This window comes from Spirosoma migulaei, assembly GCF_054776855.1.
Genome location: NZ_BAAHBG010000018.1, coordinates 109169 through 166389 on the forward strand (window position 1 = coordinate 109169; position 57221 = coordinate 166389).

A 57221-nucleotide genomic window follows, 5' to 3' on the forward strand; every position below is an offset into this window, starting at 1 on the left:
CAGCTATCAGGCTTGTATAGAGCTGCATCAACAGCATTATGGAGTTAAAGGCGAGTTTATCGCCTATAGTTGGCTTGGTTTAGGCTACATTAGTCAGCTTCAATTGGAGCCTGATCGGGCAATGACAATGGCGCGGCGAGCGGTGGCCACTTCCTGTTACCGGCTTACCGGTGATCCATCCCCTGCAGATTACATTGGCACAGTTGTTAATGAAAAAACGCTTTACGAATCGCTGCGGTTAGAAGCCGACCTATGGCGGGACGAGTGGATCGCACGGGGCACTCAATCTGCGCTCGTGATGGCTGTCCAACGGTATGATTTGGCGCTAACTAGTGCGGCCCGCCTACGTAGAAATCTGATGCCCATCGAATCGAAATTTTTCCTCAGCTCTTCGGTAGCATCCTGTGTAGAACGGGCCATTTCCTGTAGCTACGAATTGTCCCGGCAAACCAGGCAGAAGCAGGACAAAAATCGGTTGTTCGCTCTAATGGAGCGGCACCGGATGATGATCTCCTCCGATCTCCTGCACGAAAAATACAGAATGTCCACAACGATTCCTCCGGGTTTGGCTCGGCAGGAGCAGGCTCTGCGACAGCAGAAAATAGCGCTGGAAAAGGCAATAGATTCCCACCTGCCCGAGCAGGTTCCCGACAGCCTTCGGCAAGCATTAGACTCTGTGAAAGTAGCTACTTACGAGTTTTTAGGAAATCTGGAACTGAGCTATTCCCGGTACTATGCCCTAAAATATGATACCAAAACGTTCCGCATCGATCAAGTACAGCAATACCTACCCGACGGAACGGGTTATTTAACCTATTACCTCGGTTCTGACTATCTGATCGGTTGCCTGGTCAGTAGGTCAGGCTGTAGGTTGTTTCGCGTGACACTGCCTCCACATTTTGCCCGTACAGTTAATCAAGTGTGGCAATCGATCAGAAATGACCCCGGTATGTTTGATTACACAGGTCAGAAACCGGCTACTGCTCTCTATGATTGGCTGATTCGCCCTATTGCCGGGTCGTTAAGTTCATTACGTCGGCTGATTGTTTCCAGAGATGGCCTCCTACACTACGTTCCATTCGACCTGCTTCAGGCATCCCTTCATGCAACCGCTTACTTAGGCGATCAGCTATCCATCAGCTACGGCTACTCGGCCGAACTGACTTTTCACTCTTCATCGAAATCTCGTTCGGGGCAGGCTCGGATAGCCGGATTTGCTCCGTACAGCAAAAGCCCCCGGTCTATGGGCGTAGATTCAGCCTACAGGCTCCAGTGGTCACTTGCCGAAATTAACACCTGGGGTGGACAACGTTTTTTGGCCGAAAGGGCCACAAAAAAAGCGTTTCTTCATGTTGCTTCAGCGAGTGATATCATTGTGTTGGCAACGCACGCTCTCGCTAATGAGACGCAACCAGAACAATCATACGTAGCGTTTCATCCGGTCGGTCCCGATAGCCTATTACGGGCTACTGAAATTGCCAACCTCAATTTAGATACTCTGCAATTGATGGTGCTGAGTGCCTGCGAAGGTAATGCAGGAGTGCTGCAATCAGGTGAGGGGCCGCTCAGTCTAGCCCGGGTTTTTCGGCTGGCGGGTTGCCGAACTATCCTGACTACCTCTTGGAAAGCACCAGACGAGAGTACGGCTGCTTTCAACAGGCGCTTTCAACAGTATGTTGCGGGCGGATTACCCACCGATCTAGCCCTACAGAAGACACGTGCCGATTTTCGCACAAATAAGGACTTTGTCGAGTGGCGTCACCCGTTTCACTGGGCTAATTTTGCGCTGATTGGTGCACCCACAACGCTTTACCCTAAAGCATCGCTACCTGCTGATGCAATGATGATTATTGGTGTTCTAGCCCTGCTTGGTACCCTTGCCAGACAACTGTTACGATTACCCAAACCACGCCAGGCGTCGTAGATGCCACCATATTTTCCAGCGCTCGAGTCGCTCCATCTCGTATTGATCAGCCTGTTCCAGGTTAGTATAAAGTCGCTGAGCTCTGGTGACTTGTCCGGTCTTTAGGTAACAAATGACCAGATGCCATTGCGCTGCTTCCTGGAAATAAGGGCGAAGTTCAGGAAACATCAGTACTTCCTCAAATCTTTTGGCTGCTAACTGGGGTTGCCCTTCGCTCAGATAGCTTTGCCCTTCGTAGAATCGGTCGAAGGCCTGTTTCTGACGGAACGACAGGTGGTCGGTCGAATCAAGACGATATTTCTGGCGAAATTCGCGCAACACGCTTCTGTCAATGTCTTTCTGCGGCAATGCGATGGGGGCAAAGGCTAAGTACAGCACAAACGCAACGCAAGCGGCGGCTGCCATGCCAACAAACCGAACCAGTTGGAATACCATTCGCTGTTGCCGTCGGTCAGTCTGCTGTAATCGCTCAATAGTCTGTCGGGCGTGAGCATTAATCCGGGCTTCTTCCACCTGTTGTATGCTGAACTGGAGAGAGTTGGCATCCCTGGCCAGGCGATCATCTTCCTGCATCATTTTTTCGAAAAAGGTTTTCTCGTCGGCTGAAAGTTGACCCAACCAATACCGTTCTATCCATTCCCATTCTTCGAGTTGGCTGGCTGGCTTTTTCATAATCCTTTTCGTCGTAGATCATTTAACCGCTGCATACACTGGTATTTATGGGCTTTTGCATTATCTGCATTCTTCAACTCAAGTTTCTGAGCGATTTCCTGCATCGAATACCCTTCAACAAGTGCTATAATTAATTTTCGACATTTTTCATTCAGCCGCTCTACCAATTCCCAAAACAATTCCTGATGGGTGTTTGATGTAGAATTTTCGTCGGTTAAATCGACTAACTGGCGCTCTTCCAGCTCCAGATTTTCAAAATAACTCCTATGCTCATCTCGCAGTCGATTATACCATTTTCGTTTGATTACTCCGTATAAATACGCCAGGATTTTAATGTCATGCAACGCAAAAGTTCCAGCGCGGACATTCGTAAAAAATACCATCAGTGCGTCGGCAACGATCTCTTCCCCATCTTGAAACGACCCTTTGTGCTTCATAACCCAGCCAATTAGCGTCGTTTTGTGCGCCCTATATAAATCGGCCAACGCTTCGTCATGTCGCCGTGTGTCATTCGATTGGAGCAATTTCACCAAGTCTGTATCTGTATACCGTCGCTGCATGGGGTTGTTGAGGTCTTTATCGGCTTTATACCCCTCATTTATGAAAAGGTAAAAAAAAGTTTGAAAAATCTACGATACCGGTCGCTAGCTCCGACAGTGGTATTGTAGAGCCGGGGGAAGGCGCCAGTACCTGCTCTTCATCAATTTACAATTAATCCTTACAATCATGATGAAGCGATTTATGACCACGGCCAACGGCCGTCGGTTAGGGACTGGCGTTGCCCTGTTGGGCGTAGTATGGCTGGCTTCGTGTCAGCCCGAAACTGTGACAGCGAACAAGGCGGCTCGTCCAGATTCACACATCACCTCAGATTCTCTCCATGTTCAGGATGACGATCCGCCAGTTGGTCCGAGTGGGCCAGGTGGAGGTAAATGAGGTTCGTTGTTGATCTAAGTTCCAGATTGGCGCTGTTGGTTGCCAGTCTGGAATTTTTTTTGTTTTTTTTACGATACTCTTCCGTTTTACGACAGATAGTATAAGAAGCAACTCTGTAAATGAAAATTTTTATGTGGCCTTTTCATGAATCTGACTGGCGGACAAGCTATCGGCGGTTATCGGCACGCGAACTCCTGAACCGCATTCGTGACGGTGACACCAAGGCAATCCATTATTTAATGGAGACGTATATGCCTGTTGCGTTAGCCTTTGCGAAGGAACGGCTACAGAACAAATCCGAAGGCGTTGGTGAACCAACTATTCTGGCTCACGATGTATTATTATGCCTATGGACACGTGCCAGCACCGAAGGGGCCGATATGCTGAATCACAACAACGATCCCATCGTTAACTGGTTGCGAAAAACCGTTTTTTATTATGTACTAAATGCCGACCGTAAAGAACAGAAGTTTCTGCGTGACGAAACCGACGTCGATGATAGCGACGAACCGATAGAATCGTTTTTAGCTCAGATACCAGATCCCGATGCCGTGCATTTTGACGTGGCATCGGATAAGCAGGTATTTCCGATTGTCGAAGAAGCATTGGCGGCTTATCCCAAAGGAAAACCTCTGCTCGAAAATCTTGTTCGTAAACGATGGATGGAGGGGCTGACCTGGGAAGAAACGGCGGCTTTTCTGTTCCGTATGTACCCCGGCCACGATCCCGTTCTCAACTACGATTATGTGTACAAATCGTTCTGGCACGCCACGCATAAAACACCATTTTTTACTCTCCTCCGTAAATTTCTTAGACGATATGGTTATGGATTCTGAAGAAAAAGACGAACTGCTTGATCGCTATGCTGCGGGCCATCCCCTGAACGCAGATGAGGAAGCTCAGGTAGAATTATTACTCAAAACAGACCCCGAATTTAGGGAAGGTTACCGATTGCGACAAGCCTTGTTTGAGGCTGGAATTCAACAACGTCGGGTTGCTTGGGAAGCCTGGCAGCAAATCCACCCCGTACCTTTGGCTCCAAAAACGATGGCTTTTCCAATGAGTTGGGTAGCGGCTGCTTCGGTCGCGCTTCTGCTCGGCATAGGATTGATTTGGTGGCAGCGCACACCCAGGACGGCTGATCTCATAACGGGTCAGGCTGCCGTATTCGAACCGCAGGATAGTCAATTAGGACTAACTCCCAGCGACTCCGTATCGACCTATACGACTTGGATTGTAACGAAAGCCGAGAACATTGGCTATGAGTTTGCCCAGCCAGATACACTCCATATTTTTAGCCCCAATCCCGATCAATGGCGCGGTAAAACGTTGCAGTTGGTTCGGTTATCGGAAGTACGTTACCGACTTCGAGTGGACCGTGAAACATACTTGCTCCAGCAGGGACGAACGCTTCGCTTACCGCTTGAACCGGAAAAATAATGTTTGGGGCCTTAAATCAACCTCAAGGTAGATAACACTCCCTACCTGGCCGTACCGAGCAACAATAAAAGGTTCTGGTTCTCTCATTTCAATCAGCAGGCTATCCATCCAGCGGATGGTAGCCGGGACTGCGTCAACTTCTACAAGTCGTGATGTACCGGCCTGACAGCCCAGAATGGTCAGGTCGGGGCGCTCGGTTCGGAGACCAAGCCAGGGGCGCTGGAGCGTATGAGTCGTGCCACGACTTATGGCATCAAACACTTTCTTATTATAAGGGATCTGATAGGCATGCCGGTCAACCGCGGTTTGGAAGCTTTTGTTTGCTTGGCTGCGGTTGCCGAGCGATTGCTGAGCAATGGCTTCGATCAGGTAGGCATTGGGCGGCAACGTCGGGCCGGTCTGAACGCGCAATTTCTGCAACGTGCTCATTGCACCATACGGATTGGTAGGTTCGGCCAGTAGCTCGCCGATAGCCTGATGGAGGTACGCGATTCGGTAGTGTTTATTTATGGCGATTGCCTGCCGAAAAGCTTCATCAGCTTCGGCAAGCAAATCCGCTACAGGCAGGGGCGTATCCTCGGCCCGTTCGTTCAAACGGAGGAGCCGATTGCGTGGGTCTACCTCGAAGGGCAGCGCAAAATAGTTGAGAGTCGTTTTTTTGCGTCGCCGAAACACTTCCTGCAACCGGCATGTGCCGAAGTTCAGGTAGGATTCCCGGAGAGGATAACGCGTGTAAACGCGTTCGAAACAGCGAGCCGCTTCGGCAAACTCCTCCCGACAATAGAGCATGTGCCCAATGGCGAACAGATAGCCATAATCGCGGAATTCGGGGGTGTGGAGGTCGGTACGTCGCTGGCGGTCAGCTTTGTTTGGATAACCCGGCGCAGGGTCGCTGATGCCGTAGTAGGCATAGATACCATCCAGCACCTTGTTTAGCACTGGCCCTGAATCATAGCCCGCTAAGTAAGCAAACAATAGCCCCGTTTCGTCGGCTTCCTGCTCTTGTTGGAGCGACAGGTTATTGGAGATAGCCGGTTTGTTAGAACTGGTTTTCTCGGCGAATCCACGAAAGGTATCGTGTTGCCGGTAGAAATGAGCCATCTCATGAGATAGCACGAAGGCTAAAGCCGAACCGCTTGAGTCCACCGCCTGACAAATGTCGATCAACTCTTCGTCGATCAAAATCCGACTTCGTTGCAAACTTTCGGTAGCCTGCTGAAACGTATTGGGGGCCAGTTCCAGCCGGGCAACATGGTTATTTTTTTTTCTCTTATCCTTATTCCGTGCATAGACAACTAGCTTTGGCAGTTGCAGCAAGGTGAAGCCATAAGTGGCTCCCACTTGCTGTAACACCTTTTGGGCAATCCTCTTTTTCTGAGCAAGCAAGTACGTTTGCGCCTGTACAGTCGGTTGAGGCTGCGCTAATAGCTCCAACCCAGTGATTCCGATAAGAAGAATGACCCAGCGCATAATTAGTTATTGTCCCAATAATACAAAGGCCCCCCAATAATACGGTTCAGGATGTTGTTTTCGCAACCTCATCTGAGCCTGCCGCAGTGCCTGTGGTTTCGACATACCCGACAGCCAGAAGCGATAAAAGTCGGCCATGAGTTGTTGAGTAAGTTGGTCGTTTACTTTCCAGAGGCTCATTAGAACTGACCGGGCACCGGCCAGCAAGAAAGCACGCTGGAGACCAAAAACACCTTCACTCGCATACGCATTTCCGATGCCCGTCTGACAGGCGCTGAGTGTCACCAACTCGGTCTGTCCTAAGTTTAGCAAGCTGGCTTCGTAGCCCGTCAGAATACCGTCTTCGTCCGCAGGTTGCTCCCGCGAAGTGGTATCCGACGCGCCAGCCAATGCCAAGCCACAAGCCATCAGCCGGTTAATTTTGTAGTACGGGTTCAGCGTATCCAGTTGAAAAAAACCGTGTGTGGCAATATGTAAAATACGGGGATTGACCACGGCTTTCAGCGCAGGCTCTGAGGCATGCGTACCAATATTCAAGCTTGACATAACGTGCGAACGAGTCAGTTGTTGGCTGATCACTCTGACCTCCATTTCGGTAGCAGGCAATGCATCGAACGCAAAACCACCCCGGCTTACAGCCAGCCAATCGGGGGTGTTTTTTCGAGTTTGGCCAGGTCGTAATTGGTTACGTCGCGCTTTGTAGGCCGGGTAGCCAAACAAACTACTTCGGCCAGATATCGATGGCTTTGACTGATTGACCAGCTCGCGCGTCGACCCAAGCATAACAACCTGTAGTTCATCGGTCAGAAACCGATTACTGGTTTTATTGTAGAGTGTTGGCAGACTAAGCAGGTGATAGATTCCGTCGGTGGCTATGAATACTTTCTGTACACCAGTCAACTCCCTGGCTATGGGTTGCCAGTACCGCTGGTATGCCAGTCGGTTAGCGGCTGGTTTTTCGATTTCTTCAGCGTAAGCTATGGCCCAGATCGATTCCATTGCCAAACCGTTAGGCAGTAGTACCAGGTGCGGAGTCGGCCATTCCGGCCTGATAACCAGGGCCGCATACCGAACGGTATCGGTCTCGTGAGCATCGTTTGTAAAGGCCCACTGATTAAACCGAATAATTTCGACGGCGGCTTCAGTCGCTTTCAGGCGTTTCCGGATCTCCTGCCAGGTATAGGCCCGGGTTTCTTGACGAATCAGCCCAGCTACGTGTCCGACCTGTTTCTCTAATTGAGTCGATAAGCCCTGCAAACTGTCGATATTGACGTACTGACTGGGTTTAAGGCTATACTGTGCAATGGTTTTTCGAACAGTAAACAAGGTTTTGACTCGCTGTTGCAGGAGTGTATCAGCCTGGTTGGCGGTTGCCTGTAATACTTTCCGGCTTGTATTGAGCAAGAGTCCCTGAATGAGCAACCGATAGTCATAAGCCAGCCCGAGTTCATCGGGGGTGGGGTTGGGGCTCTGAAAAGCCATCCCATAAATTTCGGAAAGCACATACGGCTCCAGATAAGCCTCCCGCTGGTTTTCGCTCATGTACCAAAGGTTCTGGGTCACATTGGTTCGTAGGTGGCTCAGTGATCCTTGCAGCAACTGATTCGCTTCGGCTCGGTTGCCAAGATTATACTGGCACAGCGCCATCCGAACGGGTACATAGCTGGTTATGTTATTTCGATTTTCATGAAGCAATTGAGCCACCTGCATATAGGCGGAGAAGGAAAGGAAGGCTTCTTTATAGCGGCCGTTAAATTCATGCGCTGTGCCAATCGTTTGTAGTACGTTCGCCCGCACAGCCGTCGAAAGCGTATCCCGAACTAAAGTCTGGCTTAATACCTGGAGAATCGAATCGGCAGTGGCCTGACGTCCTACCCGATAGTAGGTATAAAAGGCCTCTTCCAGAAAAATGGAGAGGGTGTTTTTAGTATGACCCGTAAGCAGTTGGCTTCGTATGACCGAGTCGGCCAGCTGAACCGATTCGACATAACGGCCAAGCCGTCTTAGAACCGTCATCTGACTCTGCAGCACGGATATATAACCTGGACTCTGCCTGTAGTTGGGTTGTAATTCAGTAGAATAGCGCGCCTTTTGGTAATTTCTGAGTGCTTTTTCTTTATCGATACTGAGGTATATATCGCCCATAACTGTCCTGAACCGGGTGAGTACAACATCATCTGGTGAAGCTGTTTGGTCTAATAAATCCAGCCCTTCTTCAAAACAGTAGATTGCGTTAGAAATGTCTCCACGCTGATGATAGATCATGCCTAAACCACCCAAAGCTCCTGCGTAGAAATAATTAACGCGCGTTCCGTATAATTTTAGGGCCAGTTCCATAGCCTGGCGCGCTAAGGTTTCGGCCCGCTCTAACTGACCCAACTGACGAAGCCCGTCCACTGCATTCGTCATGGTAACCAGCCGTATCTGTGGTAATTGGTTAGACTCAGAAGCGGCTAAAATTTCTTCGCTGAGTCGAACCGCTAGTGGGTAGTTCCCCGCATCCGTCTCAACATTGTTCAATCCTGCTAAGGCGATGTAATAATAGATTTGATTCGTAAGTTTTTTCCCAATTTGGGTGCTTTCCAGAAAAGCATCCCGTGCTTCCTCGTTTTTGTTTAGGGCGAAATAATACTCTCCAGCGCCAGCCAGCATTCGGCATAGTTGCAGCGAGTCGCCCATTTTACGGGCTAACGGTAGCAATGACGCCCAGAGCGCATCGGCTTTCTGTCGGGTAGCATCATCAAGCGGAATACGCAGCGTATACACGGTACCGAGCATACCTAATGCCATAATTTTTATCGTCATTTTATCGGGCTGTTCATCCATCCGATTGATAACAGGGATTAACTCTTCCAGAATCTGTTGAGCCACGAGTAGCTTTTTCTTGTCGCGGTTCATTGAATAAATCGACGCCAGGTTCATCTGCGCCTGAATGCACGTCAGATTTCCCGTCCGGTTTGTTTGCTTACAAAGCTCGATTGCTTTCTGAGCGTGTTCCAGCGCCTTCGGATAACCACCCCTATCGATTAAAAATCGACTACTGAGCGAATAGAGTTCAGTGTACCAGAATCGCTGTTCATAAGCTGGTTTGAGTAATGTAAAAGCCCGTTCAAAATAGTGAGCAGCTTCGGGGTCAAGGCTGGTTGATAGCTGGTGAAACTGGTTAGCTACTGAATAAAGCGAAACAATCAGCGTAGTATCCTGAGCCGGATTAGCCGCGTACCCTTGTTCGGCTCCGGCAATCATGCGCCGGCCTAAGGCTATCGTTTTTTCGTAGTTTGATGACGTGTAGAAGTACTCCCAGGCTTCACGCAGGGTACCTAATTTCGAAGAGTCCTGATGCATTTTTGCCACGTCGGCAATAGCCATCCAGACCGAATCGGCTTCGGCTTTATGCTTTGCCGTGAGCGGAGAACGATACCGGAATGTACCGGCCCACAGCTTAAGCAAACCCAGATACCGGTCGTCTTTTTCGCCAAAAAGTTGAGCCGTGACCGGTAGTAATCGCCGGATAACAGCAACCGCCTTCGTTAACGACAAACTGTCTTTGTTTTCGGAGTGAATCAATGCCCGGTATCGCTGGGCTTCCCAATAGGGGCTACTGCGGGTAATACCCAGTTTTTCGAGTCTGTCAGCAGCCAGTTCGGCGTACGCTAAGGCTTTTTCCCTCTGACCAACAGCATAATTAAAAATGGCATTCAGGCTATAGACCTTTGCGCCCAACAGGGTCTGTTTGATGCGGGGAGTTAACAGATTCAGAGCTCGGGTAGCGTGTGCCAGACCTTTAGTCGTGTCAGGTTTGATCGCCAGACGTTGCGAGATACTCGCCCTGACTAAGCTCGTCACCAGGATAGTATCATCGGGGTTACGGGCGTGGAGCGGTTCGGCTTCCTGAATCATCTTCAGGCTCCATTGATAAGCCTGTTCAAATTTACTCTTTGCAAAGTAGGCATTAGAACTGTCGGCAACCACCTGCCAGGTGGATTGGGCATGAACGGATACGTTGCAGAGCACCAACCTGCAAAGAAAAAAGCCTGCAGTGCCTAAGCGGAATAGGGTCTGGATACGCATAAATCTAGGTGTGGATAATTTTTTTTTGCCAGTCTTTTACCTCGCCCTCCTGAATGGGTATATACCTATCGAAGCCCCTACAAGGTAGGACGAATCTAACTTGACAGACGATGTACCTAATTCCTATGGACGAAATCTACACAAAAATTGCCAGTCTTGAAAAAGCCCTGGTGTTGGCAGATAAGACATCCGTGTTTAAACTGGATGGGGTGTTGTTTATACCTGGTATGAAGCGATACGATCGCCTGAAACAGCAGGACATCTGCTATGTCAAAGGCGATAAATCGCATGTAATAGTGCATCTCGCCAACGGTACTAAACAGTCCATTTCCACACATTTAGGCCAATTTATGCGGTATTTAGACCCACTATGGTTTGTCCGGACGAGTCGATCCCACATTGTCAATTTGTGCTATGTAGAAGCCCTCACCACCCGGTCTATGATTGTCAATAAGAAAGCCATTCCGCTTACCGAAGCTTACCGAACAACGTTTTGGGATCAGCTTCCTATCGTTCGACTAAAGTCAGATTGATTTATGATTTCGCTAGTTGAAAAACAGAGTTAGCTGCTCCAAACCAGCAGTTCGCCAGAAGCTCTGCTTGCGAAGAAGCCTGCATGGCAGAGGAACACTTGTTATGACATTTTTGGCCCCGATTTCTAATTCGTTTGCCAATATCCATTTGTTAATCCGCTTATCCATGAAATACCTGTATCCAATATTCCTTTGGCTGTTGGTGACTAGTTGGGCCTGCTCCTCCGACAGCACCAGTACCGATGATAAAGAACCCCCAGAAACGCAAACTGATTCCTCCGAAAAGTCGGACGAGGGAACTACCTCAACGGCACCGGTAAGTACGGCTCCGAATGCCGTTGCCTTAAACGTGGATGAACTGTTGCCTTTCCGAGAGGGCTTTGCCATTGTAAAGAAAGGAGAGTCGCAGGCACTCATCAATGCCAAAGGCGATACGGTAATTCCTTTCAACAAATACATCTTCGGAGCCTTTCAGGGCGAATACCGTGACAAGAATTGCCGTTATGTAACGGCTTACAACCGAACGATTGGCTATCTTAATGGGCTGTGCCCTGTCGGCGTAAAAGCTAAAGACCAGCGCGGCTATGCGCAAACATTATGGGGTTGTCTTGATCTGAATCAGAAACTGGTAATACCAGCTGAATACCAGGGTAATTTTCAGCTGGTGGGCGAATACCTCATTACCCATACGCAGGTGCAGGGCACCATGGTCTGCCTAAACCGACAGGGGCAGCAGGTAAAGTATCCGGGGTGCCTACTCGGGCAGGAGATACACCAGCCCCGGTTAGCACGCGATGTGAGTATGGACTCCTATTCGATCAGCCCTGCTGAACAGCGCATTATCATCCACATGTATAAAGGGAGAGAAACCAAATACGGACTGGCTGACTTTGACGGGACCGTTATTGCAGAACCGGCCTATGAACAAATAAAGTCCTTTTCAGAAGGATTAGCTCCGGTAATGAAGAAAGATGTCTATGGCCAACCCAAATGGGGGTATCTGGATGCCAGCGGCAAAGTAGCTATTGACTTTAAGTTTTCTAACGAGCCGGGCGCATTTCACTGCGGTCTAGCCTTGGTTATTCCTAAAGACAATAGCCAGTTCAACTATGCCTACATCAATACACAGGGTGAAACGGTAATTCAGGAAAAAGAAGCTACAGCTTCGGTTGGGGACGAACAGTATGAGTTTAAGGGGGGCTATGTAATGACTAATACTAATTTCGTGCTGGACACTAAAGGCACCAAGTACGGTTTTATGCGGATTGCCGGTTCCTATCGTGATCCACAAACCGGACAAACTATTGCCAGTCTGCCTTACGAAAATTACATCCGGCTCCGTCCGGATCGCTACGAAACCTTCAACCCCCGCCAGTTTGTGTTTAGTTACAGCAACCGGTTTGGAATGACTAGTCTGAAAGCAAACCTGATGTTGCCACCTGTTTTCAGCCAATTGAGCCAATTCGATCCTGAATCGCGGCTGGCCTATGCTGTTTATGCGAATCCCAATGGTGAGGAGCAGCGGGAGGGCTACATCAATACAAAAGGCGTGTTTGTGATTGTGAAAGGAAAAGGGGGAACCTGGTAAATAGCTAATCGGGTGGAACAACAGCCTGGGCAACCGACAACTATTAAAAACAAGTACTCACATCTTAACAATCTCCACTTCTTCCATGCAAGGCTCCGTCTTATACATCGACCAGAAGCAAGGCTTCATAAAAGGCTCTGATCAAAGTAGTTACCATTTTACGGAAGCCGACTGGCGGGGTACCAGCATGCCCATGGCGGGGCAGGCCGTAACGTTTCAGCCCAATGGGCAAAGCGCCTATGACGTACATCCACAGCTTGCCCAAACGTCTGGCAGTTGGGGACAGGCTAACCCGCAATCCCAGTCGACGGCTAGTCCGAGGGAGGTTTTCGGAGCCGCAGCTTCGGCCGGGCTTGATATGGCTGCCGAGGCTGGTCGAAATATGGTAGCCGGGGCCGAGCGGCTGACGGGGCAATCCATACCTACAGCGAGTCAGACAGGAAATTTCTTCAGGAATTTCCTGTCGTTCGACCGGATGATTTCGACGACTATCATTACTATAACCTATTACATTTATTTGATTGCCGTCATCATTACAGGTGTTGTTCTGATTGTTATGGGACTTTTAGTAAGACGATATGGCGGGGCGGGAATCGCTTTTTCTGGCGTCTTGGTCTTGATATTTGGTCCACTCTGGATACGGCTGATAGCAGAGTTTCTGATTGTGGTCTTCAAGATTCATGAGCGGTTAAGGCACATTGATGAAAAAACAAAGGCGTAAGACTATTAGGCTCGATAAGTATCCTCTTTGTTTAACTGACTAACTTATGCAATCCCTCGTCCCCGGTCTTTCTGTATCCGACAACCTGATTCTGGCTGAAGAATTACCAGCGCCACCCGGTGTTACTTATCGGGTATGGCACGCGTTGAACCTACAACTAGGACAGATTGTGATCATAAAGGTGGATACAGATGGGCGGGTTGAGTCGATTGAAACCAGTCCAGTGTCCACGACTCCTCTGGTTAGTAATGCCCCACCAGTTTCCGAAACTCAACCTTCGTCTAACTGGAACGTTTCTCCGTCGAATCTTTCCGCTTCTATTCCACCAGTTTCCGCACCAGCCTTTAATCCTATAGGTCCACCCACATCGACACCCGTATCGCAGCCTACCCTAAGTAGCCCTAACAATCCGTTTCGGTCCACCGATGCTCCAATACCTAAGGCTGTTAGAAAGCAAAGTAAAGGTTGGCTTCGCTACGTGCTGGCTGGCATTCTGTTGGTAGGCGTAGCAACGGCTGGTTATTACTACCGAAAACCGCTTCGATCTTACAGGAAGTCGATTGTCCGTTTGTTTCATTCAATGGGTAAAGCCCATCCCGACACCCTTGCGAAACACGACAACTCTGCTCCAGCTACGAAAAATCAGCAAAATCCAGATACTGTAATCCTGGATACGTTACCGCCACAGCAGACAAACTTAGGTGGGGCGTCCACTTCGAGCGATTCGACCGCGACGATGCCTGCTGATGCCCCAACCCCATCAACCGATAAGGGAACTAGTTCTAATTCGGTGGTACCCATTACAGCGCCACAGGCCGCTCGATTGCTTAGTTTGATATCGAAGATTCCGCCCGAAAAGCATCCGGCCATTTTTGTCGATGCCCAACAGGCATTTACTAACCTGCGTCAATCGTCGGGCCGCCAATCCTACATTGATTCGCTCTACACCATTTACAAAGGATGGGGTGCTCAATCATTCCTTACCTACCAGCAAAATGGCGATCCGGTTTCCAAACGGTATGCAATCGACTGGTACCATACGGCCTATGCCCTTAAGCCCGACCCAAACTTGAGGGAGCGAATTGCGAGGCTAATAAACAGTGGGCAGCCCAATAAAGCCAAACCAGTCAGAAAGCCAGCAAAAAATACATCACCCAATTTTATGCGTGACCCAGAAGTAAACCGCTAACTACTATGCTACCCCTAAAATCAGTGTTTGTGGTATTGTTGATCGCCCTATGGACAATGGGTTGTTCAAGAAATACAATTGCTGTTAAGCGGTCGTCACTGGCCCTTCAGACAGCGATGCAGTCACAGGAAAGTACCTTAAAATTATTAGACAAGTTAGCTGACCAGGCTCAACAATCTGTAGTGAGTAAAAAGATTGACCAGTCGACCAGCGAGGAAATCCAGACGTATATAGCGACCGAACGGGCTGCCATTGAAGCCAATAAGCAGCAATTGCAGCGTGTATTAGATGACACAGAAACCTATGCACGTGGGCAGAGTAAAAAACGTGAAAAAGAAGTGCTGATGGCGGCTAATGCAGCAGTGATGGAGTCCGCAGAAAAACTGCGGATTTTAGAAAAAAAAACGGAAGTAATTGTCGATTTTCTGGGTAATGAGACCTTCAGCAAATCAGAAATTGGTGCTTTGTTTCCACCGGGTGGGTTTCAGCTTATTCCGGCGCAAGTCAAGGAAGGACAGCGATTATTCCGGCCCATTGTCGAAAAATTATTCACGTTTGCTGACAAATATAAAGCTGGGTTCAATAAACTGAAAGGTGAAATAATCGTTACGGGCTACTCAGATGCAACGCCCGTTGAGCCTGGTACTCAGCTTTATCAGGTATTGGCCCAACACCTGCAAAAAGATAATCAGGTAAGTGAACCCACTAGTAGCGACTTAAATCAAAAACTTTCCGAACTCCGGGCAAAGGCTGTTAAAGGGCTACTGGAAACCATCATCCAGAGTCGGAAACAGACCGGAGCTATTCCGCTCGAAATTACCGTGACGGTGCTGGGCCGGGGTGAAGAAATTCCGAATGGCCTGACAGCTGACCTGGCCCGAGACGACCGACGTCGACGCGTCGTGACATTTTACTGGGTAGTGCTGCCGGATTTATAAATCCCTCTAGCTACCCTAGAACCGTTGAAAAATAATTTTTCCGTTTCTATGAGATAAAGCGGTTTGAGCAGACAATAGAGATAAGAATGCACCATTAAGCAGCACTCTTTCAAGTTTAACCATTCTTGTTATGAAAACATTAGTTTACCTATTCATGGTTTATCTGATAGTTGGCGTTTCCGAATCTCTGGCTCAGGAAGTGCTCACCAATCAAAGCATCAGTGCGTTTGTGAAGGCTAAAATTTCCCGCGAACTGATCTTAGAGAACATCAGAAACAATGTTTCGCGATTTGATGTATCGCCTGCTGGGCTGATTATGCTGAAAGAACAGGCCGTTACTGACCCGATTCTTGAGGCAATGATACAGGCTACCTCATCTCTACCTGTTCTATACAATGACAGTGTGGTCAGGTTGTATTACGGGAAACTATCCCGCAATATCATCGCTAAGCTGATCGCCTATTCAGAAACGAAATTTGATTTTTCGGAGAAGGGGCTCGTTCAACTCAAAACAGCCGACTTACCCGATGCATTGGTGAAGGCAATGATGGCACCCAAGCCGACAGGCACTAATAATACTGGGGTAGCAAGCGGAACAAACGCCCTCAAACTTCCTGATCGGTCCGATTTCTCCGAAGCGGGTCTGTATTATGATGCTAATGGAACCTATGAGCCGATGGAAGCCACGACCACCAACCAAACCCGGCAAGGCACATTTGGCGAAGCCCTGGTAAGGTCGTGGGCTCGCTCGCAGGGCGTATGGGGCACCGGCTCCACCCGACGTGCGGGATTGGCAAACAAAACGGCGAACATGGTCATTACCAACAATCGGCCGATTTTTTACTTGGTGCTACAGGATGTGGGGCAACGAACCATGAACGGTGTAGCAGAATCGGTATTTAGCGGGATAAGTAGTCCGAACGATTTAGTGCTCATTAAAGTCAAGTCCAACAGCCGGGGTCGAGAGATCATTATTGGTCGGGAGACGGATGTTTCCAGTGAAACGGGTTTTGGCGTAGGTGCCATGCCATTTCGTTTCAAACGAATTAGTCCTGGCTTTTATCAGATTTATCTGGAAAAAGACTTACCAGCTGGCGAATACGCTTTTCTCTATAACAAAGGATCAGAATTTACCTCTTCATTGAAGCTCTTTGATTTTTCGCTGAAGGCCATGGTGCGCTAAGTGAATGTCTAAACTATTTATTCGATATGCAACGGATTATTCACCTACTTTTCTATGGATGGCTTTCTCTATTTAGCTTGTCCTGTATCACTGATTCAGAGAACATTACGTTTGTAAATGAAACGACTGGCAGCTATGGTAATAAAATTCAGTCTACCCTAAAAATAAAGGGCAATAAGTGGCGGTACGATATTCCTTCGGAGCAGACATCTGTCATCGTAACCAATGACCATCAATACGCCATTGTCAACCACCAGACGAAAATGATCTCGTATGTTGATATTGATCAATTAGGAAAACAATCGGGGCTTGATAAAAAAGCCCTGGACGATATAAAGAAGGGATTACGGCTAGAGTTCTCAGGCAAAAAACAGAAAATTCTGGGCTGGGATTGCGAGGAATATGTCATTCTAGATGTGAATACGAAAATTAGCTCCCAACCTGTTCGGATTCGTTCCGTAGCCTGGATCGCTCCTGATTATCCCGATGGCGAACGATTACAAGCGATCGTCGAACAGACATATGGGGGACAGTCTATGGCTGAGACCTTTGGCGAACGGATTTCGCTGCCTGGCTTTGCGATAAAATCAGAGACCCTTCGTGATGGAACTACGGTCACAACGAATCAATATATCGCGATTAATGAAGGAGAAATCCCTGATTCCACCTTCGTCATTCCGGCTAATTACGCGATCAGTATTGCTAAATAACATCGATATCATCCATGAAAAACTAAAACTACGAACAAGCATGACAACTTCACCTGCTCCAACGCTATTACAATTCAATGGTAAAAACATCCACTTTATAGCGGATGTCGGTATCGTGGACAAAGTTTCCAAGCGAGTCGAGACTCGTTTTAATGCTTCTGCCTCGGGCGGTGGTGTTCGGCACTATGGTAATGTGGCGGTGTCAAATCCGACCACTCTGAATGTCAGTAGTACTAATACGACGGTGACGGAAATCTGGATGCGCGACGGCGACAAAGAGCTGGATCATACGCTCAGGACAGATTTGAGTGTACGTGAGAATCAGAAGGTAAGTATTGTGATGGTGGCGAACGAGCATGAACGTATACGGCACTACGTTGGCATCCTCAACCACAATACGGGTACCTGGCAGTCGCTAAATTCATTAGAGCATCTGGTCCATCAAACAGTCATGAAAAAGATGAGTGCGGCTGTGTATTTTCTGATGATTTGTGGGGCTGCCGCCCTAGGGTTTGCCTTGGAAAGCTGGATTCCTACGGTACTTATCTTGGGAGGCATTATCTATCTGGCTATAACCCGAGGCAATAAAATGAGTGCGGCTAAGACAGCCTTCAATAATCACGTAGCTGAGGTCAAACAATGGTTGACCGCCAATAACTAAGCAACTTTTATTAAAGCCATGAAAACAATCACGAGTCTTACCTGCTTATTCACCCTGCTGCTGTTTGCTGGCTGTGCTGACGAAAATGGGACTAACGAAACGCCCCAGGGCTTAGGGAAAGCCCTTTTCGACGCCCTACAGGACGACGATAAGATGGCATTTGACCAATATGTGTTCGTTGATACTGACCGCGACGAATTACTCAAAAGTGTTAAGGAAGATGATCGATTAACTGAACAAGTCAAATCGCAGACGCAGCAAGTGTTACTGAATTTTATACAAATTGACCGTCCTAAACTCGAAGAAAGTTTTGCCGAAATCCGTCAGAAAGCTCTCGAATGTGGCTTACAGGACTGGTCAGATGCTGAATATGTGACCAGTACGTTTGACCAGCAGGAAGTCCAGAACCTCAACCTGGCCGATATAAAAGCCAAATTCCGCTGGAAAGGACTTGAATATGAACTTAATATTGACCGATGCCTGCAAACCAAACGCGGCTGGGTGTTTTTAAGGAAGCCAAGCCTGGATTGCCGTCAGTAGTCGTGTAGATTCTTTGTCCCTGCCTGTTAACCTCCATCCGCACTATGAAACTGATATTAATTTTGATAATAATCGGTTCGCTAAGCTCTAGTTATTACCAACCTAATCCATTTAAAACTATTTCGATTCCTGAGACGCGTACCTTATTTGGAATGCATCAGGTAATTTTTCCCGCCAATACACAGGCTCTTCTGAAAACTGGCATTAAGGTGAACAAGACAGACTATGTCTATTTTGAAGCAATCGGGAGGATCAATCTGGGCATAATGACCCAAAATGTTGATGCTGGCGGTTCACAAAAGCCAAACCTCATTGCATTATATAATCGTAAACGCTTGCCCGACAGAATAGCACATGGAAGACTTTATTGCTTGAATGGGAATGAACCCAACATAGAGCCTGTAGGGATATATAACTATTTTGAGAACTCTGCCGCTATGTTTCTAAACTCTAAAGGAGAGGGCGATTTCAGAGAAATCAGAGCGAACAGTTTTATCGCCAAAAGTGATATGGAACTGTCCTTCATCTTAAATGATAGCCGACCGCAGGACAATTCAGGTTCATTTAAGATAAATATCGTAGTCATCCCTTACGAAGTCCATCGCACTCGAAACCGCTATAACCAATGCCCACTTTACGAACCAAAAGATTTAGCAGGGTATCAACTAAAATCATTAGCTAAAGACTTTACAGGTATGGAATGGAAAATAAGCGTTACAGAGAAATATTATCACGGCTTATTAAATCATACATACCGGGGGGGAGACCAAGAAATAGCTGGCTGTCAATGCGTTTACGATACACAAGGGCAATTAGTAACCGATGAACATGTTGGCACGTTTGACTTTGCATTCGGTCAATATCGGAATCATAGACTTCTTTTTCAACAATTAAGTGAGTGGCAACATGTCGCCTGGGATGTATGGCCGCATGATAGGTATGTTGACTATTTTGGTGAAGCCTTTAAGTATGAGCCAACACCTCTGAAAAATATCTACTTCTAGATCAATGTAGGAAGAAATAAGGCATTTTCTACAAGCCAAAGATCATCCACAGGTACAGGGGTAATGCGATGACCGCTTTCCTGTTTAATACGCTCTTAATATACCTTCAAAAATGGGTCAACTCTGTTTACGACTCCTTAGCGGGTTGATTTTGTCAATAGCCTTCCTTAGCTGTAGTTCTGGTCGGACACACCAGAGCGAAGTCGATGCGCCACCGGCTTCAAAAACGGCTACTCCGGTTCCCATACGGCCCAAACTGTATGTCGAATACAGCGGCAGTATGTTTGGCTATGATGGCCCTCAGGTCAATAGCAATCTAAAAAATACTCTCGTGACCATGATGAATTATTTCGATAAACCGGATAAGGCGCCCATCTTCATAGTTAACGACAAAGTATACCCTTATCCGAAAAGCTATGATGACCTAATCAAAGCCCCAACGCTGTTCGAATATAAGGTAGGTAATGCTGGATTTACCGATTTTGCTCGAATCTTCCAGTCAATCACGGATGAATTAAAGGAGGGTGAAATGGCAATTCTGGCTTCTGACCTAATTTACTCTGATCCAGCTATGACGGGTCAGGCCGCTGGACGGATTCAGGACGCGGCCCGGAACCGGATGCAATTAGCTATGAGGAATTATGCAAAGTACGGCTCACTACTGATACTCAAACTGCGATCCGAATATAAAGGGCGGTACTACCCTTATAATTCACCCAACAAAGGATTACCTTACCAGGGAAACCGTCCATATTATATAATGCTGTTTGCCCGTAATGCGACTATGATACGGTTGCTACACGAACGCCAATACACTGATTTTCGGCAATTCGGTAACTATGCTGAATTTGAAAACAGCGTCTTCTTTAGCAGTGAGGGAAGTACTAATTCACCGTTCTATACCCTGCTCGAAACAGATACGGATGCCAAAGGACAATTCGATAAAGATCGGAAGGGCGATAACGCAAATGGACTGCACGCGATTAAGGACGTAAAACCACCCCGGCAAAAAAATCAGAAATTAACGTTAGTTGTAGCGGCTGCTCTACCAACCGGCGGTTATGGGGCCGATTTCCTTCAAAATCCAGCTAACTATGAGGTTACATCGCCCAAAGATGACTTCAAAATCAAGGCCATCAAACCCATACAGCGCAACGATGGCACAACCCATAAACTCATTTTGGAAGCCAACCGCCTGGCACAAGGCGACCGGTTACTAACCATCCGTCTACGTCGGACGTTTCCACCCGCCTGGGTGCAGGGCACCACCACTGCCGACGATACTCAACCAAATAAAACCACAAGCTTTGCCCAAACTACCTTTGGTCTACAGCCTATGCTGATGGGGATTCAGCAGGCATATGACTTGCATACCACTGACCGCGCTTATCAATTTACTATAAACCTTTCACTAAAAGAATAAACACATCATGATCGAAGATATTTATGAACTGTTCGTCGATGGGTCTTTGCTGGACGACCTGATTCAGGAGGGTCTGATAACGCCCCTGTTCTGGACTATGCTAGGAATTAGTTTCGCAGGCGTAATTCTGTTTTATTACATTATTAACAGCACACGTTTTTGCCGCCCTTCTCACTGGTTGCTGACCCTGTTTTTCACTGGCTTGCTGGTATTCATTACCCATCTCGGCACCTGTTTTTCAATGGCCAATAAACAGATTCCCCGCGATCCAAACGTCCCACCTGCCGAAATGCACTACCTCTTCGACCAGGGTAGCTCCGTGTTTTTCAGTTTCGCGCTGGAAATGTTTGGGCTGGCCGCCCTTCTGTTCTTTTTGATGTCAATGGCCTTCAAATGGGGAAGTCGCAATGCCAGTCGAACACCTTTTTAATCTACTACTTAAAGTCATGGCCTACAAATTATTCATTTTCGCTATTGGCGGCACAGGCTCGCGCGTAGTGAAAGCGCTAACGATGTTACTGGCATCTGGCATGGAATTGAAGGATGTTTCAGAAGTGATTCCTATTATCGTAGACCCTCATAAAGCCAATGAAGATCTCAAGCGCACCGAAAATCTTTTAAAGACGTATAAGCGTATACGTGAGGGGCTAAAAGACAAACCTAAAGCAGGTGAATTTTTTGGAACTTCTGTTCGGACGCTCAATAACATTGTCAGCCAATCCGATAAAATGGCCGATACCTACACCTTTGAACTCAAGGGTGTAACGAATGAAAAATTCGAGCAATACATTGAGTACGGAAACCTCGATCCAGCGAACAAAGCCCTGGCTAGCCTTTTGTTTTCGAGTAGTAATCTGTCTACCGAGATGGATATAGGCTTTGTCGGTAACCCTAACATTGGAAGCGTTGTGCTCAACCAGTTTGCAGGCTCGGATGAGTTCAGGCAGTTTGCTGCTAACTTCAACCCCGAAGACCGGGTATTTATTATTAGCTCAATTTTTGGAGGTACGGGAGCGGCTGGCTTTCCCATTATTCTGAAAAATATTCGGGCCGCCCAACTGGGTGATGGTGGCGACCGGGTCGATAATCCCGAAAACCTTCGTAACGCCCGAATCGGCGCGCTGACAGTATTGCCTTATTTTGGACTGGAGCCTAATGCTGAACGTCGAGTGGATAAGGCCACATTCTACTCAAAAACAAAAGCAGCCCTGCATTACTACGGGCGAGGGGTGAATAAGTCTGTTAACAAATTATACTATCTCGGAGATCGGCTCACCAAAAATTTCGCCTATGACCCTGGCGAGAATGGCCAGCGAAATGACGCTCATCTTATTGAGTTGGCTGGAGCACTTACCATAGTCGACTTTGCTAATTTACCTGACAACGCACTCGAAACCGAAAACGGGAAACCCGTAGAACCAGTCTGTGCTGAATTTGGTCTACGCCAGCTTGAGGAAACGGTATCATTTGGGCACTTCGATCCCGATACGTTGCAGGTGTTAGCTCGACCTCTAAGCCGCATGGCTTTGTTTAGCATGTATTTGACGTACCGAATTGCTTCGGCAGCTGGTGGAATGGACTGGACTAAAACGAACCCGAAAATAGACAATGGTTTTCTGAGCGGCCAGTTTGTTCGAACTTACCTCGGTGATTTTAATACTCAGTTTCAGAATTGGCTAACTGAAATGGCGGCCAACAAGCGCGGGTTCCAACCCTTTCTTTATGGCGACAACCTGGAGAAAGTTATAATAGGCTATAAAGTCAAACGGAATTTTCCGGGACTCTCCTCCGTAACGTTTTCAGATATGGATACCTACCTGAACGCTGTTGACAAGAAAGAAAAAACGTTCTCTTCGCCGGAGGATAAATTAGTGCAAGTACTCAATCGGGGTATTAACCAATTTCTAACCGAGCGATATCCAGACCTTTTCAAAACTATCCCCAGCTAAACCCCTTCCCAATCCTATGTCAAATGTTCTTACCCTGCATACCCAATCCAATGGGAAGCATATCGCCAAAACGGGTGAATATGGCAAGAAAGAAATTGAAGCCATTGAAGATCCAGAAGGGGGCAATACGAAGGAGCCTCCTTCATCCATACCAAGCCCGTTTGCCCGATTCGATCTCGTTCGTACAGCCTTTGCCCGCCTAGCCCGTACGGACACGCTTACTGGCGAACCTAATGACCAACGGTTGGTTTCGGAATGCTTTGATGTAGGGCAGGTGTTTTTTAATTTCGATAAATTAAAGGATAAAATTGAGATCATCCGCTGGGATAAAAATAAACACCTCGACGGATTGATCAACTCGGCCTATGAAGGTCATCAGCGCTATGGAAAAGCGTTACGGCTGTTTATAGATCAGGACGGAGGGGGCGCTAAAGCTGAGGGCGGTTACAACCTGCGCGAACTTGATAGTATTTATATTCTTCGTTATACCGATCACCGCGATTCGGGTATCATAGGAGGTACTTCGCCTTCAACGTTGTTTTTTAGCGCTCCTGGTAACCTAAATTTTGTCGATATTCAATTCGGGAATGATCGGTTATTTGACCGGACTTACTGTCCTTTACACGAGCGTGAAGTTGAGTATCAGCAATTCTGGCATGGACTTTCGAAACGCCCCGGTTTTGCCGACCGCTTTCCTGAGGTGGCCGATTATCTTCGTAAGAGTTTAGTATTGCTCAAGCGCGAAAACAACGCTGCCTGGCAAAAAATTGGTAATGACGCCGAGAAGTTACCAGGCGAAGCGTTCGATAAGCTGTTTGAAAATTTACAATCGCCCGCAGGAGATTTGGTGGAGGTACTGCCGGGATTTCGTATTCGAAAGGGGCGGGTTAATGCTGCTGATTTAGATACGAGCGAGTTTGTATTACGGTCGGATAAATACCGTCTGATTTACCCACTTGAGCAGTACCCAAACCGGCTCTTTCCGATGGTTCTGCAAAATAACTACCAGGGGCGTTTACTTTACACCAAAGACTACTGGAACCGCGATCAGGAAGTTCCGACTTATGTGGAGGAAAGTGAGGACTGGCGCGAAAACAAACGACGACTGCCCGGCCAAGCCGATTTTTACCCCTGGTTAACTGTCAGTGATTTTCTGGAGCCCTACATTATCCGGCTCGTTTATCCTATTAACGGCCAGCGATTCCATGATGGCGGGTTACAAAGCGACCATGAAATTACCAAAAGTTATCTGCTGCCGCTTAAGAGAGAATTCTTCGACTTTTTCGACGTTGAGGATCTCATCAGCGGCAGAGGAGAAAAGGTGTCGTTTCAACTTAGGAACGGGGTAGGCGATAGCGTTAAAGCCATTCTAACCATTCCGCTCAAAGCCGGAGAGCCGCCAATTGTACTCGAACGGATTTACTACAGTTCCGAGCTTTCTTCGGCTCCTCGGCCTGTCGATCAAAAGGCGAATAAAGGGGTTGTGATGGAATATCAGTTTGGGCTGAACCTGATGCCTTACATTCGGTTAACCAACCCCGATATTCCCCCAATTTATCATGTTCAGGTGGTAGACCGTGACATTGATCATTTTACGTTCGGGCATGATTATACAATCCAGTTCTTCGACCACGACCTAAATAAGGTCTTGCCGATTAATCCGCCCAAGGTTCGGAGCAGGAAACAGCAAAATCTGGCCAAGAGTGCAACAACAAAATATTACCGACTGAAAGAAAACTTCGATTACATAAGTGTTAATGTAGGCGGCAAACAGGGGCTAATTATTCCCAAGTTCAAGTCGATAACAATGGGCAACGAGCAATTTACGTTCGCTGTAGATTTTGGTACCACCAATACCCACATCGAGTATCAGACTGCTATCAACCCTAGCCCTAAAGCCTTCGATTTAACCCCTGATGATCAGCCCATAGCTACTCTGCACGATCCTCAATTTGTGTTGCGTGATAAGTCGTTCAACGAAACCAATGCGCCCATTCTTGCCGACATTGTACCGGTCGAGTGGCTGCCAGATCGCGTTGGTAAACAGGAGCGAGCATCGTTCCCGACACGTACTGCCCTACTCGACAATCACCCCAGCAAAACCGAAAACCTGTTTGCTTTCCAAGATTTTAACCCCGCATTGCTCTATGAAAAGCAGAACATTCCGAAAGAAACCTATCACGTCGAAACCGATTTGAAGTGGAGTAGTCAGGCTCATGATGATTATAAAGAAAGACAGGTACGGGCATACCTGGAGTCGCTCTTGCTGATGATTCGAAACAAGGTATTACTCAATCGAGGAAATTTACAGACTGTACGAATTGTGTGGTTTTATCCGCTCAGTATGCTCGAGCATCGGCGCAACTTCTTTGAAGATGAGTGGAACAAATTAACACAAGAGATTTTACCAACGAAAAACGTTCCCCAGCGAATTCCTGAAAGCACTGCGCCTTATTATGAATGGGACGTAAGTGCGGAAACACGGCAGGCAGTGTGTGTCGATATTGGGGGTGGAACCAGTGATGTTGTTGTTTTTAGTGAAGGTGGTCCGTCTCTAATTACTTCATTTCGATTTGCAGCCAATTCAATCTTCGGCGATGCCAAAAAATCGGCTAAAACCAACGGCTTTGTTCGTAAATATGAAGGAAAAATCAAGCCGATGCTTGAGCAAAATGGGTTCAATGATCTTAAAAATGCCTATGATGTCATTGAAGAGCGACAACATTCAGAAGACATTGTCGCGTTTTTCTTCTCCCTACGCGATAACCGCGATGTGCAAAATAAAGTTACAATCGATTTTAATGAGATGCTGGCCAAAGACGAATCACTCAAGATTGTATTCTTAGTATTTTATGCGGCCATCATCTACCACATTGCCCGGTTAATGCAGGCGCGTCAGTACGAGATGCCTATTACCATTGCGTTTAGCGGGAACGGTTCAAAAGTAATTAAGATACTCACTAGCAAATCAGGACCATTAGAGCAATTAACCCGCTTGATTTTTGAAAAAGTGTATCAGAAATCGTATGCTGATGCTGGATTAACTATCCGTATTGAGCACAATGAGCCCAAAGAGTTTACCTGTAGAGGAGGATTAAAACGCAGCAAAGATTTAAATTTTTCCTCTACAGATTCCTCGAAAGAGGATGAACTAATTGAAAAAACGAAAGTGGTGCTTTTAGGAACTACCGATAATCGCTTCGGACAGAAAACGGATAAATATCAGACCATTGATAAAGCCACGCTGGCATCAGTTGCTGAAGAAGTTCAACTTTTTGTCGATCTGCTATTTAATTTAAATGATGAATTTGATTTCAAAAACAAATTCAACGTAAGCACGGGACGGTTGGCAGAGTATCGGAGAGTCTTACTGAACAACCTGCATGAAACTGTTGCAGATGGCTTTGCCCGAAAGCGTCGAGAATCGAACCCCAGCGATCCAGTTGAAGAAAGCCTGTTTTTCTACCCACTCACAGTGGGCCTGAACGCGCTTGCATCAGAGATTGTGAGCCAGTAACCAACTCTACTTATCACCGTTGTTTCTCCGGTCTATATGTATTTGATCGGAGAAACAATATTCCCCACCTTTCAATGAAATTATATATATTGACCATTTGCCTATTGTTGATCCTAACAGGAACTAAGGCACAATGCCCGCGGGGCAGCATTGAACTAAAAAAAGGAAAGCGCGACTGGGTTAAGGATTATAAAAATTTAAAAAACAAGTATAAAGCTAAAGTGGCACCACTCGACGCCTATTTTCTTGATAAGAAAGGGATGGCAAAAGAGTGTATTGATTATTCGAGTTTTACGAAGTTGGCGAAAGAGGCTAAGCAGGTGCTAGGGCCGCTTAAGTTGAGCAACAAGGGTTTATTAGCACAGATTGAGCACATCAATAAAATCAATCCCAACGGATTTACTCAACAAAAAGAAAAAAGTAACCTGTCCAAGCCCAGTGCGAGTCAATCAGAATCTGCTCAAACGGCTATAGAAGAAGCAACTGCTGACCAAGATACTATCCCGTCTGATGGCAATGAAGAGGAAGGTTTTTTGGGGTCGACACAGGAGGAACAACTTAGTCAGCTGAATGAAGAAATAAAGCAGCTTGAATCAAATAAACAATTGTGGATCTGGGTAAGCAGCCTGCTTGCTATATTGTTTATTAGTGCTTGTGGGCTTTTAGTATGGTTCAACATTGTCAAGAAGCGCCAGAATAAATCCTCACATCGTAAGCGTAGTTATGCTAAGGAATCAACACCTAATACTGAGCAATCGGTCGAGGAGCTTCAGACTCAGTTAATCCAACGTCAAGAGGAAGTAACTACATTGAAAAATCAGAACATTTTGTTAAAACAAAAACTCGCTGAACGACAACCGGCCGACAATAGCCAGCATGCGCTTCAATTAGATAATCCATCCAGTGAAGCCACCGCTACAACGACAAGCGATTCTCAAGTTGGCAATGTTGGCAACATACCTAAAGTAAACACTCCAGCTAGCCCACCTGTACCGATACAATTTTACCTATCAACACCAACGCCCACCAGTGATGGCATGGGCACTTTTTCTGACAAACGCCAGATGCAATTTGATCCAATCAAGTCCGTTTACCGTTTCGAACTAATCGATAGTGAAGGTATACAGGCCACATTCTTATTTGAGTCATCAGCCGGTGCCGTTTCGGGGGCATTGGATTATCCTGAAACATATCTCCAACCAGCTTGCGAGTACAGTAGATTCGACTCACGGGCTAATCGCATTATTACCAACAAAAAGGGGTGGGCTGTAAAAGAGGGCGATAAGTGGCGAGTGACCCATAAGGCGCAGATTCGATTTGCCTAACTCTACTTTTTCAATATTTCTAATCTGACTATTTCCTTATGGCAGCTCCCTCTATTGAATTGGTTGAATATGTAATTGTGGCAGTAATTGTTCTCTTACAAATTGTTTTTTTTGTCCAGACATTGATTACCGTCCGGGCGTTCAAACTGAGCCTTCCGGAAGTTTCGGCATTTAGGCTTACTGACGTTGAAATACTCGAAGATGATTTTCGTACGGTAGCTCCGGCTGACTTACTAAACAATCTGGACAGTTATGTAAAGAAGGCGAAAACGGCCAGGGATGTACAGACTCAAAAGAACATCGACTATTACCAGGCACAAGGTCTAGCGTTTGAAGAAGTATTAGAGCGAGCTAGCCGGGACGCCCAAATACAGGTGGATACCGAAATAATCAATCTATTAATCGTAGTGGATGCTCCAGAAGGTGCCGTAATGAGCCGTATAAGATGGGCCATAAACACGTATTTAATACGAAATAAAGGTGCAGTTGCTGACTTCAACCTGCTTCGTGATATTGTTCAACGCCATTTAGATACACTCGAAGAAGAAATTGCTATCTCCGCACCAATTCCAGTGTATCTCGGACTGACGGGTACCATGTTAGGGATTATAATTGGCTTGCTAAGTCTTCCTGATGTCGATTCTGCCGAGTTTATTAAAAACGGAATTGCCAACTTATTGGGCGGGGTCAAGATTGCAATGATTGCTTCTTTTATAGGGCTGTCTCTCACTGTATACACCAATGGGCTAGTTTTCAGAGGGGCTAAGAATCAGGTGGAACGAAGAAAAAATGAGTTCTTTACCTTTCTACAAACGGAATTGCTTCCTATTCTATCTGAGAGTGTCAACGCAGGAATTGTCGGACTAGATCGCTCGTTAGACCGCTTCGGCGAGTTATTTGCCCGGAATGTGGCGAGTTTACAGGGGCTGATGAATCGGAATACTCAGGAATTGACGAGTTTGATGGACAAGAATTATGAAGCTCTCATGGCGCAGCAACAGTCAGTCAAAGCTCTGGAACGAATTGATATAACACGAGTAGCTAAACTAAACGTTAATGTATTAACTCAATTAAGAGAAGGTACCGACGCCTTAGAACGGCTCGTATACGGACTGCAACAGGTAGACAGTTTTGCTGCTAATGCTCGAGCCTTAGTTGATCGCTCGCAAGATGTTGTAGGACTAGCGGAGAAAATCAGTCAGACCATTGAAGAAAATCGGCAGTTACAGCATTTTTTAACCGGCCATTTTAGCCAATTGGAAGAACGGGGCCTACTCATCAGTGACACTGTAGTTCGATTAGATGAGGTTGTGGATAAGAGTTTGACGGATCTCCAAGCGCATATTTATGAAAGAATTCAGGCTGTAAAACAGATTCAAGTTCAGGAAGAAGATCTACTTAAACAGGAGTTTTCGCAGAACCGGGGCGTTTTATCCAAACTGAACTTTTTAGAGTCGCTTACTGAAACGTTGAGCCAATACGCTAAGAGTGATGCTATTCTACAGGGTAGTGTGCTGGGAACTATTCATCAATTAAAGGAGGAAACGGCTACTACAAACAGACTACTAAGACAATTTATTAGCCAGGCTGAGCGGCCATTTTATGCCAAGCTCTTCGGGCGACGTAACGGAATTAACTACGTAGGCTAACCCTCAATGAAACCGCGCGAATCAACATTTTTCTGGACTTCTTATACCGACTTGATGACGAGCTTGTTTTTCATCATGCTGGTTCTTTATGTCATGACAGTAGCTGTACTGAAATACCAACAGAAAGCAACCCAGGAACAGCTAAAGAAAATTACGGAAATTCAGAATGCGACCAGTGGTTTAGATACCAACTATTTTCAGTATCAGAAGGAGTACAAACGGTTCGCACTCCGAAAACAGATTCAGTTCAGATCCCAAAGTGACGTCATTTTCCCTAACAACTATTCTTATTTAAGAGCAGTAGGCAAATCTATTGAACGATTTGTAGAAGACTCACTCAAGACCAAATACAGAAGCGATAAAATTAAATATCTTATAGTCATTGAGGGAATGGCCTCAAAAGATGGTTATTTATATAACAATCGACTGAGCTATGAGCGTGCATTAGCTCTTAAAACCCTTTGGATTCGACAGGGAGTCAGATTAGACCCCAATGTTTGTGAAGTCGTTATAGCAGGAAGTGGTGTTGAGGGCGCCGGGCGTTTTCCCGGTGCTGACTCACGTAACCAGCGTATTTTAATTCAAATTATTCCTAAAATTGGCCGTATTGAAGAGGTACCTTTTATTCAGTAACTATGAATTTCTATTGTTCCATATATCACTAGCCGGGTTTGACAGGTATAAAAATAGGGGTGGCTTATCCGGAAATAATTGGACGTTTAAATGAACGGTGATCGGGCAGGAGGGAAGAGACTGAAAACATGCATTTTCGCGTTCAAAAAATCCGTTCAGTTTAATAGTTCAGCGTTTCTAGCTAGGTTGAGGTTTTACTAAACGCTTTATTACGCAGTTTACTTTAATATGAACAGGTTTTATTTTGTTCATATTAAAGTAAACTGATGGTTTATAAGCTTATAGTTATCTAACCAGTTCTTAATTCAAACTGGATATTCTTTTACCTTTTTTCCTTACCTGGCTCTGGCCATCTTTCAGGAGGTTCAAGCGCTCTTTCTCGTTCTTTTCCTCTATCTGGAACAGGTATATCCCTACGCTCTGGTTCGCGGGGGCGGGGAGGGTTGTTGGGATTAGGTCTCTGGCGATCAGGGTTTTGTTGGTTCAACATAATAAAAGTTAATTATTTTCAGTCTTAGGCATCCACAACGTTTCAGGCGGAATTTGCTTATTAACAGTTTCAAAGCATTTCTTTGCCAGCTTGGCATTCTGGTTTGCATCGTCATCAGCTGCAAGCGTATTCCGTCGGTTCAATGTCCTTTCGTAGGATTCTTTCAGCCTATCTAAAAAACTCTGCTGCTGCTCAATCTCACTAACAATATACTTAAGATCATAATATATATCTCCATGCCCGACAAAGAGTTTGCTATACCTTTCAATTTCTTTTGGTAGATCTAAAATGGGTTTAGCAATAGCAACTACTGCTACAATTGCAGTTATAACGCCCCAGATAGTAGCTCCAATTTCGTTTCTCCAGATAAGCCAACCACCTATAACTGATGATGAACCAACTGCCAAAAAGATGTCTAGAATTCTGTTCCAACGTCTGTACTTGTTGAGTTTACATCCATAGTATTGACGATTATATAATGCCGTTCGATAGCAATCATAAATGTCTCTAAGTTGACGACGAAGAATCTCGTTATTAACCTGTGTATTCATTTTAAGATATATTGTGTAAACGCCTATATGAGTATAAGTGGTTTGCTCAAATTGATTGGTCAGGGCCGGAATTGCGCAAGTTCAATCGCCCGGTTTATTCCAATTAGCTTACCTAACTGAGTCTCATCCAGTGCCCATAAATTCGCAGGTTCACGTATCCCATTCTGAACGAGTATTAGAATTTCTCCACGAGTCAAAGTTGATATCTTTATCAAAGGCAATGCTGTAACCGGTAAGCCAGTTTCTAATCGGGTGGTCAACGTATCCAATTCCTCATCGTTTAAGTCAAGAATCGGATATAGTGCTTGTACGATGGGAACAACAGAACGTAAGTGAAATCGTGTGGCATCAGCTATCCGTCGCACATCGCCATAACTCATTGGTAAAAATGAGTTGTTGGTATAGGTACTTTCAATGGTTTCCATTGAGGTCCCCCTTATCCAATCATTTACTACTAAAGTTCGTTTTGATCGACGATAGTAATCTAGTGGATCAGTTAACGAACGTCCATAAAGATGAACAATGTCCTCACCAAAATGTATGGCTACGTGGCGAGGCCACGTTTTTTCAAGGCTACCATTCTTAAATAGTGGCGTATATGTATCGTCAAGTTCAGGTAAGACCTGAGTAAGAGCCAACAGCCGTTCCAGACTTACCGTTGCGGAACCTATTTGTTGCAGAACTTGCAGCAAACGAACGATGGAAGGAAACGCAAGCGACGAGTTAGCAGAAGCAAACCCCAACAGTGTTAATTGTACATGCTTATCTTCTTGTTCCACCAAACCGTATTGAATAAGGTCTACCATTATCCGCTCGACATACACTTCAGTTCGCTGTCTCCAATCCGGATCAGCACGACCGGCTATATATCCTCCATATGTATTAGCCAGCAATGAGGATACATCATTACGTAGCAAACGCGGTATCTGCGCCAGTAATCGCAGTACCCACGTGGCCAAGTGACTGTTTGAGAAAGAGGAACGCAGCGGTTCAGGCCGACCTAAAACGTACTTTTGAAAAAGATGCCGCCGTTCCAAAGACGTGTTGGCAATTATGAATGACTGACCGCGTTCGTTGTAGCCTAGTCGACCGGCGCGGCCAACCATATTCTTATACTCGGCAATTGTAAATGGACGTCCATCCTCTCCTACGAATTCCGTTTCTCCTAAAATTACTGCGGATGCCGGTGTATTAATTCCGGCTGCAAGTGTGCTTGTCGCTCCCAGAACATGTACGCTTCCATTCTTTTTCCGAAAACTTCGTTCCACTGCTTCGCGCTCTTCACGTGATAGATTGCTATTATGAAAGGCGGTACCTCCCAATAAGCAATCATGTAAACGGGCTGAAGTCTTTGAAAGATCATTCGCAGGTAATAACGCCAGCACATCATGGGCAGGTGGTAGATTTAGATCCTTCGCCAAATAACCGGCTACTCCCTCTGCTTTGCCCCGCATATTGCGGAAGACAATAAGTTTTGCTCCAACTTGTTGCTTCAGAAGCACGTTGGCAAGCGGAACAATAACATCTTGGGCACCAGCCTCCTTGCGACGTTGTACAACGGCTCCTGGTGGGAGAAATTGACGGGTTTGTACAGTTAGCGTATCAGTATCGATGTACTCAAATATGCCCGAGCGGTCGATGACTCCTTCTTCGAGAGGCACCGGCCGACGAGTGCTAATTAGAGCATTACACTTTAACCAATGCTCGAATCCATTCGTATCACCGATTACAGCAGAAAGTGCCACTACTTGAGGAGAAATGCCCCGTTCTCGGGAGGCTAATAGGTATGTGAGTAGAAGTTCTACTATAATGCCACGGTTAGGCTCGGTTATAAACTGGGCTTCGTCGATAACGACGACACCAATGCGGTTAAGTGTCCCTTGGTTTTTTACCACCAGGTTGAGAAACATTTCATATGTGAGCAAGGCTATATCGTATTTCCCCCGTATGAATGCGTTGGTTGAATCTTGAAAATCTCCTGTACAACGAATGACACGTAAGCCTAACTTTGCACTGTACAGAGCCGTAAAGTCTTCATATTTCTCATTAGTCAAGGCTTTATAAGGCAAAAGGAATACAGCCCGCTGATTTGCTGTTGCGGCCCTGACAGCGGCCATTTCTCCAATAAATGTTTTGCCACTGCTAGTTGGAGCTACTACAAGGAGAGATTGCCCGTCCAATAACCGGTGTTCGTTGACAGCAGATAGTTGTAGCTCGTTTAAACCATCCGGGTAGGCCGCTGCCCAAGATGAAAGAATCGTCTGGGGCAGATTGAACCCCGCTAATTCATTAATATCAGTAGAGACGTGAAGGCCGGTCTTCTCAGGAAATTCTTTATAGTAATTAGTCCCAGGTCGTAAGGTTGGTAGCGTGAAGCCACCCTCAAAGTCTCCCACCCATTTAGGGGTTTGTGTCAGACCGAAACGATTAGCTTCAGCACGTACCCGGCCCGCTACATCAGCCATCATGTGAGCAACCTCCAAGGGTCCATCTGATGTTTGCAACGCGTCTATTAGTGCGTAAGTAAGCAATCCGTGTCCATCAACTTCCCAAGCTTCCTCGTCTACGTTAGCTGCAGCCAGCAGGACCCGTCCCCTACCCGTGAATGATTCTTCAAGAGAAAAACCGCTGCCTCGTGATTGTAAGCCGTCTTCAATCACTTTAGCTGACGCGCCACCACTAAAGCAGCAATCCAATACCAGCAGAATATGACGGGCTTTGCTTCTACGGAACCGCTCAGCTAATGCTGCCATTGAAATGGTCGTTTCGGCCAAATTCTCTTTATCTGTATCGTGGGCCACCAACCGATAGTTGTGAGTACCGTGTCCAGAGAAAGCCAAGAGCACAATATCTTGTTCGTTGGCCGTATCAAGTGTTTGAGCGAACACCTCATCGATTCTGGCAACCGTTGCTTGCTCATCGACCAACAAAACTGGGGACGTTTCAGGAAGTGTATCCTGCCAGAGTGCCCACAGGGCCGTAGCATCCCGCCGAGCGCAGTTTAAGTCAGGTATATTCTGGTCGGCGTGTCGGTTTATACCGATAAATCCAGCAAGCAATCGAGTTGAACTCATAGAATTTGATTAAATTAATTAATTGTAATAGTCTACCCTCCGTCCCAAGTCAGTAATTTCTATTGCTTGGTTTTACTCCTCATTCGCTGGGTAGTCTAATCGCTGACGAGCTTGCTCTATAGCTAAATGTAGTTTTTGCTCTAATACAGTGGTTGGTAATTGATAGGTTAGATATTCCGCTACTCGTATATCCCCTTTGTCCAATTGCATCAGTTCAATGTGTTCGCGCGTTTTCTCAGCGCACAAAATTAGGCCAATCGGAGAGGCCTCACCTTCAAGCATTTCATACTGTTTAAGCCAGCCCAGATAGAGTTCCATTTGGCCTTTGTAAGCTGCCTTGAACCGACCTAATTTTAAGTCGATAGCTACGAGTCGCCGTAATCGACGATGATAAAATAGTAAATCAATACGGTGATCTTCGCCGTCGATAACAATGCGCTTCTGCCTGGCCATAAACGCAAAGTCACTGCCCAATTCAATGATGAATTTCTGAAGTTCTGACAGGATCGCATCTTCCAGCTCCAGTTCAGAGTAATTATTCTCTAATCCTAGAAAGTCAAGTACATAAGGGTCGCGAAAAACTAGGTCAGGTGAGAGTTGATTTTCATCCCGCAGCTGGGCTAATTCTTGCCTGATCGTTTCTTCAGGTAACTTTGAAATCGCCGTACGTTCATACAACATACCATCCATCTTCTTCTGGAGAGTACGGACGCTCCATCGTTCCAGCCGCGCCATCTGCATATAAAAGTCTCGTTTCAACTCATCTTTTATGGTTACAAACGTCACGAAATGAGACCAGTTGAATTGTTCAGACACTGTCTGAATAATTTCAGTGTCGGGATATAGTCGGGCAAGTTCAATGGCATTTGTCAAGTTGGCTACGCTGAATCCTCGGCCGAATTCGGCAATCAACTGCTCACTGAGCCGACGGATCGTCTGTTTACCATATTCAGCTCGACCCTGATTTAATATGTCCTCATTGATTCGTTTCCCAATAGCCCAATACAGCCGGGTGATTTCAGTATTGATAACCGAGGCTATTTGTTGACGTGACTGAGCTATAAGCACACGTAAATCATTAAGCAGCGGATCAGCTGTGGATAGGTCTGAATTCATAAAATAATTAATGATGAACTAAAGAAATCAAGGCTATATCAAAAGTAAGGAATCAAATGGGGGTAAGCTTAGATATAGGGTAATGCCAGTCCTTAAGCATTATTTGCGTATTCACTTTAAAGTGCAATAGTACGTATTTAAGCCCTAAAAACAGGTGATAAAAAATTTTATAGTGATAAATATTGCGAATTGAAATTATTATACTCTCCTTTGTGTCAGAATGCTGACTATTTTTACCCATCCCATGATTTACACGGCAGTAGAGCAGTTCTTGCAGCAGATTAAAGTAAAAGCTGACAAACACGGTTTAGCTTTTCTTGAGAAGCCTACCAATAATCTTGATCAATTACTTGAGATGAATTTAACGGTAGCTCAGCGAACATCCATTATTAAAGGGTTAAGTCCAGAAGATTATTCTACTGGGCCATATCTGTGTAATCTACACCCACAATACCCATCTATGGTTTTTGGAAGGACTTTGCAGAAAGGAGAGGTGTTTATAGAATTATCAAAAGGAGTTGACAAAGCTCCCGTAATGTGTCGAGCATTTCGTTGGGCATCAAAGAAACTGATTTACCCTTTCAAAAATAAAATATTAGTATGAACAGCCCCCTAACAGGTTCTCCGATGGAATTGAGGACTAGGCCAGAGACGCGATTTTTTCGCCGTGAGCCATTCCAGATTGTCCATCACTTCTACTTGTGTGAGGAGACTGGCGAGGAGTTCACCGATGAGCATACGGACTCAGTCAATCAAAACCAAGTGCTCAATCAATACAGGGCAGCTCATAATTTGCCATTCCCCGACGAAATTGCTGCGATTCGGACAAAATACGGCTTATCGGCAAGCAAGATGGCAGAGGTTCTTGGCTTTGGAATTAATAGCTATCGACAATATGAGACAGGTGAAATTCCATCTGACTCAAATGCTCGACTGATACAGTTAGCTAAAGATCCTGAAGAATTTAAAAAGCTGATCTGCATCAGCGGAGTACTGGAGGAACAGGAACAGGAAAAATTGCTATCAAAAATTGATCAGTTGATTTTTGAAGAGAGACGCAATAAACCTGTCAACTGGGTAAGTGAATATCTCTTCGGCAGCTTACGACCTAGTCAGTACACTGGTTATCGACGCCCTAACGTGGAGAAATTTGTGTATATGACAATGTTCTTCGCAGAGAAGACTAAGCCTTATAAGACTAAGCTTAATAAGCTGATGTTCTATGCAGATTTCCTCTGCTTTAAGCGACATCAAATGTCAATATCGGGAGCTACCTATCGGGCTATCCAACTAGGACCGGTTCCAAATAACTATGATGCGTTGTATGCACACGGTGTAAAAGAAGACTTATATCGGGTACATTATGAAGAATTTGACAATCGTATAGGAGAACAATACTGTTCGTGTGAACACGTAGCGTTCCGGAATGAATTGTTTAGTAACGAAGAGTTGGCTGTACTTGACGAGGTTGTCAAACGGTTTTACTCTGCCCGCACCAGTGACATTGTTGGTATTAGCCACGAAGAGCGTGCCTGGACTGATCATGAAGGTCAGCACGAGAAAATTGATTATAAGTATGCGTTCGACTTAAAAGCCGTTTAGAATCTGGATCAACGAGAAAATTATAAAAACGAAAAGTGCTCCCGCCCTGGCCTGAGAAACCTGTGGAGCACTTTTCCGGCCGAAACGTTAAAGCGATCAGAAAACCGCTTGTGGGGAATGATCAACCCCAAACGTTTCATGAATTTGTCGTGAACGACATTGCAAATGTAATGCATCGTGCAGAAAAAACAACAACTGCACTTTACATGCATTGTTATGTCTTCCTTCCGATTCTTCATCGTTTTCTGACGGTACTGCTTTACACAATGTAGAGCGGCTTTTTGTCAATTTTTACTGATAGTACGATGAAGCCATCTTATTCTACGGCCTTTAGTTGCCGTCGCTCTGCGCGGAAAAATACACCACTAGTTGCCCACCCAATTGAAATCGCAGTTAGTGATAATCGGAATGACTTTCCCGAAGACATGGTACGTGTTAACTGGCAGGGTATTACACTTGAGGCACGTGGTGCTAATGGTCAGTTATTAACACTCATAGTCTTCCTAATTCTCATTGGTATTATAGTCGCCCTAGCTACTGTTGACTAAGACTTGAGCACTCCAAATGTTGGAATCTCCATCTATAAATCAGATGACTATGATACTTGAGACAATTGGCCAGAAAGTGGCCATCAGCCTTGCAACAAGTTGGCTGAAAAAATTTACAGAGGAAAAGTTGCCTTCAAAGCAAATGCGTCGGTTGTGGGTAGCCAGCAAATTTGCCGGAAGCAAAACTTTATACCGAGTGTCAGTAGGGTACTTGTACCGAATCAAGCTAGACGATAAATACCTGCTGGTTCGTGGCAAACGAATCGACCAATTTCAACCTGTAGGCGGTGTTAGGAAATGGTACACACCAGCGATCGACGCATTAGAGTCAATGGGCGTACGTGATGATGATTGTCTACCCATTGATGACACGAGTCGGCATGATCTACGAGTTCGGGTACCAGGTAAGAATATATTTGAGTTTTTAAAATGGTATAACAAACAGAAACATCGTGAAGTGGATCAGACTCGCGAGTTTCAGGAAGAACTTGTTAAACCAGGTTTGCTGCCGGCTGATAAGTTTGCCACAATTGACGTTCGATACCTCTATACGGTACCGACGTTTCATTACTCTCAGTACTTTAAATCTCAGGAACTGCTGTATCATGAAGTGTATGAACTAATGCCAACGGCGTCTCAGGAAGCGGCCTTACGTGCGATGCAGCAACAGGATCACTTAGACTACAAATGGGTGACCGAAGATTTAATTGAAAGCTTGGGCTATGATATACGGCTAAAAAATAAGCCGTTCGCAATTGGAGAACACGCGAAATTACTGATTAGTAACACCACTAAAATCTTCTCTGAGTAAAATCATGTTACCGATACCACTATCTACAAACCATTTTCAAATTAGTCAGCTCGATGATACGCTGAACCGGGTAGCTGAGAGCTTACAACTAGATCCAACCAGGCGTCAGCGTATTGAAACTAGCTATAAGGCAGTAAGTGAGTGGATTGAAAAAGATTTGCAGTTCTTTCAGGATGCACTTATTGATATTTACCCGCAAGGATCTATCAGAATCGACACCACAGTTAAACCTTACCGCCAAAGCGAATTCGACGTCGATTTTGTTTGCCACCTAGATTTCCTGACAGGTAAGCTACATGAAGCGATTGAAGTATTAAATGAATTGGAACGTCGGCTCCGCGAACACGATACATATAAGAGTATGATCGAACGAAAGAACCGGTGCATCCGAATCGTTTACGCGGACGATTTTCATCTGGATATCTTGGTGGGTTGCCAAGAATTAGTAGACAACAGTGAACGCTTAATTGTGCCAGATCGGCAGTTAAAAGATTGGACGTTCAGCAATCCGCTTGGTTACGGTAACTGGTTCGAACAGCAAGCCTGGGTTCCAAAACAGGAATGGCAGCTTCTAAAAGAATCGTACCAAAAGCGCATGATGGTTGAGGCTGCCCAAAAGCTAACAGACCCCGTACCTTATGCACTCAAGCCCCCGCTTAAACGTGCTGTCCAGATTTTAAAGCGCATAAGAGATGTGTACTTCTATGATAATCCAGATTTGGCTGCGTCAAGTATCGTACTGACAACTACGGCAGGTTATTCTTACCAAAAGCAGTTGTCAATTACTGATATTATCGCTGGTTGGGCAGACTATACATTGTCTCAGGTAAGATATAATGAGCACAGAGAGCCAATACCATTTGAAGTTCCCAACCCAGCGAATCCACAGGAAAACTTTGGTGATAAGTGGAAAACCGAACCGAAACAGTATAAGGCATTTATCAACTTCGTTTCGTATATGCGAGACGTCTGGGGAAAAATTGTCTCCACAAGCGACTCAGCAACTAGTGACGAGTTATTGCAAAAATTATTTGGTAATGAACGTGTAAAACGCATACTAACAGAGCAACGTGCTTGGACAGAAAAATCCCAAAAAGTAGAAAGATTAAGTGGGCTAATAACAGCCCCTGGGCTTCACACAACGCGGGATGTCAAATTGACTCCAGATCCTACACCGATTAAGAATCAGCCGCATAGGTTTCATGGTGGTCAACGTTTTTCCGCTGGTAAGATTCGTCAACGAAATACGGTTGGATTTTACCAAATGCATTTTTTACAGCAGGCTTATGGAAGTACGTTTCGGTGCCGAGTAGAGAACGGCAAATTAATCGCTGAAGGGTGGATTCAACCGCATGAGTTATGTTGTCGATACAAGGTAAAAATCGAATATTTACCAGGCATGGCTCCCTGGGTATATATAGTCAACCCAGTTATTGAGCCAAATCCAAACATCCACATGCACTCAGACAAAAGTCTGTGCTTGCATTTCGCTAGTGATCACATTTGGACAAACCGAACTCGAATCACCGAAACTACAGTTCCTTGGATTGCGGAATGGATTGTATGTTACGAAGTGTGGTTGTTAACTAATAAATGGATCGGAGCAGAAGCACCACACTAACCTATAAAGCCGCCATCTGGTATTCACTTTTAATTCTCTACTTACATGAGATTCGATAACAAACAACTTTCTCACTTCATTGATAAAATCAAGCTTCAGCCCGAGAATATGGGTAAGTATCGGGATCAAATTGCGAATTTAAAAAAGCGGTTGGAAGCCAAGATCGGTGAAGATGACTCACATGGGCTTAAAGTGACTAAATACATTATTGGCGGTTCATGGAAAAAGCATACGATTCTAAAGCCAACCGGGGACAATCCAATAGACATTGATTTACTGCTTTTTGTTGAGGGTGATAGCAACATTCAAAATGATCTAAAAAAACTGTATGAGTTCATTGTTGGCTACCTAGAATCAATATACCCGCAAAAGGACATCAGGAAAGATTTTGACGCCCAAGGGAACACCAAATCAGTAACTATTACTTTCAGTGGCACAGGTTTAGAAGTAGATATTGTGCCTGTTGTGCCCTTAGAAAATCTTCCGGACTACGTCTGGCAACCCAGTAGGCGTGGAGGGAAAAAATACATTACTAGCGTTACAAAACAACTTGCCTTTTCACTTACCAAGCGAAAACAGAATTCATCCTACACAGCGATCGTACGGGCAATCAAATGGTGGAAGAATTATAAAGAGCTCTATCCGACAGACGACGAACCGGGCTTATCTTCTTTTGCCATTGAGCTAATTACAGCCTATTTAGATGAGCAATATGGTGTTGAAGAGAACATCGAAGAGGGAATCATACGATTTTTTCAATTCTTAAGTACAGCTACTTTCCCAATAATCAGTTTTGAGGGAGCTATTAATAATGTCCCCAAATCATTTGATCCGCCCATTTTTGTTAGCGACAATACAAACAACGAAAACAATGTGGCTCGGAGAATGACAGAGGATAAATGGGCAGAAATAGTATCGGAGGCAGAAGAGGCATTTGATACATTAAATATGGCGATTGCCCGGAATAATGAAGGTGATACTATTCAAGAATGGAAATCAATATTTGGTCCAACGTTTAACATAAAGTAACATGTATAATACTACAGTAAATACAAGCACATACACCGTGCTTGATGTTAGGAAGACATTTGAAAATTGTGAAGCTGATATCCGAACGATCGCTCGACGAACGGGAAAGTGGACAATGGATTACGTGGATCAAATCTTTCACGATGTTATTATACTAGCTGAAAAAGAGTACTTACACTCTGTGGATATTGCCTTAGTGGATAATGCAACAGGCAAAGTATTAAGAGCTAGTAAGTTTGTCGTAAACTCATTAGGGAGAGCCACGGATAGTGAGCGGGCAGGTAAAAACAATGACTGGATAGACATTGCCAATACGCGTCTTACGGTTATTCTGTCGTATACACCAAAATGGAAAGCGTTAACCACAACGCAACGAGCTAACGTACAGAAAGACTTTCAGATTCCCTGGTCACCCTCTTCGATCAATAACTCATTTCCGCATCTGGCCAGCAGCAACGCCCAATTATACGCTAGCAAAGGCTTTGAACTTCAAAAAACAAACTTTAAGTAATGGAATCAATATTTGAAAATACCCTTGAATTACCTAGTGATATCATTCAAAAAAGGACTCAGAGTTTAGTTGGATTTGACAGCAAATTCAACCGTATTTATTCAAATCTTAAATTACTTCTCGATCAAGATGGACTGGCAAAATGGAGCAAGAAGTTTCACCAAACCCAGCTCCCCATTATCGAGCATCTCCAAGATAAATACCCATTAATCATCTTGTCAGGTGATGCTGGGACGGGAAAAACCATATCCGCTGAAGCAATAGCAGATAAGATGGTCAGGGAATTAAAAAAAGAAGGTTTCTTTTTGAAATTAAGTACTAGGGTGCGGGGGGAAGGTTTACACGGACAAATGGGCAATTTAGTGAATGATGCCTTTGCCGAACTGAAAAAGCAGGCTGGAAAACGTCGTATAGCCTTTCTTCTTATTGATGAAGCAGATGCGATTGCTTCTACGAGATCAACCATGCAAATGCATCAGGAGGAAAAGGCAGCTGTCAACACGCTCATCCAGAAGATTGATGAAATTAGGGAACTTCAAGGGCGGGCAGTTGTATTTATGTCAACTAACAGACTACATTTTTTAGATGAGGCTATTATCAGGAGAGCTTCTATTGTACTCGAGTTTGAACGTCCGAATAAAGAAGAACGAATAGCGCTCTTCGAAAAAAGCCTAAAAGGTTTAACGCTAACGAATGAAGAGCTCAACGAATTAGCCGAACTGACTGGACCTGAGAAAAACGAAGGCCTAGGCTTTTCTTTTTCTGATATTAGATTAAAAATACTTCCAGAAGCAATAGCAACTTGTTATCCTGACAGGGGTCTTACTTTCAACTCTATAAAAGACGTTGTATTAAAAGTAAAACCAAGCCCGCAAATTAAATGAAAAAATTCTCAGTAGAAGTAATTGTATCCCTTATACTGATAGCAGTAGGCTATTGGGGGAATCAACCATTTTGGGAATCAGGTTTCTCTCAAGCTGGTATTATAACCTTAATAACATTTATCTTTACGTTTGTCGTTACAAATTTTAATAGGCTAAAGCTATCTCTATATTTACTTTGGCTGTCTTTATTTAAGGAACGAGTACGCTTCTCAATGGCTTATCTTTATGTAATTAAAGTTGAGGATAAACTTCTATTAGTGAAAAATTTTAATTTTGGCCACTATCAATTAGTTGGTGGGAAATATAAACGCTTTGAAAGGACACAAAGTATTTTACAGAATGATTATGATTCTCGAGATGATTTAAAACTCGTCAATTCAGGTGGGATGAAAGATGATTTTGCTCTGTTTATTCCTGCTTCAAAATCACTAAAGTTTTTAGATTGGTTTAATACAGGAAAGGATCGCGAAGTTTCTCATTGGAGAGAATTTTATGAGGAGCTTATTGAAGGAAAATCTTCGGTTTTGTCTCAGAAAAATTTCAAGTATGTAAATTATTACTTCAAAGGAACAGTTACGACACCGATCCATACAACACCTGGGTGGGGCTGTAAAGAAATACTTCAGTACGACATTCTCGAGTTAATTCCAACTACAATTCAGTATGAAGAATTAAAACACCTTTATGAACAAGGGGATACTGACTATATAAAGTGGGCTGATGATGAGTTAATCCAATGTTTAGGACATTGTAATAGACAAAAACGATTATTGTATAAAATTGGCGCCCATACAAAATGGGCTATCAATATGAAATGGAGCCAAGATTAAACAAGCAATCGGTGGTAAACTGATGTTGAATTTACAAACTAGGTTGCAATTTTTCGGCTTTGGAATATAACATAACTACTATAAAGTACTGTGATACCAATGCAATAATAATTTACGTACCTATAAATCACCAATTTATTTATAAGCGAATAATTTAAAAATAGTAGTAGTAAAGCACCAAAAAATACGACACATAAGAAGGAAAAATATAGCCAAACATTATAGTTTAATTTAAAACTATAGAAAAGAAAACAACAAGGGATCAAAACTATTGGAACTATAGTAAATAGAAAATTACCCGTTGGATTAGTATATTTAAAAGCTACAAACATACAAATAGACACAACCAAGTCGAGGTACACATAGCTCCAAGTATCTTTTTGTTCCGGACTAAACTGTGGATCCATGACAAAATAAAGGTGATAGTAGTCCATGGCAAAAAAAACGGTTAATGCTAGCTTAATATAGTAAATGTCACTGCTTTCAAAGGGAAGTAAATCATATAACATAGATCCTAATATACCAGGATAAAAGAAATCATAAATGAGTCGTTGCTTAATCGATTTTTCAAAAGCAGGAGCATTCATATTTAAAGTAATTGGAATAGATTGCTAAAGTGAACTTTATAGAAAATATGCATTAATACCAAGGTCGCTCATAAATATCCCAATAGTCATTAGCTTCGATAATTTCTAGTCCTACTCCTTGAAGAAACTTTAATTTACCAGCTAATCTTAAATCAGGTGATATATTACTTTTTGTAACATACCAACCAGCTTTTCGTCGCTCTGGAAATTTTTTAAAATATTTGGCTCTTTCAATTAATAACCAACGGATAAATACCTCATTTTCTGCCAAATTTAAGCCAATAATACAAAGGGGCCTGTTGAAAATTATATGTAACCAACTTTTTGCCCCTCTCCATCTTTCCTGATTTTTTCCGCTAAATAATTTATTTTCATCACCCTTATGAAGTAGCGTTCGGGCTTTTTCGACTGACCCCATATAATGTGTAAGGCCTAATCGAATACTTCTATGGTAATTTACAAATCCATTTATGTACCAAATACCGAAACCATCTGTTGGATATTCCAACTGCCTGTCGCCAAAATAAGTGGTCCAGGGATAAAAATCAGTAAAACCTTTTGTATCAGTATAATATTGCCTTAATGAATAACAATTTGGTAAGATAAGATCAAAATTTGTTGTTAATATAGGGGCGTTGATTAGATAAGCTTTTGCGACAAGAGCCGTATGGTGTTGTTGAAAGGTCCACCCAGAAAGTAGTTCACTAGCTTTTTTCTGAATTTGGAAATTAGAAGTGCGACTTTCTCCTGCAGAAATTTCTAGTAAATCGTAAAACTCTGTTAATGTAATTCCCTCCGGAACTTGATTATATGAATCTGGAGAAAATTCATTCCAAAGTCTTATAAGTAACTCATCCCAAGAAATAGCTTGTGGATTGTTCAAATATCGATTTATTCCATTACCAATGATGAAAGCGATATTACCCTGATTCTGCTCAACAATTGAACCCAAATCCATAGCCTATAGTAGCTTAGGTTTTCTTGAATTTTGTAATAAATGACAAATTATAAAGTAACTTAGACAGAACCATCTTTTGCGCAAATAAATTAATCTAAGTAACTACATCTCTGATACTAACACAAAAAATATGATATAGTAATAACCATTTTCACAAGTTAATGCTGTTAACATTTAGATGGGTAAAGGTAGGCAAATTTGATAATCTTATCCTGCAAATCAGTATTGAAAGCAAAAATTCTGAAAATCTAACTGTAACTGCCAGCTTTATTTACCTAAATGCGGATATTCCGTTAATATGCTACTAAGAAACACCATCTATCCATCCCTTATCTTTAAGTTTTCCTATAATCAAGTTATCAATGATTTTTGGAATTGAAGTATCCCAAGGATAGTCAGATTTTTGATCGAGCCATTTAAATGCCTTGTCTTTAAATTTGTCGTTCAATGCAACTGGTTTGAATAGTTGAAGGTGAATTTCCCGAAGCAATTCAAATTCATTCCAATTTCGCGGTGCAGTTGTGACTTTCTTTTGGTTCAAGAATTGAAAGGTATACTGCCGATCAATCGGTGCAATTTTGTTAGGTATATAATGGGCCAAAACCTTAGAAACGCCAACAATTTTGAATTCGGAAGCCATTGGATTCAAAGTGTCAAATAAATTTTTGATATAATCAAATTCAACACTGCTACTATCCTCTAGCATAGTATTTTCTAGTTTCCTGAATATGGATTCACAATCATTAACGCTTTTTTCAAAAACATCAAAGTTATTCAACTTGGCTCCCCCTTTTCCCATTCGGTGCATACCCCATGCAGTTAAAGTAGCATATACATACTCTATTTTTTGTGGATTTTGTAATGACAACGCTCTGATGTGAAAATGAAGGCTTGGACCAGTAAAGCCAGTTTCTTTGTAGTATAGATCATGGTATTTCACACAGTTATCAGTTAAATCACTGATTAATACTTCCCAGTTAATGGAAGCTTTCTTTTTAATTTTTGGCATGTTGATAGAGGAAATGATTAAAATTCAGGAGTAATTAAGTTACCTTAACGATCACTCCACGATCTATTATATTCCTGATATTTAGCGCTATTTATTCACGATGACTGATAAACTCAGATTTTTATGAATTTATCAACTCGATAACTCGTTGCACCTGCATCACATGAAAGGGTTTACCACGACGTGTCCGAAAACCATTACTATTAAGCGTCTCAGCAATCTGACTCCAATTCTGGCCTGCCTGCCGCAGTGAGCGAGCCAATGTAGCTGCCCGTCGATTGTTTTCATCTTGACGGGCAGCTACATTGGCGAATCTGACGACTTTTCAGAATAGCGGCTCCATCCAGGTTGGCAGGCGTTCCCAACTGAGCTCCCTGACGCTTTTTTTCGGCTAATGCTTTTCGTGTACGCTCACCAATCAGCTCCCGCTCATACTGCGCCATCGTAGCCATAACGCCGATAGTGAGCGTATTGGCTTCAGGCATATCGGCACAAACGAACTCAATACCCGAATCCCTCAATGTAAAAATAAAGGCCACGTTTCGGGTCAACCGGTCCAGCTTGGCAATTAATAGGACTGCCCGTTGCTCTTTACAGTACGCGATGGCAGCCAGTAATTGAGGCCGGTCATTTTTCTTCCCTGACTCAACATCGGTAAATTCTCCTACCAGCACTCCGTTACCACCCAGATAGGTATTGACAGCTGAGCGTTGGGCTTCCAGGCCTAGGCCACTTCGTCCCTGTTTCTGAGTTGACACCCGGAAGTAGCCTACGTAGGGTCGCTGCATCATTTGAGTTGTATTTAGACAATTTGTGTCCGAAACAATGTTCCACGGCACAAAAATTACGCTTATGGCATAAAGGTACTCGGATTTAACATTTAACAAACGCTCGTTTAATAAATGTTAAATTCACATACATCCACTTCTCATCTAAGTTGTAGCGACTGTGTTTTGAACTGCAGCTCCAATTTCAACACCTCGTTGGCGGAGATATTTATATAATGTGGTTTTAGAAATGTGTAACTCGCGGGCGATTTGTTCCACTGAGTATTTATTTTCTTTGTAAAGGCTTTCACCAATGCGGGCTTTCTGCTCAGCCGCCTTGGAAAGACCTTTACGACGCCCTAAGAGTTGCCCCCGTCTACGGGCGGAGGCTAAACCAGCTAGTGTGCGCTCCCGAATTACCTCTCGTTCAAACTCGGCTAGACTAGCGAAAATGCGAAAAACGAGCCGACCCTGAGCCGTCGTGGTGTCGATCGGGTCGTTCAGACTGACTAATCCAACATGTTGCTCCTCTAACTGAGTCACAATCTCGATTAAGTGATTTAAGGAACGGCCTAGTCGATCCAGTTTCCAAATAATGAGGGTATCACCTTGCCGAATGATTTCTAATAGTCTGATTAGTTCTGGCCGTTCAATTTTACTACCACTGGCTTTCTCCTGAAAGATTTTTAAGCAACCTGCTGCTTTTAGGGCATCTAGCTGAAGTGCCAAGTTTTGATCTTGCGTTGAGACTCGGGCATAACCTAACTTCATGGTATAATAGTGACTGTCTCACGTTAGGGACGTGAAAGTGAGAAATCTATTTTCGATTCAGAAAGCAGGTTGTGAACGTTGAAGTTACAGAATTATCAGGTTGCTAATGCTCAACTTAAAAAGCTTGTGTCTACCACGAATAACTGATGGAAGAAATCATTAGTCATTTTTTGCTGTAACCGTTCACGAAAAGGTTGCCTTTTCTGAACGACTACTATGAAAAGTACAAAATATTAAAAAGTGGTGGGAAGAACATCCTTAATTTTATTTAGTGGTAAAATACAATTTAAGGACGGAATTAAACTGAATAATGGCCAATAATTAGCAACTCTATTCACCTATTGAGGAACGTTTATGGGTGAACTTACCCCAAAAACAAAAATGCATTTCGGCTGTCGATTAAATAGTAAACAATAGGTTCCTTTTTATGAAAATTTATTAAACACATGGGTAACAAACCTGCAATGACCATCACAGATTCATTACCCTGTCCAAATACGAACGACCTTAGGCAACGTAACGCAGCAGCAAACCAATCATAGCGGCTCCACCAATGAGGCTTAATTCAGGTAGTTTCTTGAACCCATAAAGCAGTCCCACAGTGGCTAGGGCGATCAAAATGGCAGGCACATCAACCAATTGCCGACGCGCTAGCACCACTACGGCCCCGGCTATCGCTCCGACAGCCGCAACGGTGATGCCATCTACGAAGGCTTTAACACCTGGATGCTTACCCCAGCGTTTAAAGTAGGGCGCGGGTAAAACCGTCAATAAGTAACAGGGTAGAAACGTGGCCAAGGCTGCGATGCAGGCACCCGGAAAACCCGCCACCAAGTAGCCGATAAAAGCTACCGTAATGACGACTGGACCGGGGGTAATCATGGCCACCGCCACCGCGTCCAAAAACTGTTGCTCATTCAACCAGCCATATTCTTTGACTACGCCACCATACAAAAATGGGACGATGGCCAGCCCACTTCCGAACACAAAGGTTCCTGCTTTGGCGAAGAAGATAGCCAGCTTCCAACCGATGGAATCCGTAAGGAAGTCTAGACCTGCTGGCAGAAAAAAAGCGATACTATTTCCCATACCGGGGCGAATTAATTGAGGGGGTGTCTTTACCAGCCAATAAATGGCCCCCGACAATAAAACCAGCCACAACAATTCCGATTCCGTAACAGCGGTGACAATGGCAGACACGGTAAGTAAGGTCCAGCCCAATTGATCTTTTCCTACGGTTTTGGTCGTCAGCTTGTAAGTGCCAATGGTGATGATGCCGATCACGGCGGCTCCAATGCCATAGAAGATGGCTTGCATCCAGGGTAGGCCCCCGAATCGCTGATAAGCCCAGCCCAGCGCTACCACCATGATAAAGGAAGGCAGGATGAAGGCCACACCCACGAGTGTAGCCCCCCAAACGCCATAGTGAACATAGCCCAGGTAGATGGCTACTTGAGCTGCCAAAGGGCCAGGAGCCAATTGCGCCAACGCCATGCCTTCCCGGTAATCGTCCTCACTGATCCACTGTCGTTCCAGGACTAAATCATGGTGCATGGCACTGACCAGGGCGGGCGGTCCGCCAAAGCCCAACGTGCCCAAACGCACGAAGTAACGCACCAGATCATTCAATGAATAAGAAGCGTGTTGGTTCATCGAAGTGAGTATAACCGTTTTTAGCGTGAGTCAACGAACTAGAAAACAATGCCGAATTGAAAGCCAATCGTGGCCGATGTGGGGCGGTCGTTGCCGAAACGGATCGGCAGGGGCACCGCCACAAAATAGTTGAGCGTTTGACCGTGCCGGACAATTTTATTGAACACGGGTGTCACGCCGTACCGACCCGACGTTTCAAACGCGAGTCGTCCGGCAAACGTAAAATCATGTCCCAGATTGACCAGCACGCCAGGATGAAACAGCACATTGGCCACGCGGCTCGTCCCGTCCTGAGCCCGGATCAAGGGCACGACTTCGACCGAAAAGCCGATTTGTTTTGTTTTCCATAGATTGAGGCCAATGGGAAAACCGACCACATAATAATTGCTAAAGTTCGTCTCAGATCCATTCTTATCAACGGTCACTAACGGATGAAGAACCCCCAGATAGCCAACTACGCGGGGATAGGTTGGTGAAAGTGTTGAGGGTGGTGTTTGGGCAAAAACACAATTTTCATTTAGGCACGAAAGCAGTGCTATGAAGAGACATGCAGTAGGATAATTGAGTAACCAGCCTCTACTAGATTTGGCCGATTTCGGGCTGCAATGGATTCGGTTTATCAATGACGTATCAGTTTTAACGCAAGGATACGCCGATGGTCAGGCCCGAAATAGAATGAATTTAACCTTTTGTATCTGCTTTACCTTTTGCCCTATTTTTTCGGTAATCAGATGGATTTTGTCCAAGCTGTTTTTTGAAAATACGGGTGAAGTGGCTCTGGTCAGAGAAGCCGGTTAGATAAGCGATTTCGGTCAGGGTGTAAGTGGTGTTTTCCAGTAATTGGAGGGCTTTTTCAATACGCAGTTTACGAATGTACTCCCCAAACGATAAATCATCAAAATAGCGAGCAAACGTGCGCGAAACATAAGCCGGATTCACGTCCAGACTTTCGGACAATTCGGTTAAGCTGAGCCGGTACGCCGGTGCGGTCAGATTTGTATCGATCTGATCTTGAATGGCTTCCTTCAAGCCATCAACCCAGGCGGGAAGCTTGCGGGTGCCTGTTGGTTTGAGATACGCATGCAGCACCTGTAACAAAAGCCGCTCGGTAGGGCTTTGCGTGTGTTTACTCGTCTGAAGGTGTTTCGCCCAGCTATAAAGTGCATCATAAATGACCATGCCATGCGCTAATAACTTCTGGTCATCGGTGATATTGAACGCCAAGCCCGCCGAGATTGCCCATAGACCCGCTGACTGGGAAGCTAAGGCATGATCATCGGTATCAGCACCACGAATAATGGGGGCGATTGCCTGCAAAGCCGGATCGGTGAGCTTATGTTTTTGCAGAAAGTAATCGAAGGTGCAACGGTCTTCATAGTGCGTGTATTCAACGTGGGGCACATCAAAGGGAATCGCGTCTAACGTTTGCGCCTGTTGGAGAACCTGATCTTCCGGGACAAAGAGAACTGTGGCTTGTGGGTCGATAAATCGTTTGATAAGCCACGGACAAGCCAGTCGGTCAATTTTTGGGCGTTCTCGTGTAATCCAATTCATACTTGAAAAATGAGGGTAGCGAGATAAGTAACAAAGCAGAATATATATATTATCTCACGAAACGCCCCAAGTAAGAAGCAGACACAGGTGATCTTCATCGTCTCATAAGTTCAGTGGTCCACATGAACTCTGTAGAAGCTATGCCGTTAGCTGTAAAGGCTTTAAAAGAAGCAGCAAGGAGGGAATACGTCGTATAATCTCTTATATGTTAGCTAAGGTACGAAAATATTAAACTTATTACTCATGGATTATTTGTCTCAAGTAACCCTCCCAGTTGAGACGAAAGTAGCTTCGTATAGCAATGCGCTAAATTGGACCTTCCCCAAGACGGCTAAAACCTTGTTGGCAAACCAACCAATCAGTTGTGCCCCTTAGACGGCTGGCTACAATTGCCTGTAACAAAAGATAGCCAGGATTTAAGTACTTTTTTATAACTTCCATCCATTTTTCTGGATTAACGGGTTGGTAGCTTGGCTACTCCGCTTATTCACCCAAATGCCCGTTTGTCTAATCAGATCAAAACCCTTCGCATTAATCAGCAAGATAGACGATGCAGATAGCTGAAGAATCGGTGAACTTGTGGCAACTGGATCAGCTGGATAACCTGGAGTTGCTCTCCGCAAGCTTTGTTCATCAGTCGTTTCCCCGTCACTCGCATTCGACCTACTCGGTGGCACTCATTGAAGAGGGGATCGAACTCTTGCAGTTTGGCACTCAGCTGATCTATGCCCAGATGGGGCAAATCATCTTGATAAACCCAGACGAACCCCACGCCAATAAACCGGGGGATGAACGAGGCTGGTGTTACCGCAACTTCTACCTGACCAGGGATCATTTTTACGTTGCCGGTAACAGGTTGGGAATACCCTTGCTTCAGCCGCCCCATTTTGCTCAACGCATCATTAACAATCCACTACTTTTTGATCGCCTGAGACGAATTCACCAACAGTTGGAAATGCAAGGGCCAACGGTTGTGAATGAACAAGACCTGTTTACCTGTTTAGGGGAATTAGTGCTCCGATATGCCCAGTTGAAACCGATAGCCAATCCATTGGCATTTAGCCCAGGGTTACTGGAGGTGGTCGAAACCATCAATCAAGAGCCTGCTCAGCCGATGTCAATTGATCAGATGGCCCGACAAGCCGGACTCAGCCGGTTTCATTTCATCCGCCGGTTCAGCCAGTTAACCGGCCTTCCACCCATGGCCTACACCATTCAAAAACGGATTGAGCTGGCCAAAACGCTACTTCGTCAGCAAATGCCGATCGCTCAGGTTGCCTTGGAGACCGGCTTTTTTGATCAGAGTCATTTCACCCACTCCTTTAAGCGGCTGACAGGTACCACCCCAGGCGATTTGCGGTAGTTTTTTTTCAGAAGAGCACTATTTTACAAGAGTTCATGAACCAGGATGGCTTGTTTTGCCAGGGTAAACAAACTCTTACTCATGAGTCAACAAGCATCGACTGTTTTTAGGTATACAGCAGGTTCACTGTGGATTATTCTGTGCTGCGGAGGCAGTAACCCGCTGCTGGCGCAAAACCATAGAGTAAAATCGATTGAGAATAGCCTGATCCTGAGTGCCACCATCAATGGGCGCAATGGTGATTATTCACTCGATGAGCGGATGAGCTACTACGGGGTGCCTGGCGTCAGCTTGGCTGTTCTCGACCAGGATTCGTTGTGTCTCCAAAAAGGGTATGGCTTTGCCGATCGGGAGGGCCATAAACAAATTACGCCATCCACTCTCTTTCAAGCCGCTTCGGTTAGTAAGTCCATTACAGCGGTAGCGGTCATGAAATTAGTGGAAGGGCAAAAACTGTCCCTGGACAACGATGTCAATCAGTATTTGAGGAACTGGCAGATCGATTATGGCTCCTATCCACCCGGCACCTTTGTGAGTTTACGCCAGTTGCTTTCCCACACTGCTGGCCTATCGGTAAGTGGTTTTTCAGGGTATGTGCCCGGTGTTCCTTTACCGGGTATTGTCCAGATTCTAACTGGGACACCTCCTGCCAATAATGGGCGGGTTCAGTTGACTACGCGCCCAGGTGAGAAGTGGGCTTATTCAGGTGGGGGATACACGGTCATTCAAAAAATCATTGAGGATGTTTTACAGACGCCCTATGCCCAGGCCATCGATTCGTTGGTTTTAAAGCCGCTATCAATGAGCAACAGCTTTTTCAATAGGGAGTATACCTACCAGCCTGAGCAACAGGTAGCGGTCGGCTATGATTATGGCAGTCAGCGAATCCCCGCTGGCTGGAACCTGTACCCCGAACTGGCTGCCGCCGGGCTTTGGACAACCCCCACCGACATACTGTCCTTTATTCGAGCCCTGGCTCAATCCCTGGCCGGAAAGCCAAAAAGCTATTTGTCCAGAACAAGTGCCGATCTGATCCTGGAGGAAGGGCTGGGATTTTTTGTTGATTCGAAGACCTCGCCCACAATGTTTTCCTTTCGAGGTACGAATCGGGGGTATCGCTGCGAGTTTATAGGATTTACTCAAAACAATCATAGCTATGGTGCGATGGTGATGGCCAATTCCTACAATAGTCGCTACCTACTTCAGGAAATTCTACGCAGTATTGCCGCTCAATATGGCTGGCGCTATCCCTTTGCGGCTACTCCTAAAGACATTTCGGTGGTCAACGTATCGGGACAAGACCTGGACAAACTGATCGGCACATTTCGATCCGCCACCAGCAATCAAATCATTTCTATTGAGCGGCAGGGCGGTATGCTTCAAGGCACCCAACAGTGGGATAACTATTCGTTTTCTTTGCAAGCGCTATCCGAGCATCGTTTTATAAATCCTTCCAGCTTACAGCAGTATGACTTTTCCTTGGATAGTAACGGTAAAGTACATGAATTGAGGGTCGACAATAAAATGAGTTTTATAAAAGCGACTCCCTGACTATCTTATGAAGGCCTTGTCAACCATAGTCCATGAGTGATTAAATATGGAAACATTTGTTACCAATTCGTTCATCAGCAGGTTGATTAGCTGCCAAACGCTTAAGCTGGGAGTCAATTTACAGATCAACTAAAGTCGACGGGTTTAGTTGGTGGGATATCTCTTGCTTGCCTGAGGCTGGTGTTGGTCTCAAGAAAACGCTCCCACTTGAGACGATAGAAGCTTCATGTCTGTGCTTCTAAATTGGAACGAATAAAGGGACGGGAAATAAGGGTGTTGTATAAAAAAATTAGTAGAGATAAGTGTCAGGATAAAACCCTGATTATCAAATGGCTTTATCCTGACTATAGTATATTAAAGCTGGGGTTTATGAATACAGTTTAGGTAGCTCCTAGTCAGCTTCGGCATCGCTGTTAAACTAGTAATTTTCCTTTAGAGAAGGTAGGTGTCGCAAAAGATGTTTGCCAAGTCCCCCAACGACAGTAGCGTCTAGGCCATCGTCGCCCAAACGGTATTCTGACGTTGCTAGCCAGGGCGGCCTACTTGATCGTCAGCTGATTGACCATACTACCTACTTTGGCTCCCTGGGTCAGTCCAGTGCTAATGGATGGTGCGTAATGGATACCACCCAGCAATCGCGACCGACCCGCTTCCTGAGCATACTCCTGAAACGTATTGTAGGACCTAACACCATAGCTCAACGCATAGCTGTTGTCACTAAACTTGTAGCTGGTGCCAAACAGCTTTTCCAGGACGGCGGCACTGGCGGCTGATACGACCGCGTGAGCGGCCGAGTATTCTGGATGGGGCGGAGTAGGAATAACCGGGTTCCAGGAGGTCTTTTTCAGTACGTTGCGAATGTAAGTAAAAGGCCGAAGCAGATTATAGGTGTACTTTGTTTTAAAGGTCGAGACGGCTGCGTCACTCAGCGCAATACCGTGCTGGGCATAAGCGGCTGCGGCTTTGAACAAGTCCTGATTGGTCGTTACCAACAGTTGGGTTAGGATGTTGGTGGCGTGGGCCGGAACATTCAGATTGCCCGGCGTATCGGCCCAAAACCTCGCCGTGGTCGTATCCGTTTTGGTGAGCGATTGTGAAGTCGTATAGACCTCGTTTACCATCGCATAGAAAGCCGAACTGGGATCTTCGGAGTAAGTGGTCGGTGGCCCAGGCTGCGAACTGACAGCACTATTGGCGATAAACGTTCGGTTGTTACCCCAGCGCGGTAAAATGGGGGCTGCAGTGGGCGTAGGCACCCAAAATCCAGGCCCGACTGGGGGCGTATAGGTAGGGTCAGTCACATTTTTATAAGCCTGATGGCCGCCATCCGTTTTGGACCACTCAAAGATGGCATTGGCCACCTGCCGACCGTAGGTTTCGGCATTCGTTAGTTTGTCAGGAGGGGTAGCGACCTGAAACTGAGCCTTATAAACCGTTTCCAGCGAATCGATGCTTTTCAGGTTGGCCGCCGATGTACTTTCAAAGAACTGCCTGGTAAGGCTGGCCATGGCTGCGTTGAGGCTTTCGGGCCAATAGTACTGATCGGCATCCTTGCTGGGCGTGAGAGCATTCCCGCCAATTTGGGCCAGCAATGAGGTGTTACCCTCGATGCCGGGTCGTACGGCTTCATACATCGTAATTCCTGCATAGCCAAACGAGCGGTTGGAAACGATGGAATTGTAGCCGGTAGTGCTAAGGGTCAGCCGGATCTGCATCTGCATCCAAGCATGGGCAACGTCGGCCGACAAGACTGAGGGGTTGATCGGGCGGTGATCCTGGCAGGAACCTACTAGTAGGAGAAAAACGAGCAGCCAGATAGAGGATCGCTTGACGTGTTGGGGAGGGGTAGATCGGTTCATTTTTCACGTACGCTAGGTGAAACTATGCCCTTTAGTTCAATTGCGACTGCGTCTGTCTGGCCGGTAGATGCTACCGATAGCCAACCGGAGGCTTAAGCAGAGCGCTACGTATGCTATGAGGGCGATGTAAAATTAAATCGGTGGTATCCTCCTGTATTGTAAAAAACCGTCAATTTCGTTCCTAGCAAAAAGTGGGATACTGATGATCCCCTTGCTATTCTTGGGGAATGCATGACGTGGGAACTGACGACTGAAGGCTTAGACCTCCAAGTACCCATTCACTCCCTTCATTCCTGTTTTTAGGAATGAAGGGTCTGGCGAATCAGCCATACATTCCGGTTTATATTTTTAGGCTGAACTGTTTTCATCTTTAGCTTAAAAAGACCATATTAGGCTTTACAAAACGTAGCCAATCAACTGGATATGAAGTACGTAGAATATCCCCTTAGTCCCCTGTTAAAGCCCTTTGTTACCCGAGTTTGGGAGTTTGAAATGGATGTACCGATGGGTGAGGTGATCCATCAGCCTGACTGTTGCACAGCCACGACTCACTTCATGTTTAATCTGAAGCCCCCCTTTAAAACAAGGCGGGGTGATCAACTCATTCAGGCGAACATTACGAATTTGATTACGCCCCTCACCAAGCCTGTCATCAATATGTTAGAAGGGGCTCATTTACATATTGGCGTCGAGTTTACCCTCACGGGTTTTCATCGACTGTGGCAAATTCCCTTATATGCCATCAATTCGTCGGATACTGTACTCTATGATTTACAGGCGGTTATTGGGCCAGAAGCTCGTCGGGTCTATAACCAATTAGGGGAAGCCCAGACAACGGCCCACCGGTTTGATCTAATGGAAAAATTTTTACTTCGGCACATCAACCGCAAACCCACCAAGGCGGGATTAGTCGAGGGGGTTGAGCAACTGGTTCAGAAAGAACCCGAATCCGTCTTGATTGATAAGCTCCTTAAACAACTTTATTGTAGCGAGAGTACGCTCTTGCGTCATTTTAACGAGCAACTCGGCATTTCCCCTAAAACGTACCTTCGTATTCAGCGGTTTCAACGAGTCCGTAACCAATTGCTTGAAAAAACGGATTGGCGCTGGCAAACGGGATTTGTCCATGTCGATTATTACGATCAAGCCCACTTTATCAAAGAATTCGTGGCCTTTTCGGGCCGGTCGCCTTCCCGTTATAAAACAAGCATGAATGAGGTAGAGGCATTTTTTTCTACATGCTTTCATTGACAACTTCTTTTCAAGCCAACGATTCATTAGGTTGGCAAAGCGAGAACGTACACTATGTATAAGTTAGAAAAGGATAAAACCAATCAACCTTGAACTTGAAAGGGACTTTCTCTAAAAAGACTTCTGAACGAAACGAAGGAGTGTTCATGTATCTGCTTCTTTAAATGGGCGATTCTTGGGACATTGACTAGAAACGGATACACCTTATGCAAATTGGTCGGCAACAAAGAATCTGATTCTCCTACCTGACTTTATTATTAAACCATTGGCTCGGCCGGAAAGTCAGCCATCTGCTTGGCAAACGTAGCCGACTCCTCACCACCCGTTGAGACCGCCCATTCGGCCATCGCATACAAGACCGAGCGCAACGCTTTACCCGACGCCGACAACTCATAGCTCACATGAGGGGGAACAACAGGTTTGGACCGTCGGATCACTAAACCAGCGGTTTCCAATTGTTTGAGTTGTTGAATAAGCACCTTTTCGGTTAAGCCGGGAATGGCTTTTCGCAGCTCGCTGTAGCGTTTGGGGCCCGTTAACAGGCTAAAGAGAATAACGGGCTTCCAGTAGCCGCCAATCTTGTCCATTACAAACGTAACGGGGCAGCTCACAAAGGCCTGCCGCTTATTTTCCTGCACCACTGATGCTAATTTTATGGGGGTCATACTATACCTACTTTGGGGCCAGTTCTTGGACAAAAGTACGTTCAGCGGTTGGTTTGCACAAAAACTCTCCGACCAATGAACATTACAGTA

48 protein-coding genes are annotated in these 57221 nt (G+C 45.2%); 32 read left to right on the forward strand and 16 right to left on the reverse strand.

The genetic code is table 11. The features are described 5' to 3' along the window. The coding region (locus ACYVGO_RS20255; protein WP_460970807.1) for a CHAT domain-containing protein at nucleotides 1-1924 on the forward strand (1924 nt) is incomplete at its 5' end. Here ACYVGO_RS20255 and ACYVGO_RS20260 read toward each other — a convergent pair. Both ACYVGO_RS20260 and ACYVGO_RS20265 read right to left on the reverse strand, forming a co-directional pair. Beyond that, on the reverse strand, nucleotides 1898-2596 hold the full coding sequence (locus ACYVGO_RS20260) for a hypothetical protein (protein ID WP_460970808.1): 699 nt from the start codon (nucleotides 2594-2596) through the stop codon (nucleotides 1898-1900). The genes ACYVGO_RS20255 and ACYVGO_RS20260 overlap by 27 nt on opposite strands. Beyond that, complete coding sequence (locus ACYVGO_RS20265; protein ID WP_460970809.1) at nucleotides 2593-3156, reverse strand: RNA polymerase sigma factor; 564 nt, start codon at nucleotides 3154-3156, stop codon at nucleotides 2593-2595. The genes ACYVGO_RS20260 and ACYVGO_RS20265 overlap by 4 nt, the downstream gene beginning before the upstream one ends. Before the next feature lie 166 nt (nucleotides 3157-3322). On the opposite strand from ACYVGO_RS20265, the gene ACYVGO_RS20270 reads away from it, so the two are divergent. From ACYVGO_RS20270 to ACYVGO_RS20280, 3 genes are all read left to right on the forward strand, one after another. Further along, the gene (locus ACYVGO_RS20270; protein ID WP_460970810.1) at nucleotides 3323-3532 is read left to right on the forward strand and encodes a hypothetical protein; all 210 of its coding nucleotides are present in this window, start codon (nucleotides 3323-3325) and stop codon (nucleotides 3530-3532) included. A gap of 119 nt (nucleotides 3533-3651) precedes the next feature. After that, nucleotides 3652-4368, forward strand: coding sequence for an RNA polymerase sigma factor (locus ACYVGO_RS20275; protein ID WP_460970811.1), 717 nt, complete (start codon nucleotides 3652-3654; stop codon nucleotides 4366-4368). Further along, the gene (locus ACYVGO_RS20280) at nucleotides 4358-4972 is read left to right on the forward strand and encodes a hypothetical protein (RefSeq protein ID WP_460970812.1); all 615 of its coding nucleotides are present in this window, start codon (nucleotides 4358-4360) and stop codon (nucleotides 4970-4972) included. The genes ACYVGO_RS20275 and ACYVGO_RS20280 overlap by 11 nt, the downstream gene beginning before the upstream one ends. Here ACYVGO_RS20280 and ACYVGO_RS20285 read toward each other — a convergent pair. Both ACYVGO_RS20285 and ACYVGO_RS20290 read right to left on the reverse strand, forming a co-directional pair. Next, nucleotides 4949-6442, reverse strand: coding sequence for a M48 family metalloprotease (locus ACYVGO_RS20285; RefSeq protein WP_460970813.1), 1494 nt, complete (start codon nucleotides 6440-6442; stop codon nucleotides 4949-4951). The two genes, ACYVGO_RS20280 and ACYVGO_RS20285, sit on opposite strands and share 24 nt — an antisense overlap. Before the next feature lie 6 nt (nucleotides 6443-6448). Beyond that, on the reverse strand, nucleotides 6449-10513 hold the full coding sequence (locus ACYVGO_RS20290) for a CHAT domain-containing protein (protein ID WP_460970814.1): 4065 nt from the start codon (nucleotides 10511-10513) through the stop codon (nucleotides 6449-6451). A gap of 125 nt (nucleotides 10514-10638) precedes the next feature. On the opposite strand from ACYVGO_RS20290, the gene ACYVGO_RS20295 reads away from it, so the two are divergent. From ACYVGO_RS20295 to ACYVGO_RS20375, 17 genes are all read left to right on the forward strand, one after another. Further along, nucleotides 10639-11046: a LytTR family transcriptional regulator DNA-binding domain-containing protein gene (locus ACYVGO_RS20295; RefSeq protein WP_460970815.1), complete on the forward strand. Its 408-nt coding sequence runs from the start codon at nucleotides 10639-10641 to the stop codon at nucleotides 11044-11046. A 166-nt stretch (nucleotides 11047-11212) separates the two neighbouring features. Next, a complete protein-coding gene (locus ACYVGO_RS20300; RefSeq protein WP_460970816.1) occupies nucleotides 11213-12634 on the forward strand; it encodes a WG repeat-containing protein in 1422 nt (473 codons plus the stop codon). A gap of 85 nt (nucleotides 12635-12719) precedes the next feature. Then, the gene (locus tag ACYVGO_RS20305) at nucleotides 12720-13355 is read left to right on the forward strand and encodes a DUF4282 domain-containing protein (RefSeq protein ID WP_460970817.1); all 636 of its coding nucleotides are present in this window, start codon (nucleotides 12720-12722) and stop codon (nucleotides 13353-13355) included. A 46-nt stretch (nucleotides 13356-13401) separates the two neighbouring features. Beyond that, nucleotides 13402-14544 (forward strand): hypothetical protein, encoded by a 1143-nt coding sequence (locus ACYVGO_RS20310; RefSeq protein WP_460970818.1) that lies wholly within the window; start codon nucleotides 13402-13404, stop codon nucleotides 14542-14544. Between the two features lie 5 nt (nucleotides 14545-14549). Then, on the forward strand, nucleotides 14550-15482 hold the full coding sequence (locus tag ACYVGO_RS20315) for an OmpA family protein (protein WP_460970819.1): 933 nt from the start codon (nucleotides 14550-14552) through the stop codon (nucleotides 15480-15482). A 130-nt stretch (nucleotides 15483-15612) separates the two neighbouring features. Next, nucleotides 15613-16665 carry a hypothetical protein gene (locus ACYVGO_RS20320; protein ID WP_460970820.1) on the forward strand — a complete coding sequence of 351 codons (1053 nt, stop codon included), beginning with the start codon at nucleotides 15613-15615 and terminating at the stop codon, nucleotides 16663-16665. A 26-nt stretch (nucleotides 16666-16691) separates the two neighbouring features. Beyond that, a complete protein-coding gene (locus ACYVGO_RS20325; RefSeq protein ID WP_460970821.1) occupies nucleotides 16692-17375 on the forward strand; it encodes a DUF4412 domain-containing protein in 684 nt (227 codons plus the stop codon). Nucleotides 17376-17415: 40 nt separating this feature from the next. Beyond that, nucleotides 17416-18036: a hypothetical protein gene (locus ACYVGO_RS20330; protein ID WP_460970822.1), complete on the forward strand. Its 621-nt coding sequence runs from the start codon at nucleotides 17416-17418 to the stop codon at nucleotides 18034-18036. Nucleotides 18037-18054: 18 nt separating this feature from the next. Beyond that, the gene (locus ACYVGO_RS20335) at nucleotides 18055-18576 is read left to right on the forward strand and encodes a hypothetical protein (RefSeq protein ID WP_460970823.1); all 522 of its coding nucleotides are present in this window, start codon (nucleotides 18055-18057) and stop codon (nucleotides 18574-18576) included. A gap of 44 nt (nucleotides 18577-18620) precedes the next feature. Next, the gene (locus ACYVGO_RS20340; protein ID WP_460970824.1) at nucleotides 18621-19580 is read left to right on the forward strand and encodes a hypothetical protein; all 960 of its coding nucleotides are present in this window, start codon (nucleotides 18621-18623) and stop codon (nucleotides 19578-19580) included. Between the two features lie 112 nt (nucleotides 19581-19692). Continuing rightward, complete coding sequence (locus ACYVGO_RS20345; protein ID WP_460970825.1) at nucleotides 19693-21003, forward strand: hypothetical protein; 1311 nt, start codon at nucleotides 19693-19695, stop codon at nucleotides 21001-21003. A gap of 7 nt (nucleotides 21004-21010) precedes the next feature. After that, complete coding sequence (locus ACYVGO_RS20350) at nucleotides 21011-21433, forward strand: hypothetical protein (RefSeq protein WP_460970826.1); 423 nt, start codon at nucleotides 21011-21013, stop codon at nucleotides 21431-21433. 16 nt (nucleotides 21434-21449) lie between these two features. Beyond that, on the forward strand, nucleotides 21450-22952 hold the full coding sequence (locus ACYVGO_RS20355) for a hypothetical protein (protein ID WP_460970827.1): 1503 nt from the start codon (nucleotides 21450-21452) through the stop codon (nucleotides 22950-22952). A 16-nt stretch (nucleotides 22953-22968) separates the two neighbouring features. Then, entirely contained in the window at nucleotides 22969-26469 is a 3501-nt protein-coding gene (locus tag ACYVGO_RS20360) for a hypothetical protein (RefSeq protein ID WP_460970828.1), read from the forward strand. A 74-nt stretch (nucleotides 26470-26543) separates the two neighbouring features. Then, on the forward strand, nucleotides 26544-27794 hold the full coding sequence (locus ACYVGO_RS20365) for a hypothetical protein (RefSeq protein ID WP_460970829.1): 1251 nt from the start codon (nucleotides 26544-26546) through the stop codon (nucleotides 27792-27794). 38 nt (nucleotides 27795-27832) lie between these two features. Beyond that, nucleotides 27833-29443, forward strand: a complete 1611-nt coding sequence (locus ACYVGO_RS20370; RefSeq protein WP_460970830.1) for a hypothetical protein — start codon at nucleotides 27833-27835, stop codon at nucleotides 29441-29443. A 6-nt stretch (nucleotides 29444-29449) separates the two neighbouring features. Continuing rightward, nucleotides 29450-30076, forward strand: a complete 627-nt coding sequence (locus ACYVGO_RS20375; protein ID WP_460970831.1) for a hypothetical protein — start codon at nucleotides 29450-29452, stop codon at nucleotides 30074-30076. 498 nt (nucleotides 30077-30574) lie between these two features. On the opposite strand, the gene ACYVGO_RS20380 is transcribed toward ACYVGO_RS20375, so the two are convergent. The 3 genes from ACYVGO_RS20380 to ACYVGO_RS20390 form a co-directional block, all read right to left on the reverse strand. After that, nucleotides 30575-31117 carry a hypothetical protein gene (locus ACYVGO_RS20380; RefSeq protein ID WP_460970832.1) on the reverse strand — a complete coding sequence of 181 codons (543 nt, stop codon included), beginning with the start codon at nucleotides 31115-31117 and terminating at the stop codon, nucleotides 30575-30577. Nucleotides 31118-31176: 59 nt separating this feature from the next. After that, nucleotides 31177-34191 (reverse strand): DEAD/DEAH box helicase, encoded by a 3015-nt coding sequence (locus tag ACYVGO_RS20385; protein WP_460970833.1) that lies wholly within the window; start codon nucleotides 34189-34191, stop codon nucleotides 31177-31179. A 72-nt stretch (nucleotides 34192-34263) separates the two neighbouring features. After that, nucleotides 34264-35307 (reverse strand): PDDEXK nuclease domain-containing protein, encoded by a 1044-nt coding sequence (locus tag ACYVGO_RS20390; RefSeq protein WP_460970834.1) that lies wholly within the window; start codon nucleotides 35305-35307, stop codon nucleotides 34264-34266. Nucleotides 35308-35527: 220 nt separating this feature from the next. Here ACYVGO_RS20390 and ACYVGO_RS20395 point away from each other — a divergent pair, with 220 nt between their 5' ends. The 8 genes from ACYVGO_RS20395 to ACYVGO_RS20430 all read left to right on the forward strand — a co-directional run bounded on the left by ACYVGO_RS20395 (nucleotide 35528) and on the right by ACYVGO_RS20430 (nucleotide 43143). Further along, complete coding sequence (locus tag ACYVGO_RS20395) at nucleotides 35528-35911, forward strand: hypothetical protein (protein WP_460970835.1); 384 nt, start codon at nucleotides 35528-35530, stop codon at nucleotides 35909-35911. Further along, nucleotides 35908-36909, forward strand: a complete 1002-nt coding sequence (locus ACYVGO_RS20400; protein WP_460970836.1) for a type II TA system antitoxin MqsA family protein — start codon at nucleotides 35908-35910, stop codon at nucleotides 36907-36909. Before ACYVGO_RS20395 ends, ACYVGO_RS20400 begins: the two co-directional genes overlap by 4 nt. A gap of 597 nt (nucleotides 36910-37506) precedes the next feature. Beyond that, a complete protein-coding gene (locus tag ACYVGO_RS20405) occupies nucleotides 37507-38268 on the forward strand; it encodes an SMODS-associated NUDIX domain-containing protein (RefSeq protein WP_460970837.1) in 762 nt (253 codons plus the stop codon). A 4-nt stretch (nucleotides 38269-38272) separates the two neighbouring features. Then, on the forward strand, nucleotides 38273-39889 hold the full coding sequence (locus tag ACYVGO_RS20410) for a nucleotidyltransferase domain-containing protein (RefSeq protein ID WP_460970838.1): 1617 nt from the start codon (nucleotides 38273-38275) through the stop codon (nucleotides 39887-39889). Between the two features lie 45 nt (nucleotides 39890-39934). Beyond that, complete coding sequence (locus ACYVGO_RS20415; protein WP_460970839.1) at nucleotides 39935-40918, forward strand: CBASS oligonucleotide cyclase; 984 nt, start codon at nucleotides 39935-39937, stop codon at nucleotides 40916-40918. 1 nt (nucleotide 40919) lies between these two features. Further along, nucleotides 40920-41429 (forward strand): HORMA-1 domain-containing protein, encoded by a 510-nt coding sequence (locus ACYVGO_RS20420; protein WP_460970840.1) that lies wholly within the window; start codon nucleotides 40920-40922, stop codon nucleotides 41427-41429. Next, on the forward strand, nucleotides 41429-42313 hold the full coding sequence (locus ACYVGO_RS20425) for an AAA family ATPase (RefSeq protein ID WP_460970841.1): 885 nt from the start codon (nucleotides 41429-41431) through the stop codon (nucleotides 42311-42313). The genes ACYVGO_RS20420 and ACYVGO_RS20425 overlap by 1 nt, the downstream gene beginning before the upstream one ends. Further along, nucleotides 42310-43143, forward strand: coding sequence for an SMODS-associated NUDIX domain-containing protein (locus tag ACYVGO_RS20430; RefSeq protein ID WP_460970843.1), 834 nt, complete (start codon nucleotides 42310-42312; stop codon nucleotides 43141-43143). Before ACYVGO_RS20425 ends, ACYVGO_RS20430 begins: the two co-directional genes overlap by 4 nt. A 639-nt stretch (nucleotides 43144-43782) precedes the next feature. On the opposite strand, the gene ACYVGO_RS20435 is transcribed toward ACYVGO_RS20430, so the two are convergent. The 7 genes from ACYVGO_RS20435 to ACYVGO_RS20465 form a co-directional block, all read right to left on the reverse strand. Beyond that, nucleotides 43783-44688: a hypothetical protein gene (locus ACYVGO_RS20435; RefSeq protein WP_460970844.1), complete on the reverse strand. Its 906-nt coding sequence runs from the start codon at nucleotides 44686-44688 to the stop codon at nucleotides 43783-43785. A 304-nt stretch (nucleotides 44689-44992) separates the two neighbouring features. Then, nucleotides 44993-45697, reverse strand: a complete 705-nt coding sequence (locus ACYVGO_RS20440) for a hypothetical protein (protein WP_460970845.1) — start codon at nucleotides 45695-45697, stop codon at nucleotides 44993-44995. 284 nt (nucleotides 45698-45981) lie between these two features. Beyond that, a complete protein-coding gene (locus tag ACYVGO_RS20445; protein WP_460970846.1) occupies nucleotides 45982-46488 on the reverse strand; it encodes a recombinase family protein in 507 nt (168 codons plus the stop codon). Between the two features lie 141 nt (nucleotides 46489-46629). Then, nucleotides 46630-47235 (reverse strand): recombinase family protein, encoded by a 606-nt coding sequence (locus tag ACYVGO_RS20450; protein ID WP_460970847.1) that lies wholly within the window; start codon nucleotides 47233-47235, stop codon nucleotides 46630-46632. 507 nt (nucleotides 47236-47742) lie between these two features. Then, entirely contained in the window at nucleotides 47743-48888 is a 1146-nt protein-coding gene (locus ACYVGO_RS20455; protein WP_460970848.1) for a chromate transporter, read from the reverse strand. Between the two features lie 38 nt (nucleotides 48889-48926). Beyond that, nucleotides 48927-49511 (reverse strand): hypothetical protein, encoded by a 585-nt coding sequence (locus ACYVGO_RS20460; protein ID WP_460970849.1) that lies wholly within the window; start codon nucleotides 49509-49511, stop codon nucleotides 48927-48929. Between the two features lie 58 nt (nucleotides 49512-49569). Beyond that, the gene (locus ACYVGO_RS20465) at nucleotides 49570-50442 is read right to left on the reverse strand and encodes a chromate resistance protein ChrB domain-containing protein (RefSeq protein ID WP_460970850.1); all 873 of its coding nucleotides are present in this window, start codon (nucleotides 50440-50442) and stop codon (nucleotides 49570-49572) included. A gap of 550 nt (nucleotides 50443-50992) precedes the next feature. Between ACYVGO_RS20465 and ACYVGO_RS20470 the strand changes: the two genes are divergently transcribed. Together ACYVGO_RS20470 and ACYVGO_RS20475 are read left to right on the forward strand one after the other, a co-directional pair. Beyond that, entirely contained in the window at nucleotides 50993-51805 is an 813-nt protein-coding gene (locus tag ACYVGO_RS20470) for a helix-turn-helix domain-containing protein (protein WP_460970851.1), read from the forward strand. Between the two features lie 81 nt (nucleotides 51806-51886). Then, nucleotides 51887-53356, forward strand: coding sequence for a serine hydrolase domain-containing protein (locus ACYVGO_RS20475; protein WP_460970852.1), 1470 nt, complete (start codon nucleotides 51887-51889; stop codon nucleotides 53354-53356). Between the two features lie 539 nt (nucleotides 53357-53895). On the opposite strand, the gene ACYVGO_RS20480 is transcribed toward ACYVGO_RS20475, so the two are convergent. Beyond that, nucleotides 53896-55215 (reverse strand): vanadium-dependent haloperoxidase, encoded by a 1320-nt coding sequence (locus tag ACYVGO_RS20480; protein WP_460970853.1) that lies wholly within the window; start codon nucleotides 55213-55215, stop codon nucleotides 53896-53898. 423 nt (nucleotides 55216-55638) lie between these two features. Between ACYVGO_RS20480 and ACYVGO_RS20485 the strand changes: the two genes are divergently transcribed. Continuing rightward, the gene (locus ACYVGO_RS20485) at nucleotides 55639-56466 is read left to right on the forward strand and encodes a helix-turn-helix domain-containing protein (protein WP_460970854.1); all 828 of its coding nucleotides are present in this window, start codon (nucleotides 55639-55641) and stop codon (nucleotides 56464-56466) included. 257 nt (nucleotides 56467-56723) lie between these two features. On the opposite strand, the gene ACYVGO_RS20490 is transcribed toward ACYVGO_RS20485, so the two are convergent. After that, a partial coding sequence (locus tag ACYVGO_RS20490) for a winged helix-turn-helix transcriptional regulator (RefSeq protein WP_460970856.1) occupies nucleotides 56724-57221 on the reverse strand: 498 nt, incomplete at its 5' end.

Excerpts from the sequence above, each read along its gene's own strand:
- ACYVGO_RS20470 (WP_460970851.1), top strand. The coding sequence starts at position 50,993 with ATGCAGATAGCTGAAGAATCGGTGAACTTGTGGCAACTGGATCAGCTG.
- ACYVGO_RS20410 (WP_460970838.1), top strand. The coding sequence starts at position 38,273 with ATGTTACCGATACCACTATCTACAAACCATTTTCAAATTAGTCAGCTC.
- ACYVGO_RS20465 (WP_460970850.1), bottom strand. The coding sequence starts at position 50,442 with ATGAATTGGATTACACGAGAACGCCCAAAAATTGACCGACTGGCTTGT.
- ACYVGO_RS20405 (WP_460970837.1), top strand. The coding sequence starts at position 37,507 with ATGATACTTGAGACAATTGGCCAGAAAGTGGCCATCAGCCTTGCAACA.
- ACYVGO_RS20485 (WP_460970854.1), top strand. The coding sequence starts at position 55,639 with ATGAAGTACGTAGAATATCCCCTTAGTCCCCTGTTAAAGCCCTTTGTT.
- ACYVGO_RS20320 (WP_460970820.1), top strand. The coding sequence starts at position 15,613 with ATGAAAACATTAGTTTACCTATTCATGGTTTATCTGATAGTTGGCGTT.
- ACYVGO_RS20375 (WP_460970831.1), top strand. The coding sequence starts at position 29,450 with ATGAAACCGCGCGAATCAACATTTTTCTGGACTTCTTATACCGACTTG.
- ACYVGO_RS20330 (WP_460970822.1), top strand. The coding sequence starts at position 17,416 with ATGACAACTTCACCTGCTCCAACGCTATTACAATTCAATGGTAAAAAC.
- ACYVGO_RS20420 (WP_460970840.1), top strand. The coding sequence starts at position 40,920 with ATGTATAATACTACAGTAAATACAAGCACATACACCGTGCTTGATGTT.
- ACYVGO_RS20305 (WP_460970817.1), top strand. The coding sequence starts at position 12,720 with ATGCAAGGCTCCGTCTTATACATCGACCAGAAGCAAGGCTTCATAAAA.
- ACYVGO_RS20390 (WP_460970834.1), bottom strand. The coding sequence starts at position 35,307 with ATGAATTCAGACCTATCCACAGCTGATCCGCTGCTTAATGATTTACGT.
- ACYVGO_RS20400 (WP_460970836.1), top strand. The coding sequence starts at position 35,908 with ATGAACAGCCCCCTAACAGGTTCTCCGATGGAATTGAGGACTAGGCCA.
- ACYVGO_RS20380 (WP_460970832.1), bottom strand. The coding sequence starts at position 31,117 with ATGAATACACAGGTTAATAACGAGATTCTTCGTCGTCAACTTAGAGAC.
- ACYVGO_RS20310 (WP_460970818.1), top strand. The coding sequence starts at position 13,402 with ATGCAATCCCTCGTCCCCGGTCTTTCTGTATCCGACAACCTGATTCTG.
- ACYVGO_RS20270 (WP_460970810.1), top strand. The coding sequence starts at position 3,323 with ATGATGAAGCGATTTATGACCACGGCCAACGGCCGTCGGTTAGGGACT.
- ACYVGO_RS20345 (WP_460970825.1), top strand. The coding sequence starts at position 19,693 with ATGGGTCAACTCTGTTTACGACTCCTTAGCGGGTTGATTTTGTCAATA.
- ACYVGO_RS20295 (WP_460970815.1), top strand. The coding sequence starts at position 10,639 with ATGGACGAAATCTACACAAAAATTGCCAGTCTTGAAAAAGCCCTGGTG.
- ACYVGO_RS20445 (WP_460970846.1), bottom strand. The coding sequence starts at position 46,488 with ATGATGCAGCGACCCTACGTAGGCTACTTCCGGGTGTCAACTCAGAAA.
- ACYVGO_RS20415 (WP_460970839.1), top strand. The coding sequence starts at position 39,935 with ATGAGATTCGATAACAAACAACTTTCTCACTTCATTGATAAAATCAAG.
- ACYVGO_RS20265 (WP_460970809.1), bottom strand. The coding sequence starts at position 3,156 with ATGCAGCGACGGTATACAGATACAGACTTGGTGAAATTGCTCCAATCG.
- ACYVGO_RS20475 (WP_460970852.1), top strand. The coding sequence starts at position 51,887 with ATGAGTCAACAAGCATCGACTGTTTTTAGGTATACAGCAGGTTCACTG.
- ACYVGO_RS20385 (WP_460970833.1), bottom strand. The coding sequence starts at position 34,191 with ATGAGTTCAACTCGATTGCTTGCTGGATTTATCGGTATAAACCGACAC.
- ACYVGO_RS20480 (WP_460970853.1), bottom strand. The coding sequence starts at position 55,215 with ATGAACCGATCTACCCCTCCCCAACACGTCAAGCGATCCTCTATCTGG.
- ACYVGO_RS20300 (WP_460970816.1), top strand. The coding sequence starts at position 11,213 with ATGAAATACCTGTATCCAATATTCCTTTGGCTGTTGGTGACTAGTTGG.
- ACYVGO_RS20350 (WP_460970826.1), top strand. The coding sequence starts at position 21,011 with ATGATCGAAGATATTTATGAACTGTTCGTCGATGGGTCTTTGCTGGAC.
- ACYVGO_RS20280 (WP_460970812.1), top strand. The coding sequence starts at position 4,358 with ATGGATTCTGAAGAAAAAGACGAACTGCTTGATCGCTATGCTGCGGGC.
- ACYVGO_RS20355 (WP_460970827.1), top strand. The coding sequence starts at position 21,450 with ATGGCCTACAAATTATTCATTTTCGCTATTGGCGGCACAGGCTCGCGC.
- ACYVGO_RS20425 (WP_460970841.1), top strand. The coding sequence starts at position 41,429 with ATGGAATCAATATTTGAAAATACCCTTGAATTACCTAGTGATATCATT.
- ACYVGO_RS20440 (WP_460970845.1), bottom strand. The coding sequence starts at position 45,697 with ATGCCAAAAATTAAAAAGAAAGCTTCCATTAACTGGGAAGTATTAATC.
- ACYVGO_RS20370 (WP_460970830.1), top strand. The coding sequence starts at position 27,833 with ATGGCAGCTCCCTCTATTGAATTGGTTGAATATGTAATTGTGGCAGTA.
- ACYVGO_RS20325 (WP_460970821.1), top strand. The coding sequence starts at position 16,692 with ATGCAACGGATTATTCACCTACTTTTCTATGGATGGCTTTCTCTATTT.
- ACYVGO_RS20450 (WP_460970847.1), bottom strand. The coding sequence starts at position 47,235 with ATGAAGTTAGGTTATGCCCGAGTCTCAACGCAAGATCAAAACTTGGCA.
- ACYVGO_RS20435 (WP_460970844.1), bottom strand. The coding sequence starts at position 44,688 with ATGGATTTGGGTTCAATTGTTGAGCAGAATCAGGGTAATATCGCTTTC.
- ACYVGO_RS20455 (WP_460970848.1), bottom strand. The coding sequence starts at position 48,888 with ATGAACCAACACGCTTCTTATTCATTGAATGATCTGGTGCGTTACTTC.
- ACYVGO_RS20430 (WP_460970843.1), top strand. The coding sequence starts at position 42,310 with ATGAAAAAATTCTCAGTAGAAGTAATTGTATCCCTTATACTGATAGCA.
- ACYVGO_RS20365 (WP_460970829.1), top strand. The coding sequence starts at position 26,544 with ATGAAATTATATATATTGACCATTTGCCTATTGTTGATCCTAACAGGA.
- ACYVGO_RS20395 (WP_460970835.1), top strand. The coding sequence starts at position 35,528 with ATGCTGACTATTTTTACCCATCCCATGATTTACACGGCAGTAGAGCAG.
- ACYVGO_RS20285 (WP_460970813.1), bottom strand. The coding sequence starts at position 6,442 with ATGCGCTGGGTCATTCTTCTTATCGGAATCACTGGGTTGGAGCTATTA.
- ACYVGO_RS20275 (WP_460970811.1), top strand. The coding sequence starts at position 3,652 with ATGAAAATTTTTATGTGGCCTTTTCATGAATCTGACTGGCGGACAAGC.
- ACYVGO_RS20340 (WP_460970824.1), top strand. The coding sequence starts at position 18,621 with ATGAAACTGATATTAATTTTGATAATAATCGGTTCGCTAAGCTCTAGT.
- ACYVGO_RS20290 (WP_460970814.1), bottom strand. The coding sequence starts at position 10,513 with ATGCGTATCCAGACCCTATTCCGCTTAGGCACTGCAGGCTTTTTTCTT.
- ACYVGO_RS20360 (WP_460970828.1), top strand. The coding sequence starts at position 22,969 with ATGTCAAATGTTCTTACCCTGCATACCCAATCCAATGGGAAGCATATC.
- ACYVGO_RS20315 (WP_460970819.1), top strand. The coding sequence starts at position 14,550 with ATGCTACCCCTAAAATCAGTGTTTGTGGTATTGTTGATCGCCCTATGG.
- ACYVGO_RS20335 (WP_460970823.1), top strand. The coding sequence starts at position 18,055 with ATGAAAACAATCACGAGTCTTACCTGCTTATTCACCCTGCTGCTGTTT.
- ACYVGO_RS20260 (WP_460970808.1), bottom strand. The coding sequence starts at position 2,596 with ATGAAAAAGCCAGCCAGCCAACTCGAAGAATGGGAATGGATAGAACGG.